This window comes from Niallia circulans, assembly GCF_007273535.1.
In the GTDB taxonomy this organism is placed as follows: Bacteria; Bacillota; Bacilli; order Bacillales; family Cytobacillaceae; genus Niallia; species Niallia circulans_B.
Genome location: NZ_RIBP01000004.1, coordinates 57672 through 115342 on the forward strand (window position 1 = coordinate 57672; position 57671 = coordinate 115342).

Consider the following 57671-nt stretch of genomic DNA (forward strand, 5'->3'; position numbering starts at 1 on the left):
GCAACAATCGCAGCTGCTGCAGCGTCCAGGTCAGCTGTCTCATCAACAACTATTCCATCTTTCCCGCCCATTTCAGCAATGACACGCTTAAGCCAAATCTGCCCCTCTTGTACCTTTGCCGCTCTTTCATAAATTCTACAACCAACTGCTCTTGATCCTGTAAACGAGATAAACCTTGTTTTCGGGTGCTCGACTAAATACTCGCCAACCTCGATGCCATCACCAGGCAGATAGTTCAACACACCTGCAGGCAAACCAACCTCCTCCATCAATTCAACGAACTTCGCAGCAATGACAGGGGTAGCATCAGCAGGCTTTAGAATAACCGTATTACCAGAGACAATGGCAGCAACTGTCGTTCCAGCCATAATCGCCAGCGGAAAATTAAACGGTGATATCACAATACCGACACCTAACGGGATATATGTGATTTGATTATCATCGCCTTCAATCTTAGTAAGTGGCTGGTGCACACTGGTTTGACTTAACCGAATCATTTCTCGTCCGTAAAATTCAAGAAAGTCAATTGCCTCAGCAGTATCAGCATCTGCCTCCACCCAGTTTTTTCCTGACTCATAAACAAGATAAGATGAAAACTCATGCTTCCGTTCTCTCATCAACTCAGCAGCCTTAAACAAGTAAGCGGCACGCTCTGCGGGAGCAACCTTTTTCCACGTTTCAAATGCTGCTAATGCTGTTTGCATCGCTTTTTCTGCTAGGTTAGTAGATCCTTTGCTGACAGTGCCTACTACTTCGTCAACATTACCTGGATTCACAGAGACTATTTCTTCCTCCACGAAAAGCTTTTCACTGCCGATAATGATTGGATACTTCTTCCCAAAGCCCTCTCGTACTCTTGCTAACGCAGCATGCATTGCCGTCTTATTTTCCTCTGCAGTAAAATCAGTCAATGCCTCATTTTTGAAAGTTGTGTATGGTGCAGTTGTCGTCATAATAGTTCAGTCTCCTTTATTATTGTTTTTATGAAAAACATTGAAAGACACTTACTTAAATAAATTCTTGACGATAAACCAAACGTTTGCTGGTCTTTCTGCGAGCCTTCTCATAAAATAACCAAACCAGTCAATACCGTAAGGAACATAAATCCTGACCTTAAAGCCTTCCTTCACAAGTCTGTCCTGAAGGTCCTCACAGATTCCAAAAAGCATTTGAAATTCAAATTGGTCCTTATGAATGCCATATTCGTTCACAACCGATTTTGTGAAGTCTACCATTGCCTCATCATGTGTTGCCACAGCTGCATAGTTACCGTTCAGCAAATGCTGCTTAATGATTTTTTGGAAATTTTCATCGACATCCTTTTTTTCTGGAAAAGCAACACTTGGTGATTCTTTATAAGCTCCCTTCACAAGACGAAGGTTAGCATGGAGATCATTTAAGTCTGCTATATCTGCTTCGGTCCTGTACAAATACGCTTGCAGAACAATACCGACATTATCATATTCCTGACGGAGCTCCTTATAAATATTGATTGATTCCTGACAATGACCATAATCCTCCATATCGATTCTTACAAAATTTCCGTATGACTTTGCACGGTCGAGGATATTACGCATATTCTTCATGCATAATTCCCTGTTAATATCTAATCCGAGCGATGTCATTTTTAAGGATAAATTTGATTTGGCCTGTGCCTCCGCAATTGCATCCAATGTTTGGATACACATCGCAGCTGATTCAACAGCCTCTGCCTCTGTCGAAATAAATTCACCAAGATGGTCCAATGTCACGACCTTGCCTTCTTTGTTTAATTTTTTTACAGCATCAATGGCCATATTGATTGACTCTCCTGCAACGAATCTTGCTGCACCCAATCGAAGTCCATATCTTTTTGCAAGTTTATTGGCTGGCTGATTTTTTGCTAATGATTGAAACATATTCCTCATAAGCACTTCCATTTTCATTCAATCCTCCTTGTTATCAAGCCTCTTGCTTCATTTTATTCATGCTGACGGCAAAAATTACTCCTTCTTTTAACATAAGTGTTCAATTTGTTTCATGTTTGTACAATGTTGTCTACTTAATCAGATTATATAATATAATTATGCAGAATTGTATAAAATAGTAAGGATTTCTAACATATTTTTTTCTTTTTTACAATGAATATATTATTTACCTTATATCCCCTTAATACTGTCGACATAAAAAAAGGGACACAGACAAATCTGCATCCCTTTTAACCTAGTTTCTTCTATATTATATATTCCCTGCAATGACTGACCTATTCCAGCCCACCAAACCATTTAGAAACAAGCTCATCCAATTTTCCATTTTCTTTCATAACAGCTAATTCTTTGTTAAACTCTTCTGTAAAATCACTGTCCTTTTGAAAAGCAATGGAAGCCCCGATTGTTTCATTATTAGGTACAGAGATGACCTTTAAATTGTCATTGTTCTTTAAGTAGCCTTTAGAAACAGCATCTTCCATCAATACTCCATCAAAACGACCACTCTTCAATTCCTCCACCAAGTCAGGTACTCTGTCTCTGGTTTCGACTTTAAAGTCCACTTCCTTCTGCAGTTCTTCTGCTTTATCTGCTTGAATCGAACCGATTTGCACTCCAACTGTTTTCCCTTTAATATCTTCAAATGACTGAACATCCCCATCTTTAGCAACAACCATTAAAATATCGCTTCGGAAATAAGAGTCTGTGAAATCGACATTTTTACTGCGCTCAGGAGTTGGCTCCATCCCTGCCATAACGAAATCAACCTTTCCAGATTGCAGTGATGTAATCAATCCACTAAAATCCATATCCTTCACAACAATTTCATATCCAAGCTTCTCACCAAGCGCCATAGCAAGATCAACATCAAAACCGATAATATCCTCGCTAGTCGCCGTATCAATATACTCAAACGGAGAGTAATCAGCCGACGTTCCCATCACCAATTGCTTCTTATCCCCATCCCCGCCAGACGCACTTTTACCACAAGCAGCTAACAGCATACAAACTACCAGCAAAACAATCCCCAAAACTCTTTTCTTCAAAAAAACCCCTCCATCCAGCACATATGTATCTTATAATACGTTTTATGACGTTTCACTTATTTATACAACTTTCCAACAACATAGTCAACATATTATTAGAATATACAGAAAAGTGTAGGGCGATTGTTTAGCGACGGAGAAACTGGAAGGCCTCGACTGAGATAAAGGAAACACACCGAACGATAGTGAGGTGATGTTGACTTATCCCAGGGAGAAGTGTGAAGTCCAATAGGCGCTTGGGTTTCGGCGACATGCATAAGACCACAGCCCTCGACCGCTCTCATCGCAAATCAACAAAAAAGCAATCTTCCCACGAAGATTGCTTCATTATTAAAAAGAGAATTTATAGCGTTCGCCAATAATATACTGTTTACCTAAATAAACCGGGATATCACCATCAGAGACAACTGTTTCTAAATAGAAAAGCGGTTCTCCCACTGTAACATCAAGCAATGGTGCTTCTTTTTCAGAGGCTCTGGCTATTTCCAAGGAGGTTTCACCTGCATTATTAAGGTTGATATTGTATTTTTCCTGGAGCAGCTCGTAAAGGGAGCCGTCGAGATTTTCTTCTAGTAAAAATTTATACCGTTTAAAGGAATAGAAGTTATTTTCGAGCATAAGCGGCAGATTATCTGCAAATCGGACTCTTTGGATGTGAATAAGCTGGTCATCTGCTTCTAGCATCAGCCGTTCTTGTTCATTTGTGTCCGCGTCGATTATTTCTTTTTTAATAACCTTGCTTGTTACTTTTAAGCCATATGCTTCACAAGAAGCAGTAAAGCTTTTTAAATGGAGAATTTTCCTGTCGATTTTCTGTGTTTGGACAAATGTCCCTTTTCCTTGCTTTTTAACAAGATATCCTTCTTCAACCAGCTCGGTGATTGCCTTACGGACAGTAACTCTGCTTATATTATATTTATCGCTGAGCTCTACCTCTGTCGGAATCTTGTCACCAGCCTTCAAGCGGTTAGCAGTAATCTCTGTACGCAACGTTTCTTTCAGCTGAATATACAGAGGGACACGGTTCTCTTGCTTAATCATTTTTGCTGTCACCCACTATTTCATTCATTTACTCCAAGGATAACAAAGACGTGGCGATAAATAAATCATTTATCCGCATTAATATGCCTTCCCGTATCCAAATGCACCTTCTACAAGACAAGACGAAGCGGCAAATTCTGCCCCTTTAGCAAGTGCAGCTTCTATGCCATCTTGTTCATTTTGCAGAAGATGAACAAGAAACGCAGTCAAAAAGGAGTCTCCTGCACCTAATGTATCAACAGCCTCAACCAGCTTTGGCTTTTGCTTATAAAAACTGTTTCCATCATATAGAAGCGCTCCGTCTGCTCCCATTGTCGCAACCGCTAAATTATTTCCCAAAGAAACCATTCTCTTTAAAGTATCCTTAGCCTCTGCTTCCGATAAATGGCTGCAGGACAGAAAGCTGAAATCAACATATGGACCAATTTCAGCCAGATACTCTTTTGTAAAATCGTCAGAGAAATCAAAAGAAATAGGCACTCCTGCAGCTCTTAGCTTCGGCATAACCTCTTCCATATAGCTATACTTGCTTGTATGCAGCAAGTCAAAGGATTGAATATACTTCATATCCTCCTCCTCTAATTGGAGCTTATGATATTGTCTGATACCACCTTCATTACTTTCCAAAAATACTCGGTCACCGTTCTCGAGGCCAACGAGAGCATATCCGCTCTCCCCTTCGATATCCTTACAATGGCTTGTATCAATCTCCAATTCTTGTAATACAGCCTTAATATGATTTGCTTCACCATCTGTGCCGAAAATACCTAAATAAGCAGCATTCTCCCCAAGCAGTTGTGCATAAACACTGAAGTTCAGCGCATTTCCCCCTGGATACATTACTCTTTTATACGTATATTTATCAACAACATTATCGCCAATCCCCAATACCCTCATGAAATCCCTCCTCTATGCTGTATATGTACTGTACACCGATTATACAATAGTGAACAATTAATTAATCAACAATGTCTAAAGAAAAGCCAGCTGTTCATTTAATAAGCAACTTTGCCCATATATCTTCTTGTTTCTAATGGATGCTTTCTGATTTCTGCCAGCTCTGCCCGATAAATACTCAAAATACTGTAAAACACAATCGGATTGAAAAACTCAACTACCTCATCATCAATCGTATTAATACCTAATTCCTTGCAATCGACAACTTCTATCTTTTCGCCATACTGTTTTAAGAAAGTAAGCGCCCTTTCATCCAAAGCTCTTGTTCTGCCTTCATTCATAAGTAAAATATACGGTGTCTCCTTATCTGTTACCTCGAACGGTCCATGAAAATACTCACCAGAATGAATGGCAGAAGCATGCACCCATTGCATTTCCATAAGCGAGCAAATCGAAAACCCATAAGCATGACCATAGGAAGCACCACTTGATAATACGTAAAACATATTTTCATGCTGATATTTTTTCGCAAAGGCTTTTGCTCGTTCAGCCACTTGTACCCTTGCTTTAGCGATTATTGTATTAACCTGCTCTAATCCTTTTATGACCTTCTCATATCCATCGTAGCATTCTGTGCTGTGCAGCGCTTCGACAGCAATATTAAAAATAATAGCCATCGGATTGTCTTTTACGTCCGTCTCTTCGCCCCATTTATAAAGAATATTATAGTCGCCATACTCAATCAATGCTCCTGTTTCATTATGTGTTAATGTAATAGTTGCCGCGCCGTGCTCCTGAGCAGTTTTCGCTGCTTCTACCGATTCTTTTGTATTTCCACCGTGTGAGCAGACAACAACAAGTGAGTGACTTCCAAGGGCTTTAGGGACTGCATGGACGAACTCATTGCTTGTATAAAGAGATACTCTCATCTGCTTTGCTTCGCTTTTGAAGAAATATTCAGATAAGTACATATCAACTAAAGAGCCGCCACATGCAACTAAATATAGATCTTTAATTCCTTCCTCCCTGTTTGCTTGTATTTCTCTAATGATATTCTTTACGTTCATGTCTCTCTCCCCTATATCTATCAACTTGTACATTTTAAAATACGTATTAAAACGTATTATTAATACAAATGATAACGACATATCTGTTTTTCGTCAACCACAAAAAAAACGCGGCAACTATGCCCCGTTTTGACTGTTATTTTATTATCTCTCCTGTGTCGCCTGTTTGAAGCCCTGCTGCGTTTGCTTCATCTGTGTCAATATGCATGTCCAATGCATACGTATCCTTCACTCTAATAAGGACTTTGTTAAAAGTCAGCTCTCTTTCTCCAGCGGTTTTAACACTCACATATTGCCCATCCTTCACACCGAAGCTGTCTGCATCTGCATTTGTCATATGGATATGGCGTTCAGCAATAATAACGCCCTTATCAATCGTTATTTCGCCATTAGGACCAATGATTGTGATTCCTGGTGTGCCATCAATTTTTCCTGAAGGACGAATCGGAGGATCAATACGGAGCATGCGTGCATCCGTTTTAGAAATTTCCACCTGTGTCAACGTTCGGATTGGGCCAAGAATACGAACTCTTTGAATTTCTGATTTATCTGTTCTAATCGTGACTGTTTCTTCTGCAGCGAACTCACCAGGCTGTGACAGCTCCTTTTTGCTTGTCAGTTCATAATTATCGCCAAACAGCCTGTCCACATCTTCTTTTGTTAAATGGATATGCCTATTGGAAACACCGATAGGGATTTGCATCTGTCATCCATCTCCTTTACTCCTAATTTTGTTTACTTTTCCCTAATAAAAGAAGTTTAATCAGTATTCATCATATACTGTATCGCCTCGAAATGTCCTAAACAAACCCTTAAAAATTAAAAGCCTATCGTCCCATAATGGATTCAAGGCTATTTCGACCTTATTTCATGGTTATGGCTTTATTATCTAACGTTTTTCCTGCCAAATAATAATCGATAATAGCAAGCATTGCTTTTCCTGATGTAAGCATTGCCTTTTCATCAAAATCAAATTTAGGGTGATGATGTGGATATACTGCTTGAATTTCCTCATTTCCTGCCCCAGTAAAAAAGAGCATTCCGGGAATTTCCTCTAAGTAAAGGGCAAAATCTTCACTGACAAGCAGTGGGGGAACCTCATTCAATGTAATTTCTGGGAGGGCAGATGCAATAGCATTTGTGAAAATATCTGTTTCAGCAGGATGATTATAAACTGCGGGCATTCCAAAGTGGTACTTAAACTCATAGTCTGCCTTTTGGCTTGTGCAGATTCCTTTTATTGTATCTTCCATCGCTTCTTTAACAAGCTGTTGAACTTCCTTTTCATATGTTCTCACAGTCCCTTTCATTAAAGCAGAATCAGCAATTACATTTGCTGCATTGCCTGCATGGATGGAGCCTATCGTCAGAACGGCTGTTTTTTGAGGATGGACTCTGCGGCTGACAATGTATTGAAGCTGATTAATCAGAGCACCAGCAATTGCTATGGAGTCAACCGTATCATGTGGAGAAGATCCGTGGCCACCCTTCCCCTTTATTTTTATGGAAAAGCCATCTCCTGCTGCTGTTGTATAGCCTTTCGTAAAGGAAATTTCTCCTGTTGGATTTAAGCTCCATAGATGGTTGGCAAAGACCGCATCCACTCCAGCAAGACAATTGTCGGCAATCATCTTTTCTGCACCGCCCCCGCCTTCCTCTGCATGCTGAAAAAGCAGCACAACATTGCCTGCAAGACTGTCCCGATTGTCATACAATACTTTGCCAACCGCAAGCAATGTGGCTGTGTGACCGTCATGGCCGCATGCATGCATAATACCGTCAATCTTCGACTTATATGGCACATCCTTTTCATCCTGAATTGGCAATGCATCAAAGTCCGCACGTAAAGCAATTGTCTTGCCTGGTCTTGCGCCGTTAATATAACCAAGTACTCCCATAGCACCAACATTCGTTCTGATATCAATCCCGAAATCTATTAAAATGTCTGCAATCATTTTAGATGTTTTATATTCTTGATTAGTCAGCTCTGGATATTGATGGAAATGCCGTCTCCACTCTACCATTTTTTCATACATATTCTCCAATTGTTCATTCCAAGCTTCCAGCATTCCAGTTCCTCCTCTTTTTATTTCAGTAAATTCAGAAAAACCAAAGTGTAATTTACCGAAATTCTTTGTATAATGTACTGCCAAGGCAGCAATCAATCCACCCTGGCATAGTACTCACAGCTATTTACCACCAAAAAACTTTTTGAATTTCTCCAGCTCTTCCTTACTGTATTCCTTCGTTTGATCAAAATACGGATTATTTTCCAATGGGTCTTTAGGATCTAAATTTGTTTTCATCGAGAAAGCAGCTTGGTTTAGACCATCTCCAATAAGGCGATCATCTAAACTGTTGAAGTCTGGCGTTTTTGTTCCTTTATCGTTTTCCATTATCCCACCTCCTAACAAGCTTAGGGTGGGCGTTTCCTATTATTTTATGTAAAGAGCTTACTTGTGCATGGCAAGAGCATTAACATGTGTAACTCTTTTTTTAATATGTTTTTTACTTATTCTTCAAAATAATGGTTTCATTATACGTTTAAGGACTATTTTGGTCAACGAATATTAAGAAAATTACGACTATTTATTCTATTAATAATTTTAATCATAAAAAAAGCTCTCACTTTAAAGTGAGAGCTCGCTTATTAAAGCACACGAGTAGTTACAATCCCTTCAATTTCACGGATTTTTGCTTCTAATGAAGGAATGATATCTCCTTCGACTTCATTGTCGATATCAATCATCGTGTAGGCATATTCACCACGGCTTCTGTTAACCATGTCTGCAATGTTCAAGCTGTAGCCAGAAATCGCCATTGTAATCTGTCCAACCATGTTCGGTACGTTTTTATGGAAAGCTGCAACTCTCTGCTTGCCAGTGTATGGAAGATACACATTTGGGAAGTTAACAGAGTTCTTAATATTCCCTGTTTCCAAGTAATCCTTTACTTGACGTGCAGCCATAATCGCACAGTTTTCTTCTGATTCCTGTGTTGATGCACCAAGATGTGGAACTGGAATGATGTTTTTCATTTTTAAAACATTTTCGTTTGGGAAATCTGTAATATATCTGCCGACTTCGCCATTTTCTAAAGCAACAGCCATATCGATTTCGTTCACTAGTTCACCGCGGGAGAAGTTCAGAATTTGCACGCCTTCCTTCATAATGCTGAATGCTTCTTTATTAAACATGCCCTTTGTATCATTAGTTAATGGTACATGAACAGTAATATAGTCGCTTTCTGCAAACAGCTGCTCAAGTGTCATAGCACGCTGTACATTTCGAGAAAGATTCCATGCTGTGTCAACAGAAATGAACGGATCAAAGCCGATAACATCCATATCTAAGTCAAGCGCATCATTTGCAACTAGTGCTCCAATTGCGCCTAAGCCGATAACACCTAATGTTTTTCCTTTGATTTCCTTACCGACAAATTGCTTTTTACCTGCCTCTACAAGCTTTGGAATTTGCTCGCCTTCATCCTTTAGGTTTTTCGCCCAAGCAACACCATCAAATAGGTTTCGAGAAGAAGCCATTAAAGAAGTAAGCACCATTTCTTTAACAGCATTGGCATTTGCTCCTGGTGTATTGAAAACAACAATACCTTGTTCTGTGCATTTTTCGACTGGAATATTGTTAACACCTGCGCCTGCACGTGCGATTGCTTTTAATTTATTCCCGAGTTCGATTGCATGCATATTATAGCTGCGAACGACAATTGCATCCGGATTTTCACTGTCATTATCAATGATAAAGTTTTCTTTTTTAAACACGTTCAACCCGCTGCCTGCGATATTATTCAAGGTTTTAATTGTTTTCACTTTGTCTAAAAGCGTTGTGCTCATGTTAATTGCTCCTCTTCCCATAAAATAGTTCGCAAAATCCTTTGCGATTTGACCAAAAATAGCCCAAAATCTCTTCTATAAAGAGAAAGAGGCAAAGGAAAAAGAGAAAGCTTTATTCCCTTACCTCTGCCCAGGCGAACGGCATCGACACCATGTGCTCCCCTACGGTTAACCCCGCGTTTCGCCAGTCACACACAGCCTTTTGATTTCTTCTAATTTAACAAATTCCCTAAAAAGATTCAATCATTATTTCAAAATTCACCAAGTTAATTATTTTCCAAATCACACGGTACTTTTCTTAAATAATTTTTTCTTTAAATTATTTCTTCTTTGACACATACTCTTAATCTGCAACAAAAGCTGTACTCCTTTCCCTGCATAGGAAAGACAGGATATTTCTATAGCAGATTAGGCTGCCTTTACTTTTAGCATTTCTATTGCAAAAAAACACCAACTAATTCACTTCATATATTGTTTATGGATGCTATGCAACAAAATCTTATTTATTAAAATATGCTGTTCACAAAAATTAGGACCAGCATATATATTAATTTCTCTTAAAAAGACAGCTTAGCATTTATTTCCCCTTTAAAAAAATAGGTTCATTTCAAAAAAAAATGCTATTATGATACCAAATGAACTAGGGGGATATTCGAGTTGAAAAAGGTTGTTAATGTAGTTGCAGGTATCATTGAAAACGAACAAAACGAAATATTATGTGCTCTTCGTTCACCAATAATGTCCCTGCCAAATAGATGGGAGTTCCCAGGCGGAAAAATCGAATCAGGGGAAAACATCTTTACAGCTTTAGAAAGAGAAATTACAGAGGAGCTAGGTTGCACTATTAAAGCAACAGAGGTTTTTCACATAAACACACATGAATATGATTCCTTTATCATTACATTAACTTGTGTGAAGGCAGCTATCGTCTCAGGCACTCCGACAGCTAGTGAACACGCTAAGTTGATGTGGCTAAAAAGAGATAGCTTAGAATCATTAAACTGGGCTCCTGCCGATATTCCAGCAGTGCAAAAATTAATGAAGCAATAAACCATAATATATATTCACATGCTCCATATACGACGAGAATAAGCTCCTGCTGAAATAACCCTCCAAAAACAAATGAACAGGTTGTTCATCTGTTTTTGGATACTAATTTTATTTTTTTGCAGCAGGCAAAACACCTGCTTCTTTCAATATCACCTTCACTTGTTCCCGTTTCTCTTGCCTTAGCGGTGTTGATGGAGGCAGTACATATGTTGAAATGTTCAAACCACACAGCTTTATCGCCTCTTTGATTACATTTACAAATGGACTGTCAAGCTTGTATAGCTGCGGGAGGATGGCTAGTTGTTTGTATAGGGAGGCGGCTTCTGTTATGTCGCCATCTATGTAGGAACGATAAATACCAACAGACAATTGTGGCGCAAAGTTGCCGCTTGCAGAAATTGTGCCGTCTCCGCCAAGCTGGAGGGTGTTTAACAGGTGATCATCATAGCCGCATAAAACGGAAAACTGCGGGTGCTTACCTTTTACTTGCAGAATCATATCCCGAATATGACCAATAGAATCAACCGTTTCCTTTATCCCAACAATATGAGGGTACTTATCGACAAGACGGGCCACAAATTCAGGGCTCAAGTCTTGACCAGTAAGATTCGGAAAATTATAGAGAAGAATCGGCAGGTCAACTGCTTCTGCAATATCACTAAAATAGCCAAAGAGATTGTCATCAGTCAAGCTCCAATAATAAGGGTTTATTACCATAACTCCGTCAGCGCCAATTTTTTGAGCATGCTTGCTTAAATCCACCGCTTCCCGTGCATTCGTACTGCCTGTTCCAATCAATACAGGTACTCTTTTATTCACATAACCGACGGCAAACTCTGCTGTTTCCTGCCTTTCCTCTGTGGACATTTGACTGAATTCACCACCGGTTCCGAGAAACAATAAGCCATTCACACCAGCGTCGATTAGCTTGTCAATTAATTGCCCCATCTCCACTTCACTAAGCATTCCCTCCTTATCAAAAATCGTTGATACCGGGGGAATGATTCCACTGAATTTGTTCATTTCGTAATCCTCCTTCTCCGCTTGAATGTTCTCAGTCAAGAATAATCAAAACTGATAATGTAGTTTGATTATAACAGTGTTTTTTTCACAATGTAAACACTTACATTCCAATCAAAAAGAAACAAGCACGAATTAAAAACTCACACTTGTTTCGTATTTTATATATAACTATTATGCCTTTATATCCTTTAAAAACTGATGAACTGCTTCCTCTTTTGTTGCCCAAGAGGTTACTAAACGGATTGTCGATTTATCTGCATCAAATTTACTCCAAACGATAAAAGCATAATTGTTTTGCAGCTTTTGGATTAGTTCATTAGGCAAAATCGGGAAAATTTGATTTGTCGGAGAGTCAATCAGAAATTCAATCTTCTCCTTTTGCAGGCCATCTCGTAAAAGACCAGCCATCTTGTTCGCATGTTTGGCCAATTCAAAGAATAAATCATCACGGAATAGCTCTAAGAACTGAATGCCAAGTAATCTGCCTTTTGCAAGCAATGCACCTTTTTGCTTAATATGATAGCGGAAATCCGCTTTTAAATCTTCACGAACAATGACTAGCGCTTCCCCAAGCAAAGCACCGTTTTTCGTGCCGCCAATGTAAAAGGCATCAACAAGTTTAGGTAAATCACTTAATTGAAGGTCATTGCTGTCAGCACATAATGCAGACCCTAGTCTAGCTCCATCCAAAAACAGCAGCAGATTATGATTGGCACAGAAGCTCTTTAATTCTGCCAGCTCGCTTTTTTGATAGATAGAGCCTATTTCTGTTGAATTAGATATGTATACAAGCTTTGGCTTGACCATATGTTCATCCGTATGTTCATCAAGCACCTGCTCGATATGAGCTGGTGTCAGCTTGCCATCCTCTGTGTCAATTGTGACAACCTTATGACCTGTCGCCTCAATTGCTCCTGTTTCATGAACAAATATATGACCGCTTGTTGCTGCAATTGCAGCCTCATGTGGTCTTAAAAAAGCTGAAATCGCTGTTAGATTTGTTTGCGTACCACCAGAAAGCAAATGAATATCTACATCTGTATTCTCCATTTTTTCTTTTATTAGGTTAATTGCTTGCGTTGTGTAGCTATCCTCCCCATAACCTGCTTCCTGGACAAGATTTGTTTCAATTAATCCTTGCAGGATCCTCGGGTGAGCCCCTTCACTGTAATCATTTTTAAAGCTGTACATCTTATGCCTCCAGTCTGGCAACAAAAAAAGTTGCCTTTAAAAAAATAGTACCTGTACTAATTATATTCGTTTTACTAAATAAAAAAAATCCCATTTTTCAAATGGGATTTTTTTAAAAGTTATACCGCAAGCTCATCTTCACGCTTCTTAGCTGCTTGCTTTTTCGATGGAAGCTTATTTGCAGCTAATGTTATCAGAAATGCTACTAGAAGCGGCACAACCATGGCAATGATAAAACCGGTAATGTTATTAGATAGGAATGGTGCTGTAAAGGATGGAACATACGCTGTTCCTCGTACATTGAATAAGCCGACAAGTGCACCGCCAATACCCGCTGAAACAAGTGCTCCGCCAAAGACAATTTTATTAGAAAACATAAAAGGGTAGGCCGATTCAACAAATGTCCCAAATCCCATATTGATTAAAAATCCTGGTGCAGCAACAGCACTTTCGCCTCTGTCTCTTGGTGCAATGATGTTTGCAAGATTAATTCCTGCTGCTACCATAACTAAGCCGACCATATCTACAGCTCCCAAAAAGCTGTTGCCTGTTTTCTCCATTTCAAGCAGAACAATCGGCAGGATGGCCGCATGATAAACGCCGCCTAAAATCGCCGGCCATATGAGCACACCTGCAAGTACGCCTGCAAGGATTGGATTAAATGCTACCGTTTGCTCAATTATCTCTTTAATTAAGTTTCCGGCTTGCAGGGCAACAGGTCCAATTAAATAGTAAACAATTAATCCTGAAATAAGTCCTGATAAACCACCGCTGACAATATTCACCGTTGTAATCGGGAACTTCCATTCGATACATTTGCGGAAGAAGAATTGCACGAGTATACCTGCAGCAATTCCTCCGATGATTCCGCCGATGATTCCGCCTTGCACAGATAATACTCCGGCAATAACGCCCGCAATAATGGATACTTCATCCAATTCAGAAACTTGTTTAGCTGCAATAACCGCCAGCATAACTGGCAAGGCATTAATCATTAAATCAAAAATATCACTTAAGCCTTTTAATGCTGGTATTTGGCTGACCGCAAGAATAAGAGCCATCGCAATAAAGCCAGGCAAAGACGAAACCATGATGCCTCTTATATTAATATTTTTCCACGGGGCTGTATTTGTTGGCTGAGCCTTTTCGTATGAGCCGATGATTGGGTTGAATTTTATGTTCCAATGCTTGCACAGGGAGGATACGAATGAAATGGCTCTTGTTCTGCTTGTTGATCCTGTCGTTCCAGAGGACGAAATAACATTTGCCCCCATTGAAGTCATTGCAGCCATAGAGGTTCCTCCTGTGCCGACAATCGGCACCTTTCTCTCAATGGCAGCAGCCAATGTCTCCTTGTTAACAGCTTTCGTGTCAGCACTCATCGCAATAATGCCGTCCACTTCCCCATTTCTTATACTGTCTGCAATCATTTGATCAAGCTTTGCTGCTTCAAGATTGACCTCTTGTAAAGTTGCCTCAAACAGAGGAAGCACCGCATTCTCCTTATAGCCGTATATTGCGGCGGCTGTATTATTTTTGGCCGTATCCATTGATTCCTTCGCAGCGATAAATTGAATATTTTCCACATTCAATCCAGCTGCTTGCGCTTGCTTTAATATTTCTTCCAATAGCTGTACTGGTTTAGCACCGCCGAGATTAAACAGATTACCGCCGCTGCTGCCAATAATGACAATATTCTTCAATGCCTATCATCCCTTTTATTAGTGTATGTATAAATTAACTTTTCTTTAGTTTGGTAGTTTGGTAAAGTGCTACCATACTAAAATAACATACATAATTTAAATTCTCTAGTTATTTTTTGATAATTTAGAAGTTTTTAAAATTCACAAAAGAGACATAACTTGTACATCTTCAAGTCAACAAGTAAATATAAAATTAAACTTGTAAGAGAATATAGTTTGGAGGGGTTATTATTGACGACAAATTGTTTAAGTTATTGTTTATGTGCTAGGTGTTTCTTATGAGTAACCTCACAGCCAGTATTCTTTCAGGACTAGTCATTTTTTTAACCGCTTATTTAGTAAAAAAAAATTGAATTTAAAAAGCATAACTTCAGCAAATGGAAGCTATTGGATACGGATTTCAATCGGATTATTCCTGTTGTTACTGCAGCAGTCACACTTTCCTTTTTTGTTAAATAACCATATATAAAAAGAGCCTGTCACTTTCTACCAGAAGAGTGACAGGCTTGCTTTTATAGTTTATACAACATTGCTCCGCTAACTAAAAGCACGGAACCTAATAATAAAAAGTTAAAAATGCTTGTAGCTGTATCTGGCAGGCTGTTGCCTGTTTGCCCATTTTTGTGCTCATCTTGCACTTGTTTATTATCATCATTTTTTTCTGCTTCTTGTTTTGGTTCCTCTTCTTTTACAGGCGTTTCACTGCCTCCCTCTTCATCTGCAGGCATTTCCTCCTGCTCAGAAGACTCTTCTCCTTGATCGCCTTGTGCAGGTGGCGGTGTTTGTTCCTCCTCTTCAACAGCTTCCTCGTAATCAGCGGTCTTCACGAATGAGAAATCATCCAAGCTTCCCCAAGCCCCAGCGTTCGCTTGAATGCTTGCACCGATTGTAACCGTTCCATCTAGTATAAGGATATCGCTGATTTTTGGATTTGCCCAAATATTCCATCCGGTAACATTAGTTGGCTCATCATATTGTTTATCACTCGCTTTTACATACAGCTGCATGTTGGCAGCAGCTGCATCTCCGCCTTGAATAAACATCGAAGCATCATAATAGCCTGGGGACAGTCCTGTGATTGTCTGTTCAACTGTAAAATCCACACTTTCTGCTGAATAGAAATGCAAAGAATGCTCGCCAGATTTCGCATCAGAGGCATTTTTCAAAAAGTCTGCATGTGGTGTTAGACTATTTGGATAGTGAATAGTCCACATGCTTTTGTCTTCCTCTTCAAAGCTAGCATTCTGTACATAGTTTTCTGGTTTAATAGTCAGGTTTGCTTTAACCGTCATTCCGTTTTCCACTGTGCCATTTATGACATACTTACCTATTCCTGCTTGGATTGCTGCATTTAATGAATTTTCATCCCAAGTAACAGCAACCGCTCCTTCTGTGCCGTCATTATAAACAGCTGTTACAGTTTCCGGGAGCTTAATTGCTTCCCCAGCTGCTGCCTCGATTGTAACCTCTGTCAACTTTTCGATTTTTAACGGCGCAACTGCTCCCGTATTCACATAGTTAAATACATTTAACGAAGCAAGCGGTTTTCCGTTAAAGTCGAATAACGCCTGGTTATCGACTGCACTTCCGCCGAACCATGCCCCGGCATCATGAGGATCATATTCTGCAGCATAGCTTGATGCCCAGCCAGAGCCATACCTCTCCCAAATCGCTTTATTTTGTGCTAAATTCCCCGGTGTACCGACTGGAATCCAGGCTGGCTCCCAATAAAACACACCAATGCCCGCATCACCAACATCGGCGACAGCCTTGATGACATCCCTGACTGCTGTTGCTTGTCCTTGAACAGTGACAGGATAATTTAATGTTTGCCCAGAGCTTTTTGGCGCAGTATTTTCATGGCCATCTCCATCATCACCTGTATATGTATACGATGTTTCTGCCACCATCACTTTTTTACCGTACGTGTCTGCGACATTTTTCAAAACAGATGTTAAGTTGCTTAATGTTCCATGCCAAAACGGATAGTAGGAGCTTGCAAATACATCATAATCTACCTTGTTATCGTCAAGTGTTTTTGCGATTGATGCATAGCGGCCCGCTGTTTCTGGATTTGTGAAATGCAATGCTGTCAGGATGTTTGAATCAACTTCCTTAATTGCCCTGCTTCCTTCCTTAAAGAGCTCAGACATTTTTGCCCAGTCCTTTTCTCCAACGAATCCACCGTTCGTTTCATTGCCAACCTGGACCATGCCAATATCAATGCCTTCGTTAAGCAATGCTTGCAGACTGTCCCTCGTATACGAGTACAGCGCCTTTTTCTTGTCTTCAAAGCTCAAGCTGGCCCATGCTTTTGGGGCTTGCTGTTTAGCAGGATCTGCCCAGAAATCGGAATAATGGAAGTCTACTAGCAGCTTCATTCCATGCGCTGTTGCCCTTTTTCCGATTTCCTTTGCCTTATCCAAATCATTCGTTCCGCCGCCATAGCCGTTCCCGTTTGTATCATACGGGTCGTTCCAGATGCGGACACGCACATAATTTACGCCCGAATCAGCTAATGTCTTAAAAATATCCTGTTCTTGACCTGCATGATTGTAATACTTCACGCCACTGTTTTCTTGGGAAATAATACTCGAAATATCGACACCTTTAATAAAATCATCTGTTAGTCCATCGACTTTTTCAACGAAAATATCACTTTGCACTGGTTGATCTGAACCATCCACCTTTACAAGTGAAACACTATCCAAATAACCCCATGCATTCGGCTCGCCTGAAATTTCAGCACCGAATTCAAAGTTAGCTGTGTCCTGAGACAGCTCAAACGTCAAAGTTTGCGTTTCCCAGTTATTATATCCTTTTGTGGCAGTTTGACCTGTTTTACTTGATCCAGCGAACAGCATAAGCTGTCCAGCTTCTTTATCTGCTCCACCCATTGCTTTTACTGTTAATTCATACTTTCCAGCAGGAAGCGTTTCAACTGCCTGCTTCACTGTAAAGGTTTGTTTGCTTGCTGTGTCCTTCACCCAAAATCTCAGTGCATGCTGACCTTCAGCAGGGCTTATCCATTCATCTGATGCATAAGCAAAATGCTGCACCTCTACCTCACTATCATCTAAATTTGCAAAGCTCCAAGAACCGTCTGTCCAAAAGTCCGTTTCCATTCCGCCATTAGCTGCATAGCTGTTGTCTGCTGCTTTTGTGTATGTCGGCAGCAGACTTATCATTACTATTAATACAGATAACAAAGAAAGTATTTTCTTCGATTTACCACACTTCTTGTTCATCAATATCACCCTCTAATACGTAAATTTTCACAAAAAAAAAGAGAATCCGAGTTACAGCGCAGTGCTTAATACAGTCATTTTTTAAAATGATGCATGATACTCCTTGCTGTTCTCGCATTCTCTTGCTAATCATTAGCCTATTGCTTTCTCTACTATTCTCACTTCATACTTATCTAGCTTTATGCTGCCATGAAGCTGCTCGCCAGTTATAACATCCGTTACTTCACTGCCAAGGACAAGTGGCTGCGTTTCTTCTGTAAAGTTCATAATAAAGAGATATTCTTTGCCTTCCTCTTGTCTTGCTTGAACAGATACTCCGAGCCCATGTGTTATAGCATAATCTGGCTTTAATGACAGCTCTTCGATAAGCTTGCCGTAAAAAGCACGATGGAACTCTTCATCTAATCGGCCGCCAATATAATATGCTTTTCCACCCTCATAAGCATTGCTTGTTACCGCTGCTGTGTCTGCATAAAAATCTTCTTTGTAAACACCCTTCACATTAGCTGAGGCAATATTCAATACTGTCGCATAATCCTTCAGTACATAATCCTTACCATCGTAATGGACAATATTAGCATCATTCGGATAAAGCGTATCTGTCTCAACTGGATTTATGCCGAAAACGTCTTGCAGATCCTTGTGCCAGCCTCCCATATAAGTTAAATCATGCTCATTCACAATTCCGCTTATATAAGTCATGATTAATGTACCGCCATTTGCCACATATTCCTTTAAGCGGGCAATTGTCTCTTCACTTGCTAAATAGAGCATCGGCACAATCAGCAGACGATATTTAGAGAAATCATTTTCCTTTGTAATCACATCAACTGGAACATCCTGCTCCCAGAATGTGCGATAATGCTGCTGCAATGTTTGCGGATATTGCTTTGAGTCTAATCCGTAGCCTTGCGCATCATTCAGCGCCCAGTTATTTTCCCAATCATACAGGATGGCTGTATCAGCCGCACGGTTCGTACCGACAATATCAGTCAGCTTCTCCAGTGTTGTACCGACTTTGGCAACTTCCTGGAACACCCGATTATCCGGACTGTTGTCATGATCCACAACAGCGCCGTGGAATTTCTCTGACGACCCGCGCGATTTCCGCCACTGGAAGTATAAAACGCTGTCAGAACCATGTGCAACCATCTGCATGGAAGAAAGCAAATGCATGCCTGGACGTTTCGCTTTATTGACTTTATGCCAGTTAACAGCACTTGGAGTCGACTCCATCAGCAAAAACGGCTGCTCCTTCAAGCTGCGGAATAAATCATTGATGAAGCCTACCTTCACCGCTAAATCTGCAGTCGATTCCCAGTCATTATGCCACGCAGGATAGGCATCCCAGCTGATTACATCAACGTGACGTGCAAACTTGCTGTAATCAAGGCTTTGGAATGGAATTAAATCAAACGTATCTGCCATCAGGTTTGTCGTAATCGGAATGTCTGGTGAAATCTCTTTAATTGGGACAATTTCATTCTCAAAAAAGTCAATCGTCTGGTCTGTCACAAACCTGCGCCAATCCAAGTTTAAGCCGTGGACTGCATTCTCCCCAATCGGAGAAGGAGATTCAATTTGGGACCAGTCTGTGTAAGTGTGGCTCCAAAACGGTCCCCACCAAGCATCATTGACAGCCTTTAAGCTATTGTCATACTTCTTCTTCAGCCAGTTGCGAAAAGCTTCCTGACATGTATCACAGTGACATTCTCCGCCATATTCATTGGAAATATGCCACATAAGCAGCGCAGGATGACTGCTATATCTTTCAGCAAGCAATCTGTTAATCTGCTGTGTTTTTTCTCTATACACACTTGATGAGAAGCAATGATTATGGCGTCCGCCATGCAGCTGCTTCCTTCTTTTTCCATCAACACGCAGCACCTCAGGGTATTTCTGTGACAGCCATGCAGGTCTTGCACCACTTGGAGTTGCCAAAATTACTTTGCCGCCAATGCTATGAATTCTTTCAATCACGTCATCAAGCCATTCAAAATGGTAGACACCTTCCTCTGGTTCAAGGGCGCTCCATGCAAATATCCCAAGTGAGAAAGTATTTGTATGGGATAGCTGCATCAGCTTAATGTCATCTGCTAAAATGTCTGGACGGTCCAGCCACTGATCTGGGTTATAATCGCCGCCATGCAGCATAAATTTAGCATCTGTAACAAATGTCTTCTCTTTGTTTGCCATAAAAGTCTCCTTTTTGTTTCCTTATTTTTAGTTAACCTTTCGTTCCACCTGCAGTCAGACCTGATACAAAGTTCTTTTGCAGCAGAATGAAGATAATCGCAATCGGGATACTTATCAGAATCGCTCCAGCAGCAAATGTAGTATAGCTTGCACCCATTACTTCATTAACAAGATTGTATAACCCAATTGGCAATGTGTAGGATTCAGGTGTACGCAGGATTGTTGATGATAACACGAAATCCCCTAACGGTCCGGTGAATCCATTCATAGCTACAACAGCAATCATCGGTCTTGATAGTGGCATGAGAATCTGCCAAAAAATCCTTGTATTGCTTGCACCATCAATTTTGGCACTTTCATCAAGATCCATCGGTATGGAATCCATATACCCCTTCATTAAATACGTATTCATTGGGATTTGTCCGCCAATGTATAACAAAATCAAGAGCCAATGGCTGTTCATAAGTCCAAGCAGCTGTGCCAAAACAAACAGGGCAATCAGTGCAGAGAACTGTGGAATCATTTGCAGCAGCAAAAATACAGTTAGTGCATTTTTTCTGCCTTTAAAACGGAAACGGGAAAACGCATATGCTGTGAATGACACGCTAATGACCGTTCCAATCATCGTAAATATGCTGATTTTCAGTGAGTTCATGTACCAATTAGCATATTGTAAACTCTCTTTGCCTGCGAACAGCTCTTTATAATGATCCAACGTCGGATTGCTCGGAATAATGGACGTACTGATCAGGCTGTTGCCTGGATTAAAGCTTGCTCCGACTGTCCAAAGCAATGGATATATGATAATAACTGTCATAAAAGCCAAGATGCAATAGGAGACAAGGAGCCGTAGGAATTTTTTTTGCTTCATATTTGTCTTCATCTCTTATGCTCCTTCTTTAAACGAATTTGTGCGTCTAAACTGCCATAGTGCGATCGCAATAACAAATACAGACAGCAGTATGGTCAATGCCGCAGCCAAGGAATATTGACTTGATTGCATTGTCAGCTTATAAATCCATGACACTAGAATATCCGTTCCTCCTGCTGTGGAACCTGGCACCGCAGGACCTCCACCATTAAATAGATAGATAATGTTGAAGTTATTAAAGTTGAACGTAAACTGTGTAATGATAATTGGAGCCATCGCAATCAATATCATCGGCATGGTAATATGCTTAAATTTAGCGAAAATACTTGCACCATCAATGGTAGCTGCTTCATATAAATCGTCAGGAATAGACTGCAGCACTCCTGTTGTTACAAGGAATATATAAGGAAAACCAAGCCAGCCTTGCATCAGAATCAATGCGAGCTTTGACCAGCCAGCATCTGTCATCCATGGAACAGGTCCGATTCCTAATGCTGCTAATATATCGTTGTTGATTGCCCCAAAGCTGTCATTAAAAAGCCCGGCAAAAATAAGAATCGTTACAAACCCAGGCACTGCCCAAGGCAATACAAGGATTGTACGGAAAAACTTCTTAAAGCGAATTTCCTTTTGGTTAACAAGAACCGCCAGCCCAATACCAACACTGACCTGCACAGAAGATGCCACAAGTGTCCATACGACTGTCCATGCAAGTACATCAAAAAATGTAGAACGCCAAATGTCGACTGTGAAAATTTCAGCAAATGTTTTTAAACCAACCCAATCGGTTAAATGTGCTGGTGGGGAGTGGTATAGATCATAGTTCGTAAATGCTAAGGCAAAACTGAATAAAATGGGGAAAATGACAGCGAAAATTAAAATGAACAAGGAAGGACCACTCACAAGATATGGATAGCCTTGTGCAATCAAATTATGATACTGGTCTTTTAAGGAGCTTAAGTCCATGTTTTCATCACGTAATTTTCCATTTTTGTAGGCATCCTTCAGGTTGAAGTAATAAATTGCCAATCCAAAACTTGTTACGATGATGGCAATGATGCCTTCTGCTAAAAGGAAAATGGAGTTATCACGCGGCACCTCTGTTCCTAATGTGAATATGCCCCAAAAACCCATATTGAGCAAATCTCCAAATACTAAAAAGAACATAATGCCTATTAAAAGTAACAATAATCCTTTAACCCATTGTTTGTTATAAAACTGTCCCACTCCGGGAATAATTGATAGAATAAGAGCTTTATTGCGATGTTGCACCTTTTTTCACCCCTTGAGTATTCGACTTTATGTAGTGAGCCGGAATTATGCAGTGCCAAACATTTCATGTTTGGCACTAGCCTTTTGTTTAGTTGCCGCTATGCTTCGCTTCAATCTGTCCTTTAACTGTCTCAACTGCCTGTTTTAGTGCATCTTTAGGCTCTGCTTTGCCTGTTGCAATTGTTTGCAGCGCAGCATCAACTGGTGTCCAAACTTCATTCATTTCTGGGATATTCGGTGTAAGCTCAGAGAATTGTGATTGTTCTGCAACTGCTTTAGCTACTTCACTTTCTTTCACAGCTGGATCATCTGCCAATGCCTGAACAGCTGGCACTTCTTGTGTCAGTTCAAATCTTGTTTTGGAATTTTCTTCATTCGTCAAATATACGGCAAGCTTTTCAGCAAGTTCTGCATTTTGTGAGTATGAGCTGACGTTATAGCTTTTCACTCCAATAAATGCACTCATGTTTTTACCGTTTGCAAGCTCAGGCAATTTTACAACACCATAGTTAATTCCTGCTTTTTTAAATGGCTCAACATTCCAAGGCCCGGAAATAATTGCTGCTGCCTTCCCTTCTGTAAACAAGGATTCTAGCACGTTGATTCCTTGTTCACCGATAATTCCTGCTGGGAATAATCCTTCTTTATAAAACTTTTGGATGGATTCTGCACCTTCCAATGCACCTGCACTGTTCAAACCAATGTCCTCTGGATTATAGGCACCGCTTTCATCTTTACCGAAAATATAACCGCCATAGCCGCTCATCACACTTTGCGCGTAATAAATTTGGTCAAATAAAGCAAGGAAGCCGTATTTGTCGCCAGATGTATTTTGCTTCGAATATTCATACCATTCATCTAAAGTTTTTGGCAGCTTATCCTCAGAAATCAGGTCTTTATTATAGTACAGAACTGTTGTTTCAACTGCTTTTGGCAAGCCGTATACCTTTCCATCAACCAGCTGTGACTGAAGCGCTGCTTCTGTATAAATAGATTGAGTGCTGTCATCAACAGCAAGCTCTTTAATCAATCCCTCTGTTACTGCTGTTCCAATTTGGTCACCTGCCATTGTTAAAACATCTGGTCCAGTTCCTGCTGGACCATCTAACCGCAAGTCCTCAATTTGCTTTGCATATGGTTTTTCGACTATTTTAACTGTGACATCATTTTCTTCCTCAAACTTTGCTACAATGTCTTTAATGCCTGCTGATTTTTCAATATCTTCCCAGACTAATAGATCATAGTCTTTATTAGAGGAAGCCTTCTGGCCGCTTGAGCCTCCGCTTTCGTCAGGTCCGCAGGCCGCTAGTGATAAAGTTAAGGCAAGGCCGCCTATTAGGCTGAAATACTTTTGGAACTTTTTCATATATGGGACATCCTTTCCAATAGTTATCCTATTTGTAAGTTTATTGGTGAAAGCGTTTCACTAAAATTAATATAGCACCAGCAACAAAATATGTAAACAACTAATTTACTTTATTAAGTAAATAATTTTACGAAACTATTTTTCTACACAAAAAACGACACTCTTTTCAAGTGTCGTTTCCTGTTAATTTGTACTTCTCCTAACAATAAGCTCTGAGCCAAGATATAATGTTTTCACAATTTTTCTTTTTTCAAGAACTCTTTCAAGCAATAAGGCGATGGCGTTTTTGCATATCTCCTTCATATCAATATGAAAGGTTGTTAATGGAGGCGATATGTATTTTGCAATACTTATATTATTTATACTGACAACACTCACCCTGCTTGGTATCGATATCCCATGCTCATTTAGTGCCTGCAGACTCCCAACAGCAATTGGATCAGCTGCTGTAAAGAAGGCTGTCGGCATGTCATCTCCTAGCTTTTGAATTGCTCTTGACATTAGTGTATAACCATTTTCCACCGAAAATCCTCTGCGGCAAAAAATGTACTTTTCATTAAGCAATCCTCTTTCCTGCATGATTTCACGGAACATTTTTTCTCTTATGTCCATTTCGTCTTCATCAGTATTGGGATTATGATAAGTCCCGCTTATTAAACCAATTTCTTTATGGCCTTTTTCCATCAGAAAATCGATTGTTTTTTTGGTGATTTGCGCCAAATCAGGACGAACGGAGTCATAGTGATCAGAATCAGGTGTAGTGTCAATAAACACTCCATTCGGTGTTATCCCTCTTAAATATGCTAATTCGGAATCAGAGAAAGAGCCGACTGCAATAAATCCTTCTATTGTATCTGGAATACTGTCGATTCCTTCTGATATTTTATATGTAGACATTTCCACATTTGCTTTTTTTGCTGACTTTTCAATTTCAAGCCTCATATCCTTGAAATAAATATCTTCTAGCTCCTCTGTATCAGTTAACCAATATAAGAAAGCAATATTTTTCACAAGTGGCCTAACAGTCTTTTTGCGGTAATTAAGCTTTTCTGCCACTTCGTAAATTTTCTCTCTCGTTTCATCCGGTACAGATAAGTTTTTATCATTATTTAAAACGCGCGAAACGGTTGAAACGGAAAATCCCGATTCTTCTGCAATATCTTTAATGGTAGCCATCATTTACCTCCATGCTATTATCATTGACCATTTTTCTGTTATGTAATGAAATAAATATTATCGTATTAAAACAAGTAAATTTTTTTACTTATTATTTACTAAATTATATTAAATATTGATTGTGATGTAAACTCTTTTTTAAAAACACACGAATTATTAAATTTAAGATGATTTTTATTGCGTCCCTTGAAAATTAGTAGTAATCTGAACATAGACTTAATTAAATTAATTAACAAAGTGAAAATACAGTCTAAAACAGGAGGCTATTATGAATACAAATTTTCCTTTACTCGAAACATTTCAGTCGATTTTTCATACAGATGTGAAGCCACGGACGTTTTTTGCACCAGGCAGAATTAACCTGATTGGTGAACATACCGATTATAACGGCGGTCACGTCTTCCCTGCTTCTATTTCTTATGGAACATATGCCTTGGCAACAAAACGCAATGATTCTAAGTTTCGTTTTTATTCTGCGAACTTTTCTGAGAGCGGTATCATTGAAGTTGATTCAGCCTCATTAGAATACAAAAGGTCCGATGATTGGGCGAATTATCCGAAAGGAATGATTCTTCATTTACAAAAGGCTGGCTATACAATCGATTCAGGTGCAGATATCTTATTCTATGGAAATATTCCTAATGGTGCCGGACTATCCTCCTCTGCTTCTATCGAGCTGGTAACAGGCGTCCTTCTTCAAGGGCTTTTTGACCTCTCTATTGAAAGGATACCAATGATTCAGCTTGGTCAAAAGGTTGAAAATGAATACATTGGTGTTAACAGCGGAATCATGGACCAGTTTGCAATCGGAATGGGCAAAAAGGATGCTGCTATTCTGCTAAACTGCCAAACATTAGAATATAAATACGCACCAATTCAGTTAGCAAACCATGTTATTATGATTATCAATACAAATAAGCAGCGCACCCTTGCCGGTTCGAAATATAATGAACGCCGTTCGCAATGTGAAGCCGCATTGAGTGATTTGCAGTCAGAGCTTAAGATTGAAAGTTTAGGTGAATTAACACCAGAGGATTTCGAGAAGGCGCAGCATCTTATTAAAGATCCTATTAATCAAAAACGCGCTAAACACGCTGTCTATGAAAATGCGCGAACATTGGAAGCGCTCTCCGAACTAAATAACGGTAATTTAACTAGATTCGGTGAGCTCATGAACCAATCACACACAAGCCTTAAAGACGATTACGAAGTAACTGGTATAGAGCTGGATACAATTGTCGAAGCTGCCTGGGCGCAACCTGGAGTAATCGGTGCCCGTATGACTGGTGCTGGGTTTGGCGGTTGTGCGATTGCCATTGTGGAAAAGGATAAACACGAGGACTTCAAAAAGAATATTAATGACATCTATAAGGAAAAGATTGGCTATGAGGCTTCCTTTTACACAGCAGCTATTGGTGATGGAGCAAAAGAACTTTAAAAAGGTGGGTTAAATTATGAGCATTTTAGTTGTTGGCGGGGCAGGATATGTCGGTTCACATGCTGTCCATCAGCTCCATGACAGTGGAGAAAAAGTAGTTGTCATTGATAATTTGGAGACTGGCAACAAGCAGGCATTACATCCTGATGTAAGCTTTTATGAAGGAGATATACGCGATATTGATTTTCTTCGCACAGTGTTTACAAAGGAAGAAATTGATGCCGTTATTCACTTTGCCGCAAACTCACTTGTTGGAGAATCAATGGAGAATCCCCTTAAATATTATGATAATAATGTGCACGGAACGCAATTGCTTCTGCAGACTATGGTTGAATTTAATGTAAAAAACATTGTCTTTTCCTCAACAGCAGCAACCTATGGAGAACCAAAAACTGTGCCGATTACGGAGGATATGCCGACTAATCCCGCTAATCCATACGGAGAAACAAAGCGGGCGATGGAAAAAATGATGGAATGGGCCGATAAAGCGTATGACATAAAGTACATTTCTCTTCGTTATTTCAATGTGGCGGGCGCAAGAAGTACTGGTGAAATCGGTGAAGACCATGATCCTGAGACACATCTTATCCCAATTATCCTTCAGGCTGCATTAAACAAACGCCCTTCTGTCATGATATATGGTGATGACTATAATACGCCAGACGGCACATGCATTAGAGATTATATTCATGTGGAAGATCTTATCGATGCCCATTTATTAGCCTTAAAATATTTAAAAACGGGTGGAAGCAGTGATATTTTCAATCTCGGCAGCAGCCAAGGCTTTTCTGTTAAAGAGCTCATTGCTGCAGCACAGAAAATAACTGGGCGAGAAATCCCTACTGTGATTGGTCCGCGCCGGGCTGGTGATCCAAGCACCTTGATTGCAAGCTCCACTAAAGCAAGACTTGTGTTAGGCTGGAACCCAACACGCACTTCCATTGAGCAAATTGTGAGTGATGCCTGGAGCTGGCATTTGTCCCATCCGGACGGGTATTTAAAGGAAGTGAACATATGATATTCGCCTATATCGACACACTAGTTCTTAAAGCACAAGAGGCAAAGCTTATGGAGTCCGCAGATGCCATATATGCTAGAAACCAAGTGCTGCAGCTTTTAAAGCTTGATGATTACGAGGAAACAGCTTGTGAGGATTTATCTATGCTCACGATTGCTGACCTAATTGACCTTATCGTCTCCTATGCGACAGCTCAAGGTGTCATTGAAAATCTTGTAGATATAAAAGAAATTTTGGCTGCCAATATCATGAACTGTTTTTTGGCACGTCCCTCTGATATTAGACAAACCTTTTATAAGAAATATAAAGAATCTCCTGTTGCTGCAACGGAATATTTTTACGAACTGAGCAAGAACAGCAATTATATTCAATTGAATAGAATCAAAAACAATATTTCTTATAAAATGGATACAGACTATGGGGTTATGGACATTACGATTAATTTATCAAAGCCTGAAAAGGACCCGGAGGAAATTAAGCGGGAACGTGCGATGAAACAAGATGTCAAATACCCAAAGTGTCTGCTTTGTAAGGAAAACGAAGGATATGCAGGTCGAATCGGCCATCCTGCCAGATCGAACCACCGTATTATTCCATTAGAGCTTGCTGGTGAGACATGGAATTTACAATACTCACCATACGTTTATTATAATGAGCATAGCATCGTGTTCTCAGATGAACATAGGGATATGAAAATTGACCGCCATGCCTTTGAAAGGCTGCTGCTTTTTACAAAGCAGTATCCCCATTATTTCATAGGCTCTAACGCAGATTTGCCAATTGTCGGCGGTTCAATCCTCAGCCATGACCATTATCAAGGCGGTTCTTATGAGTTTGCGATGACAAGAGCAGCAGAAAGCTTTGCATTTACCTTGACAGGCTTTCCGCTGATTGCTGCATCTGTTCTGAAATGGCCAATGTCTGTCATCAGGCTAAAAGGAAAAAACATCGCAGACCTAGTCGATGCAGGAGACTTTATTCTCAAAACGTGGCGTGGATACACAGACAAACAAGCAAATATTCATGCATATACAGATGGCGTTCCGCATAACACAATTACGCCAATCGCGAGGAATCGGGATGGTTATTTTGAGCTAGACCTTGTTTTGCGAAATAATCGGACGACAGAGGAACATCCTCTTGGTATCTTCCATCCACATGCAGATGTTCATCACATCAAAAAGGAGAATATCGGTTTGATTGAGGTAATGGGTCTTGCTGTGCTTCCACCACGACTTAAGGAAGAGCTTCATGAAATCACATTGCTTTTACATGGCAAAGAAAATACCGTCCATGAATATCATCAAGACTGGGCAAATAACATGGTAAAAGAATATGGTACAATTTCGTCCTTAGAGGAAGCAGAACAAATTGTTCGTAAAGAGCTAAGTAAAAAGTTCGTTAGAGTACTTGAGGATGCAGGTGTCTTTAAAGAAAGAAAATCCTTTCAAGCCTTCCTCGACACATTGAACTAGCAAAATAAGCTGAACCCATTCGGTTCAGCTTTTTAGCTTTGGTCAAACAATTCAACAAGTAATAAGGAAACTGCTCCTAGCACGGTTGCGTCATCCCCTAATGTAGTAGCTAGCACTTCTGTTTTTGCTGCTGTCTTCGTTAAGGCTGTCTTTTCGATTTTGCGTTTAATGGCAGGCAGCAAATATTGTTTGCTCTTTATGACACCGCCGCCCAGCACAATTCTATCTGGGTTCAATAAATGAATTAAGTTCGTTAAACCAATCCCAATTGTTTCACCAATTTGGTTAAGAAAATCTGCATGTGTCTTGCTTCCCGTTTGCGCTAAAGCGTAAACTTCCTCTCCAGTAATTCGCTCACCGCAAAACTCCATCGACCGTTCGGCAATCGCGATACCACTTACTAATGTTTGCAGGCAGCCTCGATTACCACATTCACACACAGCACCGTGCAAATCGATGGTCATATGACCGAACTCGCCAGCAATTCCTTGTGCGCCATGATGCAGATGACCATTTAATACGATTCCTGCACCAACACCTCTGCCAATGTTAATTGCCACCATGCTGTCGACACTGCCATGTCCGCCAAACCATGACTCTCCTAATGCCATTGCTCTTGCATCATTTTCAATCTTAATAGCTAACCCGAATTCCTTCTCAAGCTCCTCTTTCACACGAATATTCCTTAAGTTGATATTGGGAGCAACAAGCACCTCTCCTGCCTCTACATCCACAACACCATGCATAGCCATGCCAATCCCGATTACCTTCTCTCTTTCCATGTTAGAACAAGCTAACAGGCCGAATACAGCTTGCTTTAATGTTTCAACAAACTCTTCATTCGTAATAGGCATTTGCAGTGCTGCTGTATTACGGTAATAGATTTCGCCCGTTAAATCCGTAATCACACAATCGACTGTTTCAGGACCTGCATCAACCCCAATCGCAAAAAAAGCCTTGCTGTTAATATGCAGCATTGTTGGTTTACGGCCGCCGCTCGATTCTCCAAGCACCGTTTCTATCACAAGGCCTTCTGCCATCAATTCCCTGACTATGCTGCTGACAGTTGGCGGAGTCAGCCTTGTTTCCTTAGCAATTTGCGCCCTTGAGATTGGCTCTGACACCCTGATTTTGTTTAAAATGATCGTCTTATTAACAGACTTCATCCATTGAAAACTGCCACGTTCCACTAATAAATCCTCCATCTAAAAATTCCTTATATATCCCTTATTATAGCATAATAGCCTGAGGCCTCCTTTTCCAAAAGGTCAGCCTCAGGCTATTTAATTTTAATAGTATGGATTCAAATGGATGAGCACTTCTTCAATATTGTCATGTTTTTTCATCAGCTTTTTCTTTATTTCTCGCGACAGATCATGACCTTCCTTGATTGTTTTGTCATGGTCAATGGAAATTCGTAAATCAACAAGAACATAATGGCCGTGTTCCCTTGCTCTTAGCCTATCTATTCTTTTCACTTCAGAGAAAGATGCGATGATACTTTCATAGTCCTGCAAAATAGCTGAGTCAATATTCCGTTCAAGCAAGATATCAAAAGCCTCTTTCAGCATTTCCTTGGAAATTTTGAAAATTAAGTATGCCACAATGATACTCGCAACTTTATCACCAAACAGTAAAAGCTTTATGTCAAACTTATCCCCTATAATAGAAAGAATAACCCCAACTGCTGCGGCAATACTTGCAACAATATCAGCCTTGTGGTCAAAGGCAATTGCTTCGATTGCCTTGCTCTTTTGTTCTTTAGCAATCTTCATGCTGTACCTGTATAAGTATTCTTTAGCCCCATATGAAATAATCGCAATCCACATTGCAAGTATATTTGGTGCCGTAATCGGATGAAACAGGCCGATAATCGCTTCGTAAACAACATATAGTGATACGGCAAACAAAACAATACCGACAATACCTGATACAATAACCTCCGCTTTTCCATGCCCATATGGATGTTCAAGGTCAGCAGGCTTGTTGGCAATTTTAATCACAAACAAAACTATGACAGAGGCAAATACATCTGCAGCAGAGTGAATTCCATCTGCAAACACGGCATCACTGTTTGCTGCCATGCCTATTACCAGTTTTCCTATTGTTAATAAAATGTTACTTATAACACTAATCCAAGCTACTTTTTTCGCTAACTGTTCTCTTGTTGACAAAGCTATACTTCCCCTCTAAAAAAATCACCATTGTATCTTAACAAAAGCAGACCTTATGGGTCTAGAGAAAAATTGTTGGTACAAGCCACAACTATTTATCTTGCCAAAACTTCGTTGACATAATTTATCTTCCATCTATTGTACGTTCTTCACCAAAAATGACTTATTTCTTTCACCCTGATTACTGTTAGACTAATAAATCATTTTTCTTGATATTAAAGCAAGGAGAATAAAATTGAATGAGGAGATTATTGCCGCTTAATAAGACTTGCGGCAATAATCAAAGACTTATTTGGAAATAAACATTTGCGTCCAATAATGCCCTGACGCATAATAGCCGACACCAATCTGAGTGAAGGAGCTGCTCAAAATATTTGCTCTGTGACCGCTTGAATTCATCCAGGAAGTAACAACCTGCTGTGCGGTTGTTTGACCTTTTGCAATATTTTCACCAGCAGATTTATAGCTGATTCCATATGCTTTCATCATATCGAAAGGCGATCCATATGTTGGGCTAGTATGGCTGAAATAATTCTTTTGTGCCATATCCATTGATTTATCTCGCGCAACCCTTGATAACTCCCAATTCTCTGTTAAAGGTTTAAGGCCTGCTTTTTGTCTTTCTACATTACAAAGACGAATTACTTCACGCTCCACCGTTTTAACGGAATCGATATTCGGAATGTTCAAAGTTTGGCCAGGATAAATTAGGCTTGGCGTTTTAATTTGGGGGTTTGCTCCAATGATTTCGCGCAATCCGATTTGATATTTAACAGCTATTTTCCACATAGAATCCCCGCTTTTCACTGTATATGTATCAGCAAAAGCCATTGTAGGAATTGCAATTAAACATAGTATTGCCATTAATATCTTTTTCATCTTATCACCTCCTTATCGGTGATAAGATGCGTCTTTTTCGGTAAAAATATACAAAAAGATTCGGACACGCATAAGATGAAATATCTACATTAAAAAGATGATATTATGGTGACATTTTGGTTAATTAATGATAATATGTTGGTATATAAAATCAACAGAAATAGGAGAGGATAATATGCCGTTAATACGCTTTGATATGCTTGAAGGAAGATCAGAAACAGAAATCACAAAAATCTTGGATGTAACTCATCGTGTTATGGTAGAGGCATTTCAAGTACCAGAAAGAGATAGATACCAAATTGTTTCCCAGCACAAACCGTATGAAATGATTGTCCAAGACACTGGACTCGGCTTTTCAAGAAGTGAAAATGTTCTGCTTATCAGCATTACCAGCAGACGCCGGACCGCTGACCAAAAGCAAAGATTCTACCAAAACCTAACAAACGAGCTTGAACAACATTGTGGTATTACTCCTAATGATGTTATGGTTTCCTTTACGATCAACGGTGATGAAGACTGGAGTTTCGGTTACGGAGAAGCGCAATTTTTGACTGGTAAACTGACATAATAAAAGGGCAGAGATGACTTCTCTGCCCTTTTACCTATATTATAGTGCTAATTTCTCTGCTTGGAATACTTCTGCCTCAAGCGGTGCTGCCAAAAATTCTCCAGCTTTAGAAACGAATCCTTGGAAATGACTGCTTGCATTGTGTTGTTCGATTGCTGCTTGATCTTTCCAGCCTTCAATCATGATAAAAGTGTTTTCTTCTTCTACGCTTTTTACTAGCTGATAAGAAATATTGCCTTCTTCTTCTTGAGACGCTTTAACAAGTGTACTCATTTCTTCTAAAAACGCTGCTTCTTTACCTTCTTGTAATTTCATTTTTGCATGAATAACAAACATTGTTATTTCCTCCTCATAATCTTCTTTATTATTTAATGGTTACTACAGTATGAAGAAACTCATATAAGACAGACTTAATTGAATGAGCACCACTAAAATGATACGCAACTCTCGAGAGACTTATCCTTTTACATTTCTACTGTAGATACATTTTTACTAAGGCGTGAAAGCATGTCCAGCAGTGTTTCCTGCTCACCGGCACTAAAGCCGCTTAACGTTTGATCAATAAAGCGTTTTTTCGCTTGTAATGATGCAGTAATCTCTTCCCTGCCACTGCTTGTTAAGCTTACCAATGTAACGCGGTTGTCCTCTGCTTTTTTCCTTCGTGCAACAAGTCCTGCTGTTTCCAGCTGCTTCAAATGCCGCGTAACCGCAGCATTATCAATGTTGATTTCCTTCTGAAGGGCACTTTGACTGATTTCATCTGCATTATAAAGCTGATGCAGAATTTCAACTCTAGTGGGGCTTGAGCCAAGACATGATTCAAATTTTGAATTAACATTATTATTCAGCTTTTGGAGCTGATAAAAAATCTGGAGCTGGATAACGCAATTATCACGCATAGAACTCTCCTTCCAAACAATTAGTTGACATGTCAATAATTGATATATCAAATATAAACCTATTCTTCCCGATTGTCAAAGAATAAATACGCAATTAAAAACCGCTCCCGTTTTTTCGGCAGCGGTTAGGTATTTATTGTGTTGAACCAATAACGCGGCGTCCTCTTCTGACTAACCCGTAATAAGATAGCAAGGCTAAAAAGCTTGCGAGGAACATTATTGCTCCCATCGGAATAGCTGTTTGTTCTCCGGCAATTCCTACAAGCGGAGCTGAAATGGATCCTAGAATAAACGGCAGTAAGCCAAGTAAAGCAGACGCACTTCCAGCAATATGCCCTTGAGTATCCATTGCCAATGAAAACGAAGTCGTCGAAATAATACCGATGGATGATACAAAAAAGAAAATTGGGATAACAATTGCCAGTAATGGTGCTTGAAGCAAAATGGCAATCAACAAAACTATTCCAGATATATTTGCGATGTATAAGCCTATCTGTAGAAACGTTTTTTCAGATAAAACATCCGCATATCTGCCAACTAACTGGGAGCCAATCATCAAAGCAATCCCATTCATTCCAAACAGGAGGCTGAATGTTGTTGGTGATACACCATAAATATTTTGATAGACAAATGGAGTACCAGAAACATAGGCAAAGATACCTGCAACAATAAAGCCCTGTGTGAGTGCATATCCTCTGAACTGGCGATCTTTCAAAAGCGAGCCAAAGTTTTTCAGGATTTGCCCAATATTGCTTGGCACCCGCTTTTCAGGAGGAAGTGTTTCTGTAAGCCTTAAAGACACGATTAAGGACAGAACAACCCCAACACATGCAAGGACAAGAAATACGACATTCCAATTGCCAAAGCGAAGAATGGTGCTTCCGGCAACAGGTGCCAATATCGGGCCAAGGTTATTAACAAGCATTAACAACGCAAAGAATTTTGTCAGTTCCTTGCCGCTGTAAACATCACGGACAATCGCTCTTGAAATAACAATACCGCCAGCTGCTGAAAAGCCTTGGATAAAGCGGGCAGCAATAAAGAAATAAATGTTTGGGGCAAAGGAACAAATAACAGAGGCGATTAAGTAGACAATCAAAAATATAACTAAAGGTCTTCTCCTTCCAATCACGTCGCTCATCGGACCAATTACAAGCTGACCTGCTCCTAATCCCAACAGGCAGGTTGTCAACGAAATTTGGACGAGTGACGCCGTTGTTCCATAATCCTCTACAATTGTCGGAAAGGATGGCAGATACATATCGATTGTAAGCGGGCCCAAAATGGCAAGTGAACCTAGCAAAAATGCTAAACGAAGCCTATTATTCTTTTCAAGTAAATCGGGCAAAATCTTTCCACCTTCCTAGTCGTTTAAATTATTTATAGTCAACTAGGTACTATCATAACTTGATATCCTCCCTTTGAATAGATAAATAAGATATTTTTATATAAAATATTTCCATAAGCTAAGCATTTGGCATATTTCCCGTTAATTCTATTGCAGAAATATTTTCTCCTTCCACCCATTTTTTAAAATCTACAACAAGCGGCTCATTACCTCCGGCAAGACATGTCATAATCGTATGATCTTTAAAAGAATAAGAAAAGGTATGAAGCGTACCAAAAAAGTGTTCATAATCAGTAAAAAACAGCGGAGAGCTGTCTGCACGGAAATAATCAAATATCTCCTGCTGCTGCCAACTAGGATGATTCCTTTGCTCCAAATGCCGTTGCCTTTTAAGCGAGCCCTCTATATTGGCACGGTTTTTGCCAGACATTGCTTCCGTTATAAAATGATTGGCACAAGCAAGCGATTCTTGCCCCCATCTGACCTTGACATTATCAGGACTCGTTTCCACAGCAGCCTTATTTCCTAATTTATCTCCAATTGAAAAGTTATAGCAATTAGCATGAGGAATCGTTCCCAATAACTTAACAGCATCCTCAACAGTCGCACATTGATCGAGCACCATTCTGCAGGTTATCCATGGGGATACCCCTTTTGTGTATCCGTCATTGTTGACAAAGTGAAAACCGATTGCAAGACCTTTTTCATTTATGCCGTCATGTCTGCCAATTAGCTGTAAGTTATAGCCTGCTGACGCATAATGGTTTTTTGATTGAACCAATGAAAATATTCCATCATATAAAAGTGGAGAAAAATCGTAGTTTCTTGTATAAACACCATTATTAATCCATGTTGTACAGCCCATTGCCTTTGTTTTCGGAACATCGTATCCACTGAACAGTGCAGAAGCTTCAGCAAAGCTGACTTCGAGCGTATCTGCTAGCCCCTGCAGCTCCTCCAAAATGTTTGGGGCAAGCTCCAAATAGATTGCTTCCATGTTTCGCATATCAATCTCAGGCTTCGTTACCTGTTTATAAATTTCCAAAGCTTTAGGATTCTTTTTTAAAAAAAGGCCATATTTCTGCCCAATTTCAAAGGAGTTCTTTCTTAACTGCCAAATTTGAGCCTGTAATTTAGTCATTTGTAAATCCCCCTGCATTTAATTATTTAATATAATTAAATTTATAACAAAGAGCTTTATTAGACCTGTCAATTATTGCTGTATTTAAACAGATACATATTGAGATTTTGTTTATTATGTAGACATAAAAAAAGACAAAGAGGTATCTCTCTTTGCCTTTTTTAGGAAGTCTATATTACACTCTAAATTTACGAATAAGTTCTTGCAGACTTTCGGCAAGATTCGCAAGAGAGGAGGACGACGCTGCTATCTCTTCCATTGATGCCACTTGCTCTTCTGTTGCAGCTGACACATTTTCTGTATTTGCCGCTGCTTCTCCTGCCATGCTATTAACTTCCATAACAGATACATTAATCACATCTGTGTTATCCTTCAATTCCTTCAGTGAAACAAACACTTCTTCAAATAAGCTTACTAGGTCATTTACGGACACTTCAATTTCCCCAAAGGAATTTCCAGCGTTTTGCACGATATTCAAACCTAAGTCTACTTCATTTTTCGCAGTGGACATTGATTGAATAGTGGTTTTCGTATCGACTTGAATTTGCCCAATAAGGCTTGTTATTTGTTCTGCAGATTGGGACGATTGCTCTGCAAGCTTTCTTACTTCATCAGCAACCACCGCAAATCCTTTTCCTTGTTCTCCTGCTCTTGCTGCCTCAATTGCTGCATTAAGTGCCAATAGATTGGTTTGTGATGATATATCTGTTATTGCCTTAGTGATATCACCGATTTCCTTAATACGGCCTTCTAATGTATTGATCGACATGGAAAGATTACCAACATTTGTATTAATGGAATTCATCTGTGTGGTAACTTCCTCAATATTTCGCAAGCCTTTTTTGGATGCTTCTGCTGTATTTTCAGCTGTTGCTGCGACTTTTTCTGCGTTGGCTGAAATTCTTTCTGTGCTTCCAGTTACATTATTAATTCCTTCAGAGCTTGATGCCATTAACGTCATTTGATTTTCTGAGCTTGCTGCAAGCTCCTGGATTGTTTCAGAAATATGCTCACTTGCTTTGCTGCTTTCCTCAGAGCTTGCACTTAACTGCTCTGACGAGGACGCAAGTGCTTGAGATGTTTCACCGATTGTTTCGACGAGCTCTTTAATTCCATCAGCCATACTATTAAAGCTGACCGAAAGGGAGCCTATTTCATCTTTAGATTGGTAATCAGCTCTTTCAGAGAAATCGCCATTTTCGCCTTTTTCCATAAGTGTTTTTAGCTTCTTAATTGGATTTGCAATCGTTTTAGATATATAAAAACCGAATAATACTGACAACACTAAGAACACTGCAATAATGCTTAATGAAATCACTAAGGTTGTCTTGTAATTATCTTTGTTTTCCTGAGCGATTTTACTTGCCTGTTTTTCATTTGCTTGCTGTAATGAGACAAGCAGGTCTGTCATTTCTTCCCGTTTTGTGATAACTTGTTGGGAATATAGACGATAAGCTTCCGCATTTTTGTTTTCCAATGCTAAGTCAAGGGCCTCACCTGTCGTATCGCTAATATCAGTCAGTGATTGTTTATACTTTTCAAGCGCTGATTTTTCATCTGCTGACAAATCAAGCTGTTCTAATTTGCTGACATATTGATTTATTTCCTCTGCTTCTTTATTATACATCTCAATAAGCTGTTCGTTTCTTGAATCATCCTCATTTAACATCAGCTCCAGAACAAAACGGTCTGTCGCTTGATCATCGCTTACTATTTTAGATACCCAAGTATTAGGAATCAAACGATCATTATACATCGCATCTGATCCTTCAGCCATTTTTTTCATGCCATTAATAGCATAGAACCCGACTGTTATTAATGAAATGGCACTGAATATAATAATCATTAATATTTTTATAGATATCTTACTGTTTTTTACTAATTTCATGCCTTCTCTCCTCATTTTATAATTATTTCCCCTACTGGTTTTATCGTCCACCTCACAATGATTGATTAGCCTTTTTCACAAATTAAAATTCTTGCATTTTTTTAAAAAAGTAGATATAATATCATATTAATTTTCGAGTTTTATCGTTGAAAATAACATGTAAAATGGTTTAGAATGGTTAATATAGGGAATTATTCATTGATGTGGAATAATCGTCTACTAGACTGTTTAAAGGGGTGAGCATATGAAACAATTAAATTGGGCTATTCTTGGACCTGGGTCCATTGCCGCTGATTTTGCTGGGGCGTTAAATGACATTCATGGAAGCATTTATGCAGTTGGGTCACGCACATTAGAAAAAGCGGAACAATTTGCAGAGCAATTTAATATTCAAAAAGCTTATGGCAATTATGAGGACATGCTCCAAGATGACAGCATCGACGTTGTCTATATTGCAACACCACACTCTAACCACTATGAATACATCATGAAAAGCCTGGAAAATAATAAACATGTTTTTTGCGAGAAAGCAATTACTGTCAGTTCTGAACAGCTTCTTGACGCTGTTAAGCTGGCTGAAGAAAAACAGCTTGTATTAGCTGAAGCAATGACTATTTACCATATGCCTTTGTATAAAAAGCTGCGTGAAATAGTATCCTCTGGGAAAATCGGCAAATTAAAAATGGTCAATGTCTTGTTTGGCAGTTCCAAAGAGGATGATCCAACAAATCGCTATTTCAATATGGATCTCGCAGGTGGAGCATTGTTGGATATTGGTACATATGCTCTTTCTTTCGCCAGATCCTTCCTTTCCTCACAGCCTGATGAGATTTTGACAACGGTCAAAAAATATACAACTGGTGTTGATGAGCAATCAGGAATCATATTGAAAAACAAGGATGACGAAATGGCTGTTATAACACTCGCAATGAGAGCAAGAACACAAAAGCTTGGCATTATTGCTGGAGATAATGGTCATATTATCGTTCCCGATTTTCCAAGAGCAAATGTTGCCACAATCCATTACTTAGATGGCACACTAGAGACGGTTGAAGCAGGCGAAACCGCTAAAGCCCTTCATTATGAAATTGAAGATATGGAGAGAGTTATCGCAGACAAAGACCAGAAAACCACACTGCCATTAAGTATTGACGTGATGGAAATCATGACAGATGTTCGGAAACAATGGGGTATAAGCTATCCGTTTGAATAAAAAAAAGGCATGCAGGCTAAATTAACCTGCATGCCTTTTTTTATAGCGGTGCTGTCTGACGTTTTTGACCAACATAATAGACCATTTCCTTATAGCCAATTTGCTTAAGTTTTTTTTGCACATCAAACAAATCATCCCCTATCCGCTCTGGGGTGTGGGAATCTGAGCCGAATGTTATGTCGACATTATAATAAAAAGCCCGTTCAAGCATATCGTCAGATGGATACCAGCCGCCAACTGCTTTCATTTTTCCAGATGTGTTAACTTCAATAGAGACACCTGACTCACCGATTATTTTAAGGGTTTCATTAATAATTGGTGTTTGGATTTCAGAAAAGGCCGGATAATACCCTTTCATTGCATCAATATGTCCTAGTATTTGAAAGACGCCGCTTTTGGCAGAAGCCTGAATTAATCGATAGTAATCCTCTTTTTCTTTAATACGCTGTGCATCTGTCAGCGCCCCCCATCTGCTCTTATCAAAAATGCTTTTTCCATTCACATAGTGGACAGACCCAATGATATAGTCAAAAGGATATTTCTCGTACTCTCTTGTATATAAATGAAGAAGATGTGGGTAGAAATCACTTTCAACTCCTAACAAGACTTCAATCTTCCCTTTATAAGCTTCCTTTAGCTTTAACACTTCCTCCACATAATGTACAAACTCGCTCTTTGCCATAGAATAGCGGGGAAATGGCCTGTCATCCTCATGGAAAAACAATGGTGAATGATCAGAGATACCAATATAATGAAGCCCTTTGTCGATGCCTGACTTAATGTATTCTTCCATTTTTCCGATTGCATGACCACATCTGTCATGATGTGTATGCAAATCAAACAAGATGCTTTTCATACGCCACTCCTCTTTGTTAACTGATTTAAAATAAGTATATACGAACATGTTTCAAACTGTCATGCAAGGCGGATTGGAATATAAAAAAGACATGGAGTAAATACCCCATGTCCTCATATTCAAACAATTTTTATTTCGTTGTTTTCAATAACTACTTTTTCGTTTTCTTTCAAGTTTGTGAAGATGATTGGTGTAATAATGGAAGGCACTTTGCTTTTAATTGCGTCAAAGTCAATATCCATCAGCTTTTGGCCTTGTTTCACTTTCTGTCCATCTTCTACATGCGATATAAAGCCTTCTCCCTTTAACGTAACAGTATCTAAACCAACATGAATCAGAATTTCTCTTCCGTTATTGTCCATTAAGCTGATTGCATGTTTAGTTGGGAATATATTGACAACCTGTCCATCAACTGGTGATACAAGCGTACCATTTGTTGGATCTATCGCTGCACCGTCGCCCATCATTTTTTGTGAGAAGACTGGATCTGGCACTTCCTCGATAGGAAGGAGTCTCCCTTCTAATGGCAAGATAAACTTACTTTCCTCCGCATTTGATTGATTCTTTTTGAACAAGTTTTTAAACATCGTGGCACCTCCATGATTTTACGTAGCTTATTTTTGCAAGTGAATTACAATTGATTCATATGGACGCAATTCTATTTTCTGCAAATCCGCACTTGAGTCAGAGTAGTTTGACAGCAATATGTTTGTGGAATAACCATCAACATCTACATGTGCCGGCAGCTCAAATCTACATGGTGTTTCGTAAAAGTTGTTGATTACAATCAGCTTTTCTGCACCATTTGCACGTACATACGCAAAGATTTGCGAATCGTTTGGAAGCAGTAGCTCATAATTACCGTTTGTGACAATATCATACTCTTTTCTCAAGGATATTAACTTTTGATAATGATAGAAAATCGAATCTGAATCCTTTAAGGCAGCTTCTGCATTAATTTCTTGATAGTTTCTCGCTGTATTAATCCATGGTGTGCCTGATGTGAAGCCTGCATTTGCCTCTTTGTTCCATTGTACAGGAGTTCTAGAGTTATCACGAGATTTTCGCCTTAAGATTTCTAATATTTCCGCTTCTGTTTTTCCCGATTGTTTTAAAATGTGAAACATATTAATTGATTCAACATCACGGTATTCTTCAATAGAATCAAATTTAGGATCTGTCATGCCAAATTCTTCACCCTGATAAATATATGGAGTACCTTGCATCATATGAATAACGGTTGCTAGCATTTTTGCTGATTCCTTATGGTATTCCTTATCATTTCCATACCTTGAAACAACCCGCGGCTGGTCATGGTTACACCAAAACAGAGCGTTCCAGCCTCCGCCAGTATTCATGCCAGTCTGCCAATTCGATAATATTTCCTTTAAGGAAAAGAAATCCATCTCCCCTAATGCCCACTTTTCACCGTTTGGGTAGTCCACCTTTAAATGGTGAAAGTTAAAGGTCATGCTTAGCTCTTCTCTTTCTGGGTTTGTATATTGAATGCAATGCTCCAGTGTTGTTGACGACATTTCTCCAACTGTCAGGGAATCGTATTTGGAGAATACTTCCTTGTTCATCTCATGAATATAGTCATGAACCTTTGGTCCGTCTGTATAATATTTTCTTCCATCACCAACAATGTCATCAGGGAACTGTTGATTTTTTGAAATTAAGTTAATGACATCTAGTCTGAAGCCATCAATGCCTTTTTCGAACCAAAAATTCATCATATCGTAAACCTTTTGGCGCAGCTCTTCATTCTCCCAGTTTAAATCAGCCTGTGTGACATCAAATAAATGAAGATAGTATTGGCCTGTTTTATCATCGTATTGCCATGCATTGCCGCCAAACTTTGACTGCCAATTAGTCGGTTCGCTTCCATCGCCCTTGCCATCTTTCCAAATATAATAGTTTCGAAACGGATTATCCTTGGATGATGCTGCTTGTTTAAACCATTCATGCTCTGTAGATGTATGGTTAACAACAATATCCATAATGACTTTAATCCCTTTTTCATGTGCCTGACTTAGCAGGTAATCAAAGTCTTCCATTGTCCCGTATTCAGGATGGATGGAGAAGTAATCACTAATATCATAGCCATTGTCCTTTTGAGGAGAAGCATAAATTGGTGTAAGCCAAATAACATCAACACCAAGCTCATTTAAATAGTCCAGTTTTTCGACAATCCCTTGAATATCACCAACACCGCTACCGGTAGTATCATTAAAGCTTTTCGGATAAATTTGATATACAACTGCCTTTTCCCACCATGTTTTATTCATCTATAAACACCGCCATTATTTACGTTGTGAATCCTGTATATACAGGTTATACTTTAATGATAACATGTATATACATGTTGTCAATTAAAAAATAATGCGTTTTCATTTTCCGTTTCCACTGACAAAGCAAAAAAGCTTATTGTGATTAGGTTTCACAATAAGCTTTTCTTTCATCCAATATTTACATGTAGTTATACTTTAAGCTTAACAGCTTTTCGGCTTGTTCCGAAGTCTTGGATTTTGCTTTTCACTGTTGCTATAATCGCTGCTTGACCTGGTGCAAGAATTGTTCTGGCATCATATACCTTTTCATCCTGTACAATACTTTGACGCACGGCATTAGCCCAAGCTTGCAGACATTCTGTGTTAACGTTGATTTTAGCATGACCTAATTCAATTGATTTTTGGATTTGGTGCAGTGGAATACCGGAACCCCCATGCAGTACTAATGGAACATTTGTAATTTTAGAAATATGCTCCATTTCCTTAAAACCAAGGACTGGCTCGCCTTTATACGGTCCATGCACAGATCCTAATGCTGCTGCGAGCGCGTCAATCCCTGTTTCATTGACTAACTGTAAGCACTCATCTGGATCTGCATAGGATATCCCTCCGATTAATCCATCCTCATTGCCGCCGACAGTTCCTACTTCTGCTTCAACGGAAACACCGAAGTTTCTTGCATATTCGACAACTTCTTTTGTCATTCTAATATTTTCTGTTATAGGTGAATGGGAGCCGTCAATCATAACAGAGCTAAAGCCCGCATCTATCGCCTGCTTACATCTTGCCACACTTTTGCCGTGATCTAAATGAAGGGCTACAGGTACTGTAATTTCCAGTTCTTCCACTAATGCAGACACACCTGCAGCGATTATTTTGAAGCCTCCTAAATAATCAACTAATCTATCGGAAGCGGCAACAATGACAGGTGCTTGCTCATCTTCGGCTGCCTGTAATATTGCTTGAACCCACTGAAAGCTGTTCATATTATATTGACCGACAGCATACTTTTCTTCCTTTGCTTTTCTCAACATATCATGCATGGAAACAATCGCCATTGCTACACCTCCATTCTCTTTTTTACAAATAATTTTTACAGAGCCTTCTCTACTTCAAAATGCTTTGAAATCACTTGCATTGTTGTTTCCTTCGCCGTTTTGATTACTTCTTCTGCATCAAGCTGATAGTATTCTGGTCGGAATAATTCCACAGATACATGGTCTACACCCTTGTCTTTTAAAATGGCAAGAATGCTATCCAAGTCAATTGCACCGTGTCCAGGATACACCCGATCAACATCCATTAAAATACCCGGCTGATAATCTTCCACATCATTAATATGGAAAATAAATATTTTGGCAGGATCTGTGTTTTCCAGACTTTCTAGCGTTGAATTCATTGCATAATATTGGAATGTGTCAAATACGATACCAACATTATGTCTGTCTACTTCGTTTACCACGTGATTAGCAAATTCCAATGTATTTATAGTCGCATGTGGATGACCGATAAATTCAATGGCAAGCTTCACTCCATAAGGATCTGCCAAGTCAGACAAATCTCTTAACGTCTCGACACTGCTTTTGATAATGTCTTTTCGCAGTATCTTTTGCTCTGAAACAAGCGGCACTACAACAATATTCTTACAGTCAATTACTTTAGCAATTTCAAGCATTTCCTGAAACTCTTCACGCAATGCTGCATATTCTTCTTCTGTACGATTATTGAAGAATACTAGCGCATTTAGTGACAGCGGCTTGATATGATGTGTTTGGAAGTACGCAGCTAAATCCTCCAATGAATGTGTTTTTAAGTAGTCTTTTAACTGATCGATTGATCTAATTTCAATATAGTCATAGCCGTATTTCTCACAAAGCTCTAAGTCCTTTTCTAAACTGGAGTTCTCTAATGTTGTTCCTTGATTTAACCCTATTTTCATAATGAAAATCCTCCTTATTTAACTGCTGACAAACCTAAGCCTTGTTTAATTGAATTTAATGTGACTTCATTGGACCAGTCTGGTTTATCCGGATAAGCAAAAACAGAGTTTGTAACAATGCCGTTGAAGTTGAATTCTCTTAGCTTACGGTATAATGTATCAAAGTCAATTTCCCCTTCACCTGGATTCAAATGCTGGTGAACTGTTACATTGGCATTCGGCGGATTCACAATATAACGTAAGCCAAAGGCTGCTTTATGATTAAGTGTGTCAGCAATTAAGACATGTGCCAGCAAGTCCTTTGCTTCATCCAGTTGTTTACCGATATCGCCGATGCCATCATCATAGAAGAAGGCATGTGCCACAGAATAAACTAATTTAATCCAATCTTTATCCAATGCACGAATCATGCGAACTGCCTCAATATTCAGTTCAATAAAGTCATGTGGATGTGATTGCAGATTAAGGGCAATTCCTTCCTTTTCAAAAATAGGCATAAGCTCATCCATGGAACGGATAAAGGATGCTTCACTTTCTGATGGGCGCGTTTTATCGCCGGCAAATTCACTATTCATTAAGTCAACGCCTAAATCTGACGTAATTTCAATGCATCGCTTCCAGTTTCTCACTGCAGCCTGCCGTTCTAATTCATTCGGGGAAGACCATTGCTGGACAGGCAGAACAGAGGAAATTTTCACGCCTGCATCTGAGCAATATCTCTTTAAATCCTTAATCAGCTGCTTATCAACTTTTGGATACTCGTAAAACCAGATGAAATCCTTGCGCGGGGAAAACTCCACATATTCGTATCCAAGTCTTGCTACGTTGTCGATTGTTTCCTTTAACCCTGTGTTATCGCGAAAGTGTGATGGATCATATGCTAATCTCATGTATTTAACCTCTTCCCTTAGTAATTTAAAATTATGCCACCATAAGGGGGAAATACCCCCCTTATATACATTATAGACTCGCAGTCTCTAACCCTTTTTTATAAAAATCAGGTTTATCAGCTAAAACAACTTCTTCCTTGCCGCCGGATTGCTGGGACTTCACGCATGCATCTGCTGTTACTTGTGCAATATAGCCATCCCATGCTGTCGGACCATTCGGCTCGCCAGTTGTTTTAATAGAATCCATAAAGTCTTGTAGCTCTGCATCATATGCATCAAGAAAACGCTGCTTCCAATCTACTAATATATTGGAACCTAATGTAGCATTTTTGCGGTATGTGATGCTTTGGAATTCAGGCAGCTTCACAATTCCGTCTTCTCCAACAACCTCACATTGAATATCGTATCCATACTGGCAATTAACAGAGATTTCTACATTGATAATAATGCCGGATTGTGTTTCCAATATGACGATTTGCGGGTCTCTTAAGTTTTCATGTGCATATTTTGATTTTCTTGGGAATAGTACTTGAACAGATTTATAGTCATCATCTACCAACCAATGAAGGACATCAATCTCATGTACTAACGTGTCTGAGATCGCCATGTCTGTCGTATACATTTCATTAACCTCGGGATTACGGTGAGCGCAATGGATTAATAGTGGTTCGCCAATAAACTTATTGTCAATTGCTTCTTTCAACTGTACATACCCACTGTCATAGCGGCGCATAAAGCCAACCTGAACTAGGCGTTTACCATGCTTCATCTCTGCTTCAACGATTCGCATGCAGCCTTCTGCCGTTGTTGCCAACGGCTTTTCACAGAATACATACTTACCAGCAGCAATCGCCGCAAGCACACTTGCTTCATGTGCAGGACCCCAGCTTGTTACAAATACAGCATCCACATCATTTGCTGCAACTAAAGACACATCATCAGGATAAACTGCAGCATCCAATCCATATTGTTCAACTGCTTGTTTTGCCGACTCTTGATTTACATCCGTAACAGCGACTATTTTCCCGCCTGACAGTGTGTTTGTGATTCTTTTAATATGTTCGCGTCCAATCGCACCTGTTCCGATTACTCCAATATTTAATGTCATAGCTCTCATCCTCTTTCTGTTTATTTAGTTATATTTAAATTAGAATCCGCTTACAATTATCCCTCATACACCTTACTTTGCTTCTGGAATTGCATCATCTGCGTTGTTCTTCCCATAATTGCGGAAGTCTTCTTCTAATTGCTCTAATGTGCGGCCCTTCGTTTCTGGCAAATACTTTTTAACAAATAAAATCGCAAGAATTCCAAGACCGACAAAAACAAAGAATGTCGTTGATAAGCCAATACCTGCCATCAATACTGGGAACAGCAAGCCGACAAGGAAGTTCGTAATCCAAAGGCAGAACACTGTTACACCCATACCCAGCCCTCTAAGTCTTTGCGGGAATATCTCTGACAGCATTAACCATGTCACTGGTGAGATAGCACCTTGCTGGAAGGCTAAAAATGTTACAGTTAAGGATAAGACGATATATGGAAGTGCTGGTGATCCTTCCATAGTAAGAGAAAAGATTCCGATTAACAGCAAAGCAATAGTTGTGCCGATTTGGCCTGTAATCAACATTGGACGGCGTCCGACCCGACCTAAGAGCCAAATTCCAACAAAGGTAGCAACAACAGATATGATACCGTTTGCAATATTACCTATTAAAGCTGCTCTTGTCTCAAAACCGGCATCCTTTAATATTTCTGTTCCATAATACATAATGGAGTTAACACCTGTTATTTGCTGTACAACAGCAATTCCTAAACCGATAAACACGATTCTTCGTACCCAAGGAACATTCAGGTCTTTAAAAGTGGCTTTTTTCATTTGCGACTGATCTGAAAGTGATTTCTCAATTTCCTTCAACTCTGCCTGTGCTCTTGCTTCTGCCCTTACCTTTTGCAGCACACGGAGTGCATCACCAAGGCGGCCTTTAGAGGCAAGCCAGCGTGGACTTTCCGGAACAATAAGCATTCCAAACCATAAAAATACTGCAGGAAGTGATGCGATTACAAGCATGTATCTCCAAACATGAGCCGTATCGCCGAGTGTGTTTCCTAAGATGGCATTAAAAGTGAACGCGAGCAGCTGTCCTGATACAATCATCAATTCATTCTGCGTTACCATTCTGCCTCTGTTTTCAGCTGGCGACATTTCTGCCAGGAAAGCAGGAACGGTAACGGATGCACCGCCGACAGCAAGACCTAAAATGAAGCGGAAGGTAACCATAAGTTCAACGCTTGGCGCAAAGGTACAGCCTAATGTCGCAATGATAAACAAGATAGCGAGATAAAGAATATTTTTTCTTCGGCCATGATGGTCAGACAATCTGCCCCCAAACATCGCCCCAAAAGCAGCACCAAACAAAAGTGAACTTGTGACAAGCCCTTCTGTAAATGGAGTTAAGTTCAGCTGATCTTCTTCTGACATAAAGGGGAGGGCCCCATTTATAACGCCTGTGTCATAACCGAACAGCAGCCCTCCGAATGTAGAGATTAAAGTAATTTTCTTCAAATGTTTTTTATGTGGCTCACCGCTTGTAGTCATACAACATTCCCCTTTTCCTTGTATGTTTGGACAAGCAAGTTCTGGTCAATATACTTTCTGGCAATAAGTGCATATTCCAAAGGATTAGCGATAGCTGGATCTTGCTCTGCTTCGATGACAATCCAGCCGCTGTATGCGGTTTTAAGCAAATAAGCATATACTTCTGTGAAATCAATACAGCCGTCCCCAGGTACTGTAAACATGCCACGCAGGAAAGATTGCAGAAAAGATAAGCCTTCATTGCTGCAGGCAGTACGCTCACTTTCTCTGACATCTTTAAAATGGACATGCTTGATACGGTTTCTGTGCTTGACGAGTAATGTCATATAATCTCCGTCAGAAACATAAATGTGGCCAGTATCATACAGAAGGTGAACACGATTTGCATCAGTATTATCCATTAAACGGTCTATTTCTGCCAATGTCTGGACACCTGTTCCCATATGATGATGATAGACGAGCTTCAATTGGTATGCTTCGGCAATTTTTCCAAGTTCATTTAAGCCCGCACATAACAGACTCCATTCTTGCTCTGTAAAGTGAGGCTTTGTTGTAAATACGTTCTCCGAGGTTCCTTGCACACTGTGCGTCTGCTCCGAAACAACTGCAACAGCTGCATGGACCTCCTGCAAGTATTTACAATGCTCATGAAAAGCTGCTTTTGCCGATTCAATACCATCTCTGATGATGAAGCTTGAGAACCATTTTCCTGCTATCTTCAAGTTGCGCAAGCTAAGCTCTTTGTTCAAAATGGTTGGTTCTGGAAAAAATCCACCTACTTCTGTTCCTTGAAAACCTGCAACTACAATATCACTTAACAAGTGCTGCAATGTATTACCGGCACCAATTTCGGGAATATCATCATTGCGCCAGCCTATCGGTGCAATACCCCATAATATTTGATTCCCCATCCCCATTCTCCCCTTTTAATATTGTTTTGCTTCTTGAAGTTTCGCTTTCCTTGAGTCGTTAGCTTTTTGAACACTTTCGCTAGTTGAGGCTTCCGCTACACCAACATTCCACCAGCTGTCATAGCCATCTGTCATTGTCTTTGGCAGCACTTTCATTTCAATCAATGTAGAAATATCTTGTTTCTTTGCATCTTCTAATGCTGCTTTCAAATCCTCAACCGTGTTTGCTCGATAAACCTTTGCTCCATAGCCCTCGGCAACTTTAGCATAGTCGATATTCATAATCTGGTTATCTGCAGTTCGGAACTCACAATCGAAGCTGCCGCTGCCATGATCCATTTGCAGGTTGTTTATACAGCCCCAGCCTGAATTGTCAAACAAAAGCACATTGATTTTCTGCTTATATTGCAAGGAGGTAATAAGCTCAGAATGCAGCATAAGGAAGCTGCCATCTCCGACAAAGGAATAAACCTCTTTTGAAGGATCTGCTAATTTAACACCAAGTGCTCCAGAAATTTCATAGCCCATGCACGAATATCCGTATTCAAGATGATACGTATTCGGTGTACTTGAGTGCCATAAGCGCTGCAAGTCGCCTGGGAGCGAACCTGCTGAACAAATAACCGTGCTGTCTTTTTCCACCGTGTCATTAATTGTAAGCAATGCCGTCGTTTGTGCTAACTCAGTGTTTAAGGCATCAGCATATTCATTGAGTATTTCTTGTGTAAAGTGATTTTTGATTTCCGGATCGAAGCCTTCGCGGCTGAATTCAACACGTCCTAAGCGTTCTCTTTCTGTCAGCCACTCTTCTTTTAACTCGCCGATTCTGCTTCCAAAGTCACTTTCATAACCGTCAAGCAACGGGATTAAGCGGTCAAGCGTTGTTTTCGCGTCAGCTACAACCTGAAATGCATCGAACTTGTATGTTTGCATTCTGCTGACATTAATATTTAAAAATTTAGCTGTAGCAAAATCAAAAGCAGTTTTTGAGGATGTCGCAAAATCTGTATATCTTGTACCAATCCCGATAATTAAATCTGCTTCTTTTGCTGCTTTATTCGCTGCAAGTGTCCCAGTAATCCCCATTCCGCCGAGATTATTTTTGAAATCACTTTCCACAGTTGACTTACCTGCCTGTGTTTCAACAAGGGGAACATTGAATTTTTCCGAAAATGCGATCAAGCTTTCCCTTGCCTCTGAATATTTAGCGCCTCCGCCAACTAAAATAAGCGGCTTTTTGGCGGATTTTATCGCCTTAACTGCACCTTCGAGCTCACGCTCATGCGGAGCCTTCCGATCCACATAATGAACCCTTTTCTCAAAAAATTTAACATCGTAATCAAATGCTTCTCCTTCTACGTCTTGAGCAATACAAATCGTTGCAGGCCCAGCCTTCCCAGGATCTGTCATCACTTCAAATGCACGAAGCAAACTCGACATAAGCTGTTCTGGACGAGTGATACGATCCCAATAGCGGGAAACAGGCAAAAAGGCATCATTTGTTGTGACAGCAATGCTGTATTCTTGCTCCATTTGCTGCAAAACAGGGTCCGGCTGTCTTGATGCAAAAGTGTCTGCAGGAATAAACAATACAGGAATGTTATTTGCGTGTGCTGTCGCTGCTGCTGTAATAACATTGGCGGATCCTGGTCCAGAAGATGTGGAAACAGCAAATATTTTTTGTCTTAGCATTTGTTTGCTGTAGGCAATCGCTGCATGTGCCATGCCTTGTTCGTTCTTCCCTTGGATCACTTTTAAATGTCCTGGGTCTTGTTCGAGCGCTTGGCCAATTCCTAATACATTTCCGTGCCCAAATACATTAAAGATACCCTCTACGAAAGGAAATTCCTTTCCATCAACATGGATATACTGCTGATTCAAAAATTTGACGAGCGCTTGTGCTGTAGTCAAAGTAATCGTTTCCATTCTTTAGCCTCCTATCTTGGTGCTTCTATCTTTTCGTTCTTAGCAATTAATTCCTCAATTTCATCCACTTGCGGCATTGCTTCAGAGGAGCTGTGCTTGCTGACAACAATGGAAGCAGACGCACTGCCGTATTTTAATGCTTCCCCAATCTCCTTGCCCGAAATTAATGCATATAAGAAAGCTGATGCATAGGAATCTCCTGCTCCAAAGGTTTTTAATACATTTGTTTTATAAGCTTGTGCTCTGAATACATCTCCTGATTTCACATAGGCATATGAACCGTCAACACCATGCTTAATGACGACAATTTCAGCACTTTGATTAAAAAGGTTCTGCACTGTTTCTTGGTTGCGCCCACCTCTGCTATTTTCCATTGCATCATATTCGTCGCGTGTACCAATAACAATCTCTGCCTGTGCTGCGATAAGCGCATAATAAACAGCAGTCTCTTCTGGAGATTTCCACGTATATGGACGGTAATCAAGTTCAAATGCCACCTTAATGCCATTTTTCTTTGCAAGCTGAACCGCTTTGATTACTGCTTCCCTTGATGGACTTGCAGCAAGAGCTGTTCCTGATACAAGCAGCAGCTTTGCTCTTTTAATATACTCTTCGTTAACTTCAGAAGGCTCAAGATATAAATCCGCTACATCATCTCTGTACATTAGAATACTGCATTCATCAGGGCTTTTTATTTCTGTAAAAGCAAGGCCTGTCTTATGACCATCTTGGTCTGTCGCAATATTAGAAACATCAATGCCGACACCTTGCATATAGCTCTTGATGAAGCGGCCATGCTGATCATCAGCAATTTTACCGATGAAACCGGCCTTTAATCCTAACTTACTGCTGCCAATTGCTATATTAGCTGGTGATCCGCCGACATACTTGGAAAATGTCATCGTCTCTTCCATTGGACGGTTATATTCAACTGCATTTAAATCGATGCAGGCTCTGCCAATTGCAATTAAATCAAACTCTTTATTTGAATTGAATTCATATTTCATGGGAAGAATCCTCCTTATTTATCAGCGGTTTAAAATCCATTCATGATCTTTATCATTATGGAATTTCCATATTCTTGTCGGTCCAGCCATGACATTTAAATAGTAGGATGTGTAGCCGTCAGGCACTCCAACGGGGTGATATCCTTTTGGAACAATCACTACATCCCCATTTTCTACTGCCATTGTTTCATCTAATGAGCGATCATCTGTATATACACGTTGAAACAAGAAGCCTTGTTTTGGATTGATTTCATGATAATACGTTTCCTCCAAAAAGGATTCCTCAGGCAAATTGTCCTGGTCATGTTTATGGGGCGGGTAGCTTGACCAATTCGCAGTTTCTGTAATGACTTCAACAACGAGCAGGCTGTTGGCAGCAGGATGCGAATCCGGAAGGATATTATGGACAAGGCGTTGGTTATTGAATTTCCCTCTTTGCTCTACACCATTTTCTTCTGCTTTAATTAATTTTGTTGGCTTTGCTTCTTCTGATGGCGAATAGCAAAGGGCCACTTTAGCATTTGTACTGGTTGCTGAGATGGTGAACTCAGCGCCATTGGAAACATATACACTGTCTGTTGGAATTCGTTCAAACACACTGTCTCGTGTGCCGATATTTTCAAATACAGCGGTGCCGTCGCTGACAGTGATTTTTCCTGTCACAGCAACAATGCAGCATTCTTCATTACCAAGCACCTCTTTGTATTGAGCTTTTTGGGATAATTCAATTAATTTAAAACCAACATAGTTTAACGGGGAGTTTTCTTTCGTAACATCATGGATAACTTTCACACCATCTATTGCTTCTGTATGCTGAAATTTGCGCAGCAGTTCACTCATGTAGTTTCCTCCTTAAGCCTTGCGACCAGAGATGTAACTCTGATCGCGGCAAATTCTCGAAAAACAATTAATCTAGTTATCAATCAAAAGATGGTGATATATAACGAGCTGTGACCACTTTTTTACGAGTATAGAAGTCAACGCTGTCCTTGCCGTTAGCATGAAGTGTTCCATAGAAGGAAGACTTCCAGCCAGAGAATGGGAAGAATGCCATCGGTGCTGGTACTCCAAGGTTAATTCCCAGCATACCTGCATCGATGTTTTCTCTGAAATAGCGGATAGAGGATGCATTTGATGTGAATAGACACGCACCATTTGCAAACTCAGACTGGTTCGCAATTTCAACTGCTTCTTTTAAATTTTTCACACGCATGATCGACAATACAGGAGCAAATATTTCCTCTTTCCAGATTGTCATGTCTGTTGTGACATTATCAAAGATTGTCGGACCAACGAAATATCCTTCTTCAGGAGCGTTTTTACGACCGTCTGCAATAAGGTTCGCTCCTTCGTCAATGCCTTTTTCAATATATCCTAGTGTTTTTTGTCTATTTTCCTCTCTGATGACAGGTCCTAAAAACACTCCATCCTCAAGGCCATTCCCTATTTTTATGCTGCTAGTTTTCGCATCTAATGCAGCCATGAACTCATCTGCTATGCCCTCTTCAACTGTAACAACCGCACATGCCATACAGCGTTCACCAGCTGAACCGAATGCAGCTGACACGACATTTGTGATCGTTTCTTCCAAGTTAGCATCATTTAAAACGATTGTATGGTTTTTCGCACCTGTCAGAGCTTGAACACGCTTTAAATTTTCCGAACCTTTTTTATATACATATTCACCGACAGGCTTTGAGCCAACAAAGGAGATTGCTTTGATTTCCGGATGCTCCAAGATGCCGTTAACAACATCATGTGCTCCATAAACTACATTGAATACCCCTTTTGGAAGACCGGCTTCTGTGAATAACTCTACTAATCTTCTAGTTAATAACGGTGTTCTTTCAGATGGCTTAAGAATGAAAGTGTTACCTAAAGCAATTGCCATTGGGAACATCCAGCATGGTACCATCATCGGGAAATTGAAAGGTGCAATTCCGCCGACTACACCGATTGGGTAACGGTAGTTTGTTGCTTCAACGTCTGTTGCGATCGAAGCAAGAGAATCACCCATCATTAATGTTGGTGCACCTGCAGCAAACTCAACATTTTCAATGCCTCTCTGTACTTCTCCAAGCGCTTCGGTTAGGTTTTTTCCGTTTTCGATTGTAATCAGTCTTGCTAGCTCTTCTTTATTTTTGGTGAGTAATTGCTGATAGTTGAATAAGATTCTCGCTCTTCTTGGCACAGCGACATTCTTCCATTTTTCAAACGCGGCTTTGGCTGCGTTTGTTGCTTGCTCAATATCTTCCTTTGTGGAAATAGGAACACGACCGATGACTTCTTTTGTAGCAGGATTGTATACCTCTTCGTATACAGTCGTATTGCTTTCAACCCACTCACCATTAATATAGTTTTTCAGTTTTTCTGCTGTAACTGTAGACATCTTCATTTCCTCCTCCAGATATTATTTCGGCTGTTTAACAGCTAATAAGTTGATTATATCGCTTCCCTTTTACTTAAGAACGACTGCAAATGCAGTTCATTCATCATTATTTCGGGAAAACTTATTCATACTATCATCATTCTTGTTGTTATGTTTTGGTTATGTTTTGATAATTTATGATTACATCATAATACGGATAACGCTTTCAGTCAACCGTTTTCCACGTTATTTTTTCATATTTTTGGAGATAAAGAGATAAAAAGGATGGACTTCCTGCTTTTTATCGAGTAATTTCGAGTTTAGTCCGCGTTTAAACAGCTTTATATGCGGAGATAATTGTCTAATAATCTAAATATTTTACAAATAAAGGGGATTTCCTCTATTTTTTTATTTTTATTGAAAATGATTCTTGATACTTATCTCTGGAGTTTTTTTGAGGATGTGTTCAAAAGTTAACCATTCATTTATTATGAATAGAAAAAACCTGCTGTTTTAAGCAGCAGGTTTGAACATGTTGACCAGCTCGTTAAGTTGGAGAGTTTGTTTCCGTCTCGATATTTTGATATCTTGGGGAACCAAGCGAGATAATTCTATAACTAGCACTCTTTTTATTTCTAACAAAAAACCAACCTACTGTTCTTAGCAGCAGGTTGGTTTTTTCTATGCTTTTGCGGCATAGTCATACTCTGTTTGCAACACTTCGTTCAAGAACTTTAAGACTGTGTAACGGTCGCGCAGGTTGTGGGCATGCTTAAGGCTTTCCTGTACTAATGCGTCTGTAATGCCCAGCTCTTCTGGTGTTACTGGTCCTCCTAAGCTTTCCATTAGTTTTCTTGTGTCTGCGGGATCAGGTATCTCCTGAATGATTTGTTTTATTTTCTCTTTATTTTCTCTTATATTTACCAAGAGTTGCTCATGATTTTCTTGAATGGCTGGATTGTTCAGGATATTTTCCAGATCGGCAAGGAACTTAGTCTTATATATAGAACTTAATAATATAGTAGTTACCCCGACTTTAGCTCCGTGAAGGACTTGGGGACGATTGTTTTTCAAAAGGTCCATTTCCCAGTAATGGGAGAGGTGATGCTCTCCTCCTGAAGCAGGATGTGATTGTCCGAACACGAGCATGGCAATTCCTGACTTAATCAGGCTTTCAATTAATATTATAATGCCTTCCTCGTCTGCTGCTGCAATTTTTTCTATATTATTTACACATTCATCCAATGTCAGCTGTGTTATTTCTGCAGATAGCTCACAATATGGTGCGTTTGCAGCATAGCGCTCAAATTTCCAGTCAGCAAGTGACGTGTACTTTGCAATGACATCACCGACACCTGCTGCAATCATTTCTTTCGGTGCGTTTTTCAACACATCAATATCAGCAAAAACAGCGATTGGAGACGTCATTTGAAAGGTTTTCTTTTCCCCTCTGACAATAAGCGGTGCTCCTAATGATGTAAAGCCATCAACAGAAGGTGCAGTTGGAACAGAAATGAATGGGATATTTAAGGTAGCGCTGCAAAAGCGCGTGATATCATGAATCGTGCCAGATCCGACTGCAATCATTACATCACTTGTTTTCCCCGTCTCAAGCAGTACTTGGACAAGGGCTTTTTCATCTGCTACAACATCGCCATTTTCATCTGGAGTAATGTGGCAGGACGTCACCTTTATACCATCTGCTTTCAGCAATTCTGCTAATTTGTCTCCAGCTGCTTTCATTGTATTAGCATCAGCTACGATTTTAGGATATTTAAATGACTTCTTGGTAAGGAAGGGAGCTACCTTGTTCAGTGCTCCACTCTCAGCCACAATACTTTCAATCGGTATTTCATTATGCTCATTTTGGCAGCTGCATGTTTTACTTAGATCATGAATTTCAGCAATAAACGTATCCATTGTCAGCTCCTCCTTTTATTTCACCATGTCTGTTACTGCTACTGTAATAATGTTCCGAAACGATAGGTGGTGGTTGTTTTATATTCCTTATTAGCATCTATTATCCAGCTTGGAAAATCAGGCTGGTTAATGGCGTCTGGAAGTCCTTGTGTTTCAAGACACAGTCCATGGTAGCGTTTTGCTGGCACATCGATAAATCTGTCGGACTCATCAATTTGGTTGCCTGTATATAGAACTACTCCTGCTTCATCGGTATTAATCGTAAGTGTTCTGCCAGACTCTTCGTCTACCAATAAAATTTCGTCACTTTTTTCTTTATTTAATAGAAACGGATGATCATAGCCTTCACCAGCAAGTGAAATTTGTGCTTCTCTCGATTCAGGTCCTGTTTTAATTAGTCTTCCTTCCCTAAAGTCGAAGGCTGTATGAACGACATCTGCCACAACACCTGTCGGAATTAACTCATCATCTAATTCCAACACACGATCAGCGTCTATTGTCAGCTTATGGTTGAGAATATCGCTTTTATAATTTCCGCTTAAGTTAAAATACGAATGATTTGTCATATTGATAATGGTCTTTTTATCAGAAATGCCGGAATAGCGGATAACCAGTTCATTATTATTAGTCAGTAAATAAGTAACGGTAAGCTTTAGCTCTCCAGGATATCCTTCATCGCCATCAGGACTTGTATGTGTAAACTGCACGCCAATTGCGCCAGCTTCCTCAACAGGCTCCGCCTCCCAAACAACCGTGTTATAGCCTTTTATTCCGCCATGCAGGTGGTTCGGACCATCATTTTTAGCCAGTGTATAGCTCTGTCCGTCTAATTCAAAGGATGCTCCCTTAATTCTGCCTGCAATCCTACCAACAACCGCACCTAAAAAGTATGAATCCTTCTCGTATCCTGAAAGTGAATCATATCCAAGGACAACATTCTCAATGTTCCCCTCTTTATTTGGTGTCAAAATGCTTGTGATAATACACCCGTAATTGATGAATGAAACCTCCATGCCATTATCATTTGTGAGTTTATATTGATTTACGTCCTTGCTGTCGATTTTTCCATAAAGCTCTATTGTTGATTTCATCAAATTCATCCTTCCGTTTCATCTATCTTTTTTCTAAGCGGATTACATTCCAAGAAAGCTTTGGCAGGACAGCTGTTATAATCCCGTCCTTCCATTCGGCATTTCCGTTTGTATGCGGTTCCACTTTCTGATTTGCAGCACTGTTTTCTGCCTTAATATCATCATTTTCTAAAACAATGTGCTCGACAACGTGATAGTCTTCAAAATTACGTATATCACATTCAAGCAGCAGCCCTTCTTCCAAGTGACGATTAACAGCAAATATGGTCAACTGTTCTTTTTCCTCGTTATAAACTGCTGTTGATTCTAAATAAGGAACATCTGTAAAGTCCTTGCTGTCATACTTTGGACTTGAAACGATTGGATTTAGTGAAACTCCTCTTCCGTAAACAGACGTATGCATGTATGGATAGAATATGGTCTGCTTCCAAGCTGGCCCATTATCCTCTGTCATTATTGGAGCAATAACATTGACAAGCTGTGCCAAACAAGCAATTTTCAGTCTGTCAGCATGCTTTAGCATCGTTATTAGCATGCAGCCAACAAGGAGTGCATCCTCAAAATTATAAACATCTTCAAGCTGATGCGGAGCAATACTCCAAGGCTCGATTAACTTGTCATTTTCATTGCTGTGATACCAGACATTCCACTCATCAAAGGATAAATTTATTTTCTTTTTGCTACGTTTTTTCGCTTTAACATAATCAGCAATCGAAATGACAGAGGAGATGAAGTCATCCATTTCAAGTGATAAAGCCAAATAATTGGCTACATCATTAGACTGATTTCCGTAATATTGGTGTAAGGAAATATAATCAACATGGTCATATGTATGGTCAAGCACTGTTGCTTCCCAATCTGCAAATGT

The 57671-nt window shown here is 39.8% G+C and carries 49 protein-coding genes and 1 riboswitch (2 of these 50 cut by a window edge); of the genes, 6 read left to right on the forward strand and 43 right to left on the reverse strand.

What is annotated here, in order from left to right; translation table 11 throughout:
* The 10 genes from pruA to CEQ21_RS08305 form a co-directional block, all read right to left on the reverse strand.
* Positions 1-953, reverse strand: the 5' portion of a protein-coding gene (gene pruA, locus CEQ21_RS08260) for an L-glutamate gamma-semialdehyde dehydrogenase (protein ID WP_185764198.1). It extends 616 nt beyond the left edge of the window; 953 of the gene's 1569 nt are visible here — the first part of the coding sequence; the start codon lies at positions 951-953; its stop codon lies beyond the left edge, outside the window.
* Between the two features lie 51 nt (positions 954-1004).
* Positions 1005-1919 carry a proline dehydrogenase family protein gene (locus tag CEQ21_RS08265; protein WP_185767194.1) on the reverse strand — a complete coding sequence of 305 codons (915 nt, stop codon included), beginning with the start codon at positions 1917-1919 and terminating at the stop codon, positions 1005-1007.
* A gap of 323 nt (positions 1920-2242) precedes the next feature.
* Positions 2243-2971 carry a transporter substrate-binding domain-containing protein gene (locus CEQ21_RS08270; protein ID WP_185767195.1) on the reverse strand — a complete coding sequence of 243 codons (729 nt, stop codon included), beginning with the start codon at positions 2969-2971 and terminating at the stop codon, positions 2243-2245.
* A gap of 372 nt (positions 2972-3343) precedes the next feature.
* Positions 3344-4054 (reverse strand): GntR family transcriptional regulator, encoded by a 711-nt coding sequence (locus CEQ21_RS08275; RefSeq protein WP_185764199.1) that lies wholly within the window; start codon positions 4052-4054, stop codon positions 3344-3346.
* A 78-nt stretch (positions 4055-4132) separates the two neighbouring features.
* A complete protein-coding gene (locus tag CEQ21_RS08280; RefSeq protein ID WP_185764200.1) occupies positions 4133-4951 on the reverse strand; it encodes a fructoselysine 6-kinase in 819 nt (272 codons plus the stop codon).
* Between the two features lie 98 nt (positions 4952-5049).
* On the reverse strand, positions 5050-6018 hold the full coding sequence (locus CEQ21_RS08285) for an SIS domain-containing protein (RefSeq protein WP_185764201.1): 969 nt from the start codon (positions 6016-6018) through the stop codon (positions 5050-5052).
* 136 nt (positions 6019-6154) lie between these two features.
* Positions 6155-6721 (reverse strand): phosphate propanoyltransferase, encoded by a 567-nt coding sequence (gene pduL, locus CEQ21_RS08290; RefSeq protein ID WP_185764202.1) that lies wholly within the window; start codon positions 6719-6721, stop codon positions 6155-6157.
* A 160-nt stretch (positions 6722-6881) separates the two neighbouring features.
* Positions 6882-8087 (reverse strand): M20 metallopeptidase family protein, encoded by a 1206-nt coding sequence (locus CEQ21_RS08295; RefSeq protein ID WP_185764203.1) that lies wholly within the window; start codon positions 8085-8087, stop codon positions 6882-6884.
* Positions 8088-8207: 120 nt separating this feature from the next.
* On the reverse strand, positions 8208-8414 hold the full coding sequence (locus tag CEQ21_RS08300; protein WP_185764204.1) for a hypothetical protein: 207 nt from the start codon (positions 8412-8414) through the stop codon (positions 8208-8210).
* 254 nt (positions 8415-8668) lie between these two features.
* Positions 8669-9868: a phosphoglycerate dehydrogenase gene (locus CEQ21_RS08305; RefSeq protein ID WP_185764205.1), complete on the reverse strand. Its 1200-nt coding sequence runs from the start codon at positions 9866-9868 to the stop codon at positions 8669-8671.
* 121 nt (positions 9869-9989) lie between these two features.
* A riboswitch (ZMP/ZTP riboswitch) is annotated at positions 9990-10070 on the reverse strand.
* Between the two features lie 455 nt (positions 10071-10525).
* Between CEQ21_RS08305 and CEQ21_RS08310 the strand changes: the two genes are divergently transcribed.
* A complete protein-coding gene (locus CEQ21_RS08310; protein ID WP_185764206.1) occupies positions 10526-10918 on the forward strand; it encodes a (deoxy)nucleoside triphosphate pyrophosphohydrolase in 393 nt (130 codons plus the stop codon).
* Positions 10919-11026: 108 nt separating this feature from the next.
* On the opposite strand, the gene CEQ21_RS08315 is transcribed toward CEQ21_RS08310, so the two are convergent.
* The 9 genes from CEQ21_RS08315 to CEQ21_RS08355 all read right to left on the reverse strand — a co-directional run bounded on the left by CEQ21_RS08315 (position 11027) and on the right by CEQ21_RS08355 (position 24964).
* A complete protein-coding gene (locus tag CEQ21_RS08315; RefSeq protein WP_185764207.1) occupies positions 11027-11941 on the reverse strand; it encodes a dihydrodipicolinate synthase family protein in 915 nt (304 codons plus the stop codon).
* A gap of 171 nt (positions 11942-12112) precedes the next feature.
* Positions 12113-13132: a threonine aldolase family protein gene (locus CEQ21_RS08320; protein WP_185764208.1), complete on the reverse strand. Its 1020-nt coding sequence runs from the start codon at positions 13130-13132 to the stop codon at positions 12113-12115.
* Between the two features lie 119 nt (positions 13133-13251).
* Positions 13252-14835 carry a PTS sugar transporter gene (locus CEQ21_RS08325; RefSeq protein ID WP_185764209.1) on the reverse strand — a complete coding sequence of 528 codons (1584 nt, stop codon included), beginning with the start codon at positions 14833-14835 and terminating at the stop codon, positions 13252-13254.
* 512 nt (positions 14836-15347) lie between these two features.
* Positions 15348-18083 (reverse strand): glycosyl hydrolase 53 family protein, encoded by a 2736-nt coding sequence (locus tag CEQ21_RS08330; RefSeq protein WP_185764210.1) that lies wholly within the window; start codon positions 18081-18083, stop codon positions 15348-15350.
* 132 nt (positions 18084-18215) lie between these two features.
* Positions 18216-20279, reverse strand: coding sequence for a beta-galactosidase (locus tag CEQ21_RS08335; RefSeq protein ID WP_235907225.1), 2064 nt, complete (start codon positions 20277-20279; stop codon positions 18216-18218).
* A gap of 31 nt (positions 20280-20310) precedes the next feature.
* Entirely contained in the window at positions 20311-21162 is an 852-nt protein-coding gene (locus CEQ21_RS08340) for a sugar ABC transporter permease (RefSeq protein WP_185764211.1), read from the reverse strand.
* A gap of 3 nt (positions 21163-21165) precedes the next feature.
* Positions 21166-22422: a carbohydrate ABC transporter permease gene (locus CEQ21_RS08345; protein ID WP_185764212.1), complete on the reverse strand. Its 1257-nt coding sequence runs from the start codon at positions 22420-22422 to the stop codon at positions 21166-21168.
* An 88-nt stretch (positions 22423-22510) separates the two neighbouring features.
* Positions 22511-23788, reverse strand: a complete 1278-nt coding sequence (locus CEQ21_RS08350; RefSeq protein WP_185764213.1) for a sugar ABC transporter substrate-binding protein — start codon at positions 23786-23788, stop codon at positions 22511-22513.
* Positions 23789-23971: 183 nt separating this feature from the next.
* Complete coding sequence (locus tag CEQ21_RS08355; RefSeq protein ID WP_185767197.1) at positions 23972-24964, reverse strand: LacI family DNA-binding transcriptional regulator; 993 nt, start codon at positions 24962-24964, stop codon at positions 23972-23974.
* Positions 24965-25232: 268 nt separating this feature from the next.
* Here CEQ21_RS08355 and CEQ21_RS08360 point away from each other — a divergent pair, with 268 nt between their 5' ends.
* From CEQ21_RS08360 to CEQ21_RS08370, 3 genes are read left to right on the forward strand one after another with little or no spacing between them, the layout of a single operon-like run.
* Entirely contained in the window at positions 25233-26402 is a 1170-nt protein-coding gene (locus CEQ21_RS08360; protein WP_185764214.1) for a galactokinase, read from the forward strand.
* Between the two features lie 16 nt (positions 26403-26418).
* A complete protein-coding gene (galE, locus tag CEQ21_RS08365; protein ID WP_185764215.1) occupies positions 26419-27420 on the forward strand; it encodes a UDP-glucose 4-epimerase GalE in 1002 nt (333 codons plus the stop codon).
* Complete coding sequence (locus CEQ21_RS08370; RefSeq protein WP_185764216.1) at positions 27417-28895, forward strand: UDP-glucose--hexose-1-phosphate uridylyltransferase; 1479 nt, start codon at positions 27417-27419, stop codon at positions 28893-28895. The genes galE and CEQ21_RS08370 overlap by 4 nt, the downstream gene beginning before the upstream one ends.
* A 32-nt stretch (positions 28896-28927) precedes the next feature.
* On the opposite strand, the gene CEQ21_RS08375 is transcribed toward CEQ21_RS08370, so the two are convergent.
* From CEQ21_RS08375 to safA, 3 genes are all read right to left on the reverse strand, one after another.
* Positions 28928-30085 (reverse strand): ROK family transcriptional regulator, encoded by a 1158-nt coding sequence (locus tag CEQ21_RS08375; RefSeq protein WP_185764217.1) that lies wholly within the window; start codon positions 30083-30085, stop codon positions 28928-28930.
* A gap of 99 nt (positions 30086-30184) precedes the next feature.
* The gene (locus CEQ21_RS08380; RefSeq protein WP_185764218.1) at positions 30185-31069 is read right to left on the reverse strand and encodes a cation diffusion facilitator family transporter; all 885 of its coding nucleotides are present in this window, start codon (positions 31067-31069) and stop codon (positions 30185-30187) included.
* 288 nt (positions 31070-31357) lie between these two features.
* The gene (gene safA, locus CEQ21_RS08385; RefSeq protein WP_185764219.1) at positions 31358-31948 is read right to left on the reverse strand and encodes a SafA/ExsA family spore coat assembly protein; all 591 of its coding nucleotides are present in this window, start codon (positions 31946-31948) and stop codon (positions 31358-31360) included.
* Positions 31949-32123: 175 nt separating this feature from the next.
* Here safA and CEQ21_RS08390 point away from each other — a divergent pair, with 175 nt between their 5' ends.
* Entirely contained in the window at positions 32124-32516 is a 393-nt protein-coding gene (locus CEQ21_RS08390) for a tautomerase family protein (protein ID WP_185764220.1), read from the forward strand.
* 39 nt (positions 32517-32555) lie between these two features.
* On the opposite strand, the gene CEQ21_RS08395 is transcribed toward CEQ21_RS08390, so the two are convergent.
* The 5 genes from CEQ21_RS08395 to CEQ21_RS08415 all read right to left on the reverse strand — a co-directional run bounded on the left by CEQ21_RS08395 (position 32556) and on the right by CEQ21_RS08415 (position 37792).
* Positions 32556-32852, reverse strand: coding sequence for a putative quinol monooxygenase (locus tag CEQ21_RS08395; RefSeq protein WP_185764221.1), 297 nt, complete (start codon positions 32850-32852; stop codon positions 32556-32558).
* A gap of 128 nt (positions 32853-32980) precedes the next feature.
* Positions 32981-33415, reverse strand: coding sequence for a MarR family winged helix-turn-helix transcriptional regulator (locus tag CEQ21_RS08400; protein WP_185764222.1), 435 nt, complete (start codon positions 33413-33415; stop codon positions 32981-32983).
* A gap of 133 nt (positions 33416-33548) precedes the next feature.
* Positions 33549-34763, reverse strand: coding sequence for a Bcr/CflA family multidrug efflux MFS transporter (locus tag CEQ21_RS08405; RefSeq protein ID WP_185764223.1), 1215 nt, complete (start codon positions 34761-34763; stop codon positions 33549-33551).
* A gap of 118 nt (positions 34764-34881) precedes the next feature.
* Entirely contained in the window at positions 34882-35904 is a 1023-nt protein-coding gene (locus CEQ21_RS08410) for a C45 family autoproteolytic acyltransferase/hydolase (RefSeq protein ID WP_185764224.1), read from the reverse strand.
* Between the two features lie 175 nt (positions 35905-36079).
* Positions 36080-37792: a methyl-accepting chemotaxis protein gene (locus tag CEQ21_RS08415; RefSeq protein ID WP_185764225.1), complete on the reverse strand. Its 1713-nt coding sequence runs from the start codon at positions 37790-37792 to the stop codon at positions 36080-36082.
* A gap of 244 nt (positions 37793-38036) precedes the next feature.
* Here CEQ21_RS08415 and CEQ21_RS08420 point away from each other — a divergent pair, with 244 nt between their 5' ends.
* Positions 38037-39005 (forward strand): Gfo/Idh/MocA family protein, encoded by a 969-nt coding sequence (locus tag CEQ21_RS08420; RefSeq protein ID WP_185764226.1) that lies wholly within the window; start codon positions 38037-38039, stop codon positions 39003-39005.
* A 40-nt stretch (positions 39006-39045) separates the two neighbouring features.
* Here the strand turns inward: CEQ21_RS08420 and CEQ21_RS08425 are convergent, their stop codons facing one another.
* From CEQ21_RS08425 to CEQ21_RS08500, 16 genes are all read right to left on the reverse strand, one after another.
* Complete coding sequence (locus CEQ21_RS08425) at positions 39046-39852, reverse strand: histidinol-phosphatase (protein WP_185767198.1); 807 nt, start codon at positions 39850-39852, stop codon at positions 39046-39048.
* A 128-nt stretch (positions 39853-39980) separates the two neighbouring features.
* On the reverse strand, positions 39981-40448 hold the full coding sequence (locus CEQ21_RS08430; protein ID WP_185764227.1) for a PTS sugar transporter subunit IIA: 468 nt from the start codon (positions 40446-40448) through the stop codon (positions 39981-39983).
* A gap of 27 nt (positions 40449-40475) precedes the next feature.
* Positions 40476-42149 (reverse strand): alpha,alpha-phosphotrehalase, encoded by a 1674-nt coding sequence (gene treC, locus CEQ21_RS08435; protein WP_185764228.1) that lies wholly within the window; start codon positions 42147-42149, stop codon positions 40476-40478.
* Positions 42150-42340: 191 nt separating this feature from the next.
* Positions 42341-43210: a class II fructose-1,6-bisphosphate aldolase gene (gene fba / locus CEQ21_RS08440; RefSeq protein ID WP_185764229.1), complete on the reverse strand. Its 870-nt coding sequence runs from the start codon at positions 43208-43210 to the stop codon at positions 42341-42343.
* A gap of 35 nt (positions 43211-43245) precedes the next feature.
* The gene (locus CEQ21_RS08445) at positions 43246-44091 is read right to left on the reverse strand and encodes a sugar phosphate isomerase/epimerase family protein (protein ID WP_185764230.1); all 846 of its coding nucleotides are present in this window, start codon (positions 44089-44091) and stop codon (positions 43246-43248) included.
* Positions 44092-44105: 14 nt separating this feature from the next.
* Positions 44106-44981 carry a sugar phosphate isomerase/epimerase family protein gene (locus tag CEQ21_RS08450; RefSeq protein WP_185764231.1) on the reverse strand — a complete coding sequence of 292 codons (876 nt, stop codon included), beginning with the start codon at positions 44979-44981 and terminating at the stop codon, positions 44106-44108.
* A gap of 70 nt (positions 44982-45051) precedes the next feature.
* Positions 45052-46089 (reverse strand): bifunctional inositol 2-dehydrogenase/D-chiro-inositol 1-dehydrogenase, encoded by a 1038-nt coding sequence (locus CEQ21_RS08455; RefSeq protein ID WP_185764232.1) that lies wholly within the window; start codon positions 46087-46089, stop codon positions 45052-45054.
* A gap of 72 nt (positions 46090-46161) precedes the next feature.
* Positions 46162-47580: a sugar porter family MFS transporter gene (locus tag CEQ21_RS08460; RefSeq protein WP_185764233.1), complete on the reverse strand. Its 1419-nt coding sequence runs from the start codon at positions 47578-47580 to the stop codon at positions 46162-46164.
* Complete coding sequence (gene iolE, locus CEQ21_RS08465; protein ID WP_185764234.1) at positions 47577-48491, reverse strand: myo-inosose-2 dehydratase; 915 nt, start codon at positions 48489-48491, stop codon at positions 47577-47579. Before iolE ends, CEQ21_RS08460 begins: the two co-directional genes overlap by 4 nt.
* A gap of 15 nt (positions 48492-48506) precedes the next feature.
* Positions 48507-50417, reverse strand: a complete 1911-nt coding sequence (iolD, locus tag CEQ21_RS08470; protein WP_185764235.1) for a 3D-(3,5/4)-trihydroxycyclohexane-1,2-dione acylhydrolase (decyclizing) — start codon at positions 50415-50417, stop codon at positions 48507-48509.
* A gap of 11 nt (positions 50418-50428) precedes the next feature.
* A complete protein-coding gene (gene iolC, locus CEQ21_RS08475; protein ID WP_185764236.1) occupies positions 50429-51424 on the reverse strand; it encodes a 5-dehydro-2-deoxygluconokinase in 996 nt (331 codons plus the stop codon).
* Positions 51425-51445: 21 nt separating this feature from the next.
* Positions 51446-52264: a 5-deoxy-glucuronate isomerase gene (gene iolB / locus CEQ21_RS08480; protein ID WP_185764237.1), complete on the reverse strand. Its 819-nt coding sequence runs from the start codon at positions 52262-52264 to the stop codon at positions 51446-51448.
* Between the two features lie 79 nt (positions 52265-52343).
* Positions 52344-53813, reverse strand: coding sequence for a methylmalonate-semialdehyde dehydrogenase (gene iolA / locus CEQ21_RS08485; RefSeq protein WP_185764238.1), 1470 nt, complete (start codon positions 53811-53813; stop codon positions 52344-52346).
* 660 nt (positions 53814-54473) lie between these two features.
* Positions 54474-55712, reverse strand: coding sequence for a sn-glycerol-1-phosphate dehydrogenase (locus CEQ21_RS08490; protein ID WP_185764239.1), 1239 nt, complete (start codon positions 55710-55712; stop codon positions 54474-54476).
* A 38-nt stretch (positions 55713-55750) separates the two neighbouring features.
* On the reverse strand, positions 55751-56803 hold the full coding sequence (locus CEQ21_RS08495; protein ID WP_185764240.1) for an aldose epimerase family protein: 1053 nt from the start codon (positions 56801-56803) through the stop codon (positions 55751-55753).
* A 22-nt stretch (positions 56804-56825) separates the two neighbouring features.
* Positions 56826-57671 carry the 3' portion of an arabinosylfuranosidase ArfA gene (locus CEQ21_RS08500; protein WP_185764241.1) on the reverse strand. It continues 663 nt past the right edge of the window, so only the last 846 of its 1509 coding nucleotides appear in the window; the start codon falls outside the window, past its right edge — the gene reads right to left on this strand; it ends in the stop codon at positions 56826-56828.

Excerpts from the sequence above, each read along its gene's own strand:
- CEQ21_RS08265 (WP_185767194.1), bottom strand. The coding sequence starts at position 1,919 with ATGGAAGTGCTTATGAGGAATATGTTTCAATCATTAGCAAAAAATCAG.
- CEQ21_RS08270 (WP_185767195.1), bottom strand. The coding sequence starts at position 2,971 with ATGCTGTTAGCTGCTTGTGGTAAAAGTGCGTCTGGCGGGGATGGGGAT.
- CEQ21_RS08275 (WP_185764199.1), bottom strand. The coding sequence starts at position 4,054 with ATGATTAAGCAAGAGAACCGTGTCCCTCTGTATATTCAGCTGAAAGAA.
- CEQ21_RS08280 (WP_185764200.1), bottom strand. The coding sequence starts at position 4,951 with ATGAGGGTATTGGGGATTGGCGATAATGTTGTTGATAAATATACGTAT.
- CEQ21_RS08285 (WP_185764201.1), bottom strand. The coding sequence starts at position 6,018 with ATGAACGTAAAGAATATCATTAGAGAAATACAAGCAAACAGGGAGGAA.
- pduL (WP_185764202.1), bottom strand. The coding sequence starts at position 6,721 with ATGCAAATCCCTATCGGTGTTTCCAATAGGCATATCCATTTAACAAAA.
- CEQ21_RS08295 (WP_185764203.1), bottom strand. The coding sequence starts at position 8,087 with ATGCTGGAAGCTTGGAATGAACAATTGGAGAATATGTATGAAAAAATG.
- CEQ21_RS08300 (WP_185764204.1), bottom strand. The coding sequence starts at position 8,414 with ATGGAAAACGATAAAGGAACAAAAACGCCAGACTTCAACAGTTTAGAT.
- CEQ21_RS08305 (WP_185764205.1), bottom strand. The coding sequence starts at position 9,868 with ATGAGCACAACGCTTTTAGACAAAGTGAAAACAATTAAAACCTTGAAT.
- CEQ21_RS08315 (WP_185764207.1), bottom strand. The coding sequence starts at position 11,941 with ATGAACAAATTCAGTGGAATCATTCCCCCGGTATCAACGATTTTTGAT.
- CEQ21_RS08320 (WP_185764208.1), bottom strand. The coding sequence starts at position 13,132 with ATGTACAGCTTTAAAAATGATTACAGTGAAGGGGCTCACCCGAGGATC.
- CEQ21_RS08330 (WP_185764210.1), bottom strand. The coding sequence starts at position 18,083 with ATGAACAAGAAGTGTGGTAAATCGAAGAAAATACTTTCTTTGTTATCT.
- CEQ21_RS08335 (WP_235907225.1), bottom strand. The coding sequence starts at position 20,279 with ATGGCAAACAAAGAGAAGACATTTGTTACAGATGCTAAATTTATGCTG.
- CEQ21_RS08340 (WP_185764211.1), bottom strand. The coding sequence starts at position 21,162 with ATGAAGACAAATATGAAGCAAAAAAAATTCCTACGGCTCCTTGTCTCC.
- CEQ21_RS08350 (WP_185764213.1), bottom strand. The coding sequence starts at position 23,788 with ATGAAAAAGTTCCAAAAGTATTTCAGCCTAATAGGCGGCCTTGCCTTA.
- CEQ21_RS08355 (WP_185767197.1), bottom strand. The coding sequence starts at position 24,964 with ATGGCTACCATTAAAGATATTGCAGAAGAATCGGGATTTTCCGTTTCA.
- CEQ21_RS08360 (WP_185764214.1), top strand. The coding sequence starts at position 25,233 with ATGAATACAAATTTTCCTTTACTCGAAACATTTCAGTCGATTTTTCAT.
- galE (WP_185764215.1), top strand. The coding sequence starts at position 26,419 with ATGAGCATTTTAGTTGTTGGCGGGGCAGGATATGTCGGTTCACATGCT.
- CEQ21_RS08370 (WP_185764216.1), top strand. The coding sequence starts at position 27,417 with ATGATATTCGCCTATATCGACACACTAGTTCTTAAAGCACAAGAGGCA.
- safA (WP_185764219.1), bottom strand. The coding sequence starts at position 31,948 with ATGAAAAAGATATTAATGGCAATACTATGTTTAATTGCAATTCCTACA.
- CEQ21_RS08390 (WP_185764220.1), top strand. The coding sequence starts at position 32,124 with ATGCCGTTAATACGCTTTGATATGCTTGAAGGAAGATCAGAAACAGAA.
- CEQ21_RS08395 (WP_185764221.1), bottom strand. The coding sequence starts at position 32,852 with ATGTTTGTTATTCATGCAAAAATGAAATTACAAGAAGGTAAAGAAGCA.
- CEQ21_RS08400 (WP_185764222.1), bottom strand. The coding sequence starts at position 33,415 with ATGCGTGATAATTGCGTTATCCAGCTCCAGATTTTTTATCAGCTCCAA.
- CEQ21_RS08410 (WP_185764224.1), bottom strand. The coding sequence starts at position 35,904 with ATGACTAAATTACAGGCTCAAATTTGGCAGTTAAGAAAGAACTCCTTT.
- CEQ21_RS08415 (WP_185764225.1), bottom strand. The coding sequence starts at position 37,792 with ATGAAATTAGTAAAAAACAGTAAGATATCTATAAAAATATTAATGATT.
- CEQ21_RS08420 (WP_185764226.1), top strand. The coding sequence starts at position 38,037 with ATGAAACAATTAAATTGGGCTATTCTTGGACCTGGGTCCATTGCCGCT.
- CEQ21_RS08430 (WP_185764227.1), bottom strand. The coding sequence starts at position 40,448 with ATGTTTAAAAACTTGTTCAAAAAGAATCAATCAAATGCGGAGGAAAGT.
- treC (WP_185764228.1), bottom strand. The coding sequence starts at position 42,149 with ATGAATAAAACATGGTGGGAAAAGGCAGTTGTATATCAAATTTATCCG.
- fba (WP_185764229.1), bottom strand. The coding sequence starts at position 43,210 with ATGGCGATTGTTTCCATGCATGATATGTTGAGAAAAGCAAAGGAAGAA.
- CEQ21_RS08445 (WP_185764230.1), bottom strand. The coding sequence starts at position 44,091 with ATGAAAATAGGGTTAAATCAAGGAACAACATTAGAGAACTCCAGTTTA.
- CEQ21_RS08450 (WP_185764231.1), bottom strand. The coding sequence starts at position 44,981 with ATGAGATTAGCATATGATCCATCACACTTTCGCGATAACACAGGGTTA.
- CEQ21_RS08455 (WP_185764232.1), bottom strand. The coding sequence starts at position 46,089 with ATGACATTAAATATTGGAGTAATCGGAACAGGTGCGATTGGACGCGAA.
- CEQ21_RS08460 (WP_185764233.1), bottom strand. The coding sequence starts at position 47,580 with ATGACTACAAGCGGTGAGCCACATAAAAAACATTTGAAGAAAATTACT.
- iolE (WP_185764234.1), bottom strand. The coding sequence starts at position 48,491 with ATGGGGAATCAAATATTATGGGGTATTGCACCGATAGGCTGGCGCAAT.
- iolD (WP_185764235.1), bottom strand. The coding sequence starts at position 50,417 with ATGGAAACGATTACTTTGACTACAGCACAAGCGCTCGTCAAATTTTTG.
- iolC (WP_185764236.1), bottom strand. The coding sequence starts at position 51,424 with ATGAAATATGAATTCAATTCAAATAAAGAGTTTGATTTAATTGCAATT.
- iolB (WP_185764237.1), bottom strand. The coding sequence starts at position 52,264 with ATGAGTGAACTGCTGCGCAAATTTCAGCATACAGAAGCAATAGATGGT.
- iolA (WP_185764238.1), bottom strand. The coding sequence starts at position 53,813 with ATGTCTACAGTTACAGCAGAAAAACTGAAAAACTATATTAATGGTGAG.
- CEQ21_RS08490 (WP_185764239.1), bottom strand. The coding sequence starts at position 55,712 with ATGGATACGTTTATTGCTGAAATTCATGATCTAAGTAAAACATGCAGC.
- CEQ21_RS08495 (WP_185764240.1), bottom strand. The coding sequence starts at position 56,803 with ATGAAATCAACAATAGAGCTTTATGGAAAAATCGACAGCAAGGACGTA.